This is a genomic window from Nitrospirota bacterium (assembly GCA_015233895.1).
In the GTDB taxonomy this organism is placed as follows: Bacteria; Nitrospirota; Thermodesulfovibrionia; order Thermodesulfovibrionales; family Magnetobacteriaceae; genus Magnetomonas.
Genome location: JADFXG010000023.1, coordinates 1 through 47057, shown reverse-complemented (window position 1 = coordinate 47057; position 47057 = coordinate 1). Strand labels below are relative to the sequence as shown.

The following is a 47057-nucleotide window of genomic DNA, read 5'->3' as shown; positions in this document are numbered from 1 at the left end:
CATCGTGTCATCCCTCCTTTCTTTTTTCATAACTGATATTATATTTCTGTTATGCAGTTTCTGAAAATACAATTTTCAAAATATGCTCTCTACTTAGAGTTCATGACACAGTTTTTTGAACACTCTCGAAGGAGTATTTTCCAATTAAGGGAATTTTTTGATTTACCAATCTTTAGTCTCTTTACCGTACTCTATTTTTTATTATTTCTTCATATTTAATTTTCATATCAGGCTTAAATCTGGTCTATATTGGGTATTTTTAGGTTTTGGGCGCATCTGTCTCATTTATACTTCTGCCATGGTGAGTTGATTCATCTTTTTTAGGTTAAAGGCAAGACATAATAAACTAAAATGTAAAGCATTTTTCAGTAATCCTATGTACCGTACTCTGGTATATCCATAGCTGCGTTTCAACGTCCCAAACACTCGCTCTACTGCCGACCTATACCTTGAAAGATGTTTATTCCTTGATTTCTCTCGCTCTGTTAATTTGCGCCTATAGCACCCTTTTGTCATTAAGCCGTCTTTTATCCCTTGCTCGCTCAAAAACTCCTTGTTGCTCTTACTACCATACGCCTTATCACCAAATACTCGTTTCTCATCACCCATCACCATATCCTTCAACATATGACCATCATCTACCTTAGCTTTTGTCAATATCCCTTTTCTTATCAGGCCGCTGTCTTGATCTACGCTTACATGTGCCTTATAGCCATAATAGTCTCGTCTTTTACCTTTACACGTCCATTGTGCATCAGGATCCACTGGTGACTCCGCCGCTGTTCCATCCACATTTTTTCTCGGTTTCGATACACTTGCCGATATTATACTGGCATCTATCAATGTCCCTTTTTTTAACAACAGACCTAAACTCTCCAACTGCCGCTCTAACTCCAAAAACATCGCTTCCTTTAAATTATCCTTTACCAGCTCGTCACGAAAACGACTTATTGTTGAGTGATCCGGAGCGTATTCATCCAGCTCTAAGCCCAGAAACCTCCTGAAACTCAGCCTGTCATACAACGACTCTTCCAAACCATAGTCCGATAGGTTATACCAATTCTGTAACAACATGCACTTCAACATCATTAGCGGTGGATAACTCGGGCGACCTCTATTACTGCTATGCAACTTCTTTAATATCTTCTCAAATCCCTTCCAATCTATTTTCTTATCTATTTCATCTAATGTCTGATTCAACCCCGCCTTTGTCTTTATTAACGCTCCTGCAAAACTCAGTTGATTCAATGCTTTATGTGACATCTATTTCAATACCTCCTTTATTTATTTCTCTATATTATAACTTATAGTATATATCTTTTTGTGTAACTCTCTCCTATTTTTGCAACGGTCTCGAATAGGTATAAATCAAAGAACCTAAAAATCCAATGCATTTATCAACAGTTTTTTCTAAAAAATGCAATTACACGATTTATGAATTACTTCCATCTGATACAAAAACATCCCAATTTTGGATTGTTTTATCAACGCCATGGATTTATCGTAATATTACGACATTAACTTGTGGTATAATAATCAAAATACAGTAAGGAGTTTTATTTGCAAAAACAACATAATTTAGCATTTCAGGACGCTTTAGAAATCGTTGAATCGTTACCTGAATCTCAACAAGAGGATCTTATTGGTATTGTTCGTAACAGGTTGTTAGAGCACAGGCGGGAATTATTAGCAGAGAGTATCACTGAAGCAAAAAGTGATTACTTAAATGGAAAAGTGAAAAAGGGTTCTGTTGATGATTTAATGAAAGATATTTATAAATGAGGCAGTTTATTTGGGGTAAAACATTTATAAAGGCACTTAGACGTCATATGAAGAGAAATCCTTATTCAATCAAAGATATCGAAATAATTTTAGGCTTATTAGCGGAAGATCCATTCAATACGAGGTTGTCAACTCATAAACTCAAAGTGAAGTTAACAGGTTCATGGGCATGTTGTGTCGGTTACGACTTACGTATAATATTCGATTTTGTATAAAGTGACAAGAATGAAAAAGATATCTTGTTAATAGAGATAGGTTCTCACGAGGAAGTATATTAGCCACTGCACGATTAATTGTAGTTCAGTAAGGAATTTTTAACATTGTATTATGATCAACCATAGAGTAAATCCATGAACCCGAAATCCAGTGCGGTTATCTACAAGTTTTTTAGAAAAAGCACTGCAATTACACGATTTGTTACGTATCCCAACCTGACATGAAAATACCTCATTATTGGCTGGAATTGGTTTGCGTTAGATAGAGTTTGATTGTGACATGCACAATTTTATGCACAATGTGTGTTTTTGGGGGTAATTTGGAGTGTTTTTGGGAGTAATAGAATGCCTGTAACCTATTGATTTTAAAGGAATGCGAAAGAGGGGAGTTGAACCCCTACGGTGTTACCCACTGGATCCTAAGTCCAGCGCGTCTGCCAGTTCCGCCACTTTCGCTTTTGGCGTTTGCCATTTGCTGAAGTTATGTCTGTGCCAGTTTATATTTTCTTTAAAATGACCTCCAGCTTCCCTCCGGCTTTAAGCTTATTTATCACTGCTGTTGCATCTTCTTTTTTCTTATATTTCCCAACATATACCTTATGCCAAAGAACATCTTTGCTCATACCGTCTTTTACAAATGCTGAATATCCTTCCTTTTTCAGGTTTTCAACAAACTTTTTAGCATTGTTTGGATCCTTAAAAGATCCTAATTGTATAGAATAAATACCCTCAGTATTTTCATGTTTAACTGGTTTTTCGGCCTTTGCCTGTTCTGTCGTGGCTTTTGCTTTTTTTATCTCCGGAGTAATGTTTTGGTGTTTTGCTCCAGATGTTGCCCCTGTTTTAGAAGCTGATGCTTCAGAAGATTTTTCTTTGCCTGTTGAGGGTTTATGGCGTACGGGTGCCGGAGTTGGTTTTACAACGGGTTTTATAGGTGGTTTTTCAGTGGCAGCATCCTCTATGACTGGTGCAGGTTCTGGCGTTGGTTTCTGCTCTACGGCAGGTGTTGGTTTGGATGTCTCAGGGCGAGTAACTGGTTCTTGCAAAGGAGTTTGCTGTGGCTCCTCCAGAGCTTTATCCAACGCCTTTGGTTCAACCACACTTACAGCCTCCTGTTTTTTCTGCGAAACCCTGCCCCCCCTGGAAAACAAATACACTGAAACCAAAATCAGTACAAATACTGCCGATACCCCAATGATTAGCAGCTTTTTTTTCTTTGCACGCTCCTCGTTTAGTTTTTGTAAATACTCCTCGGCATCATCAGCATCTATGGCTGTTATATCTGGCCCTTCATGGGTTTCATCTTTATCCACGGACTCATCATCCGGTTCCATATCGTGTATATACATGGTATCTTCATACTCCTTTGTCTTAACCTTTTCCTGGCGATTTTCTTCAAACTCTGCTTCATCTTTAATTTGTTTGCCCTGTATGAGATTCTTTTCAAAATCATCTTTCACTTTTAAAAAACTATCCTCTGGGAAAGTTTCCATGTTGGTTTTTAACTCATAGCCGTCTTTGGTATATTTAACGCTGTCAGCATCTTTAAAACCGACAGGTTCATTTAACTGTATTCCTTCATTTGTCTTATCCTCATACTGATAAGATCCAGGACCACGTCCTGTGTCCTCGCTGACTGAGTCAATATCCACATACTTTGAAGCCTTAGCAATCAACTCGTGCCTGTCCACAGGGAGTTTTACCGAATCCACTATTTTATAAATGGAGCGGTATCTGTCATCATATGTTTTATCAATTTCAGTCAGCACTATAAACCGAGTATCTTTAACCGGCTCCTCGCTTCTTATGTCCCTTATGATTTCATATCCGCTTGCGTCCATAAGCATAGACTTGACAAACACAAGTGCAGGTAACGTCTTAAGCGCTAACTCAACAGCCTCTGTCTTGCTCGATGCCGTATAAACTGTGAACCCCTCCATTCTGAGCATCTCGCTGATTTGCTGCACATTGGTTTTATCGTCATCAATTACAAGTATGTTTTTACTTTCCATGCTATCTCTCTCCCTGTTTATCTCTCATAATAATATGTATGAGAAGATATTATCAGTTTTTATGGCAATTTATGCAAGTATAAATTAAAAAGGTAATGTAAAACCTGTCTTTGATGTATCTTATTTTCCTGAATCAAGCGATTTTTCCGTTTTTGAACCCAGTGAGCTGCCGCAGATGTTACACTGATAATCATAGACTGTACACTCAGGCTGAGCTGAAATCATTTTTTCAGTAACGGCTACTGCCTTCTTACACAGGTTGCAGTAAAGCGCCCTTGCAGTGAATTTATCAAATTGCTTCATAACAGGCTTAATCTTAAGGTTGCATCCCAATTGACAATTTTTAATTTCCTTCCCAAACGGCAACTGTCATGAAAGAACCTTTGCTGCATCAATAGCGAAATAAGTAAGAATCAAATCGGCGCCTGCTCGTTTTATGGAAACAAGAATTTCCATCATTACTCCTTCATAATCAATCCAGCCCCGTTCGGCAGCGGCATGTACCATAGAATATTCACCTGAGACGTTATAGGCTGCAACCGGTACCAAGGTGTTTTTCTTAACGTCAGAGATAATATCCAAATACGAAAGGGCAGGTTTTACCATAATTATATCTGCTCCTTCCTCGATGTCAAGCATCACCTCTCTGAGGGCCTCCCGTCTGTTTGCCGGGTCCATCTGATGCGTCTTTCTGTCGCCAAAAGCGGGCGTTGACTCTGCTGCCTCTCTAAAAGGTCCGTAAAAAGCCGAACCATATTTTGCGGCATAACTCATTATCGGAATTTCTGAAAAACCGTTTTTATCCAGAGAGTTTCTGATTGCTGCCACCCGTCCGTCCATCATATCTGAGGGGGCTACCATATCTGCTCCGGCCTTAGCATGGGAAAGTGCCTCCAAAGCCAACAGCTCTAATGTTGCGTCATTAACAATCTCTCCGTTTTTTACCACTCCGCAGTGGCCATGGCTTGTGTACTCACAGAGGCAGACATCAGTTATTAAAACAAGCTCAGGGACTGCGTCCTTTACCGCCTTAACAGCCTCCTGTACAACTCCGTCATCTATATAGGCATGCGAGCCAAGTTCATCCTTATGCTCAGGTATTCCAAAAATGATTATAGCAGGTATTCCCAGAGAGTAAACCTCACGGGCAGTCTTTACCAGCTCATCCCGAGATTTCTGAAAACATCCGGGCATTGAGCCAATCGGCGTGTTTATGTCTTTGCCCTCAACAGCAAACACCGGATATATGAAATCACTGACAGAGACAGAGACCTCCCTGACCATATTCCTTATCCCTTTACTTTTCCTGACTCTGCGTGGTCTCGTTACCGGAAACATACCCATATGATAAAGAAAAAATTAAGAAAAATCAAGGGAAAATTTTAAATAAAATGCCTATCTTGTTAGCGCCTAAAACGACTTCAAAAACATCATTCCGAGATTGCCCTCCCCTCAAAGGGATTCCCCTGACCCCCTGCGGGGGTTCGCAATGACGGCGGGGGGCTGTGCGTAGGCGCCCTTATCCGTCATTACGTTCCTTTATCCGTCATTACGGGGAGCGTTAGCGACCAGTGAAATCCCCTTTTTAGGGGAGGGTAATCTCATCGTTATTATTATAACTTAGTGCACCGTGGTATTATAAATACATCAAGGCTAAACGTGGACTGAATTTCAAACCCACAGGTTTCTATTCAAATGCCCACACCTGCCTATAAAGCTGCCTACAGCGAAAAAGTGCTGCAGGCAGCATTGTCTGAACATCCACTTCTTAACAACCACCACTACCACATCTGGCAGTCGTGGTTGTTGACGGCATTTTAGTTGTAGTAGTAGCCGGTCTCATAACAGCTCTGGCTGTTGTAGTAGTACTCGGCATTTTAGTGGTGGTAGTTGTTGTTTCCGTCTCCGCTTCTCTGGCTGTTGTAGTAGTCGTCGGCATTGCAGTTGTAGTTGTTGCCGGTGGAATATCTTTGGTAGTAGTAGTCGTAGTCGGCATCACAGTGGTCGTTGTTACAGGAATATCTTTGGTTGTCGTCGTTGTTGTCGGCATCACAGTGGTTGTAGTAGTTGTAGCTGTGGTGGTGGTCGTTGTAGGAGCTGTGGTTGTAGTAGTAGCTGCCGTGGTAGTCGTTGTTGAAGCCGTTGTTGAGGTTGTTGTATCTTCTGTAGTAGTAGTTGAAGCTGTTGTCGTCGTTGTTGAAGCTGTGGTAGTTGTTGTTGAGGTTGTCGTTGAAGTGGTACTGGCAAATGTAGCCGTTAATGTACAGTCTGCTGTTAAAGTGCCAAGCGTGTAGGCTGCTGCTGTGTTAAGTGCTTTCTGCCCCACATTAGTACCGGCACAACCGGCAGTACCGGTTATTGAAACTATATAATAGCCACTGGTCGGCGTCGCCGTGTATTGTGTACCTGAAGATGTAGCAACAGCAACTGCTACAGCGCCGGCTGCAAAAGTTCCACTCCCCGCAGCTTTCACTCTGGTTACATTCCACGTATTAAGGAAAGTGGCAGTTTCAGTACAATCGGCAGTTATAGCTCCGGTAGTATAAGCAGCGCCGCCGGCATTGGTGCCCGTTGTTAACACTGTACCACCACATCCGCCATCGGACGAAACAATATGGTAGTTGGCGTTGGTTGTGAAATTCAGAGTTCCAGTGCTGTTATATTTGACAAACTTTGGACCATCATTACCACCACTAGCACCGGGACTTTCTGAACCAGTCGCCGAATAGTACTGATCTATGGTATGCACCGTTTTATTCTGATTATCAACAGCAACGATTACTCTGCCTGTTGAATTGGATGCCATAGCAGCGAAATTGTCATCTGAAGCACCTGTGCCCATGGATACAGTCACCCAATAATCACCATCAGTACTGTTATATATATTTCCCACTGAAGTACCGGCAAAAAACATGTTCACACCAGGAGCAAATATGATACTAACGAAATCATCTGTAATTTTTGTCCCGCCGCCGTTAGTGGCATCTGCCCAGTTAACACCATGATCAGTTGAGACATATATAGTGCTGGGGTTTCCAATATCAGTTGCAACAGCTACCATAATAGTGCCGGCAGGGTTTGTTGCTATACCTGTAATAACAGGAGGTGTTGACCAACTTGGTGAACTGCTCGTCCAGGTTTGACCATCTGTGCTTTTATACATTGTTGCACCATCAGACGTAAGCGCATAAAACGTGCCACCATTATAGCTGGAAGCATACATAACTCTCTGGATTGCACCTGTAATTGGCGATCCTGATGGATTTGCTGGATTCCAATAAACACCATCACCATCACCTTTAACTGAATAATAAATGGTGGTAGTGTTACTGCTCATATTAGAAACAGCTACCAGTGTAGGTGTAGTTTTTCCGTTAGACAATAAACCTGTAATCGCAGGAGTTTCTGTGCCGCCACTGAATGGACCAGAAGAACCAACCTGATTAAATGCGTTGCCATTACCATTGAAATCATTCCAATGTGTGCCATCAGTACTTGAATAAGTAATGCCGTCAGATGTTATCGCTAAGAATGTATCATAACCTGTATTGAGATTAGGATCCCATATTACAGCAACTAACGCAGCAGTAATTGTAGTACAACCACCGGGAGTACTTGCAGTACAGGTACCAGGAGCACCGCCACCAGCTGCTGCTGACCAATTCAACCCGCCATCAGTGGAGTAATGAACGGTGCTGCCAGAACCGCCGCCGTTGGCACTTGAAACAGCAACCAATACAGAGCCGTTGGTATTAGATGCAACACCAGTAAAAACCGGAGTTTCTGTTGTCGAACTCGTCGTGATGGTTCGCAGTGTTCTCCACCACCATGAACCATTAACGCCCGCATATGCCAGCACAGGCAGCAATAGAAGGGAAATGGTTAATACCAGACATAGATATTTAGTTAACAAAACTTTAGTTTTTTTCATCAAATCACTCCTTATATCAGCAACACAGTAAAATGCAGATAACAACCAACAGATTTAGCGCCCTTTAAATTAAAGAAACACCCGCCTAAAACCCATATACCGCAGTAGTGTTATCATCACATATAATTCCTACAAGGTTTCTTTTGGGATTTGTTGTACCCTGAAAACAAGACATCATCACATTTTTACAGTTAAGAGTGCCTGAGGTACCTGTTGAAGAGAACGATAAAACACCGCCGTAACTTGCTGAAGGGTCTGTATCAACGACTAAGTCCACTCTTTCGTCTGTCGGACCATTTTGGTATACGACCTGTCCTGAGAATGTAAACATTCTTGTGGTATGTCCGGATATCACATATCCATACGAGTTTGTAGCTCCATTAGTGCTCGCTCCATTAGCTGTTGCTGTTGCTGTAAAAGACACAGTCAAAGTGTTAGAAGATGAATTGTTAGCAACACAATAAGTCACAGCGCTTGTATTTGTGTGTAAGTAGGGTAAATGATAAGAGACAGTATCAGCACTTAACACAGAAACCATTGACATCAAAACCAAAATAACTATTCCGAGAATTTTCATAAAACCTCCCCACGCTATAATGTAGGCTATAAACCACCTCGAAGCAAGTATATAAAAAGGAAAGAAATAAGTCAAGTGTTTTTTTCAAGGAAAGAAAAATTAAATATATTATGGTATTGCCATTTTTGATGTAAATTTATAAACTACTGTATAGATACTCAGAAGCAGAACACCCGGGCTTGCTAAATAAAAGAGCACAGGAGAGGCTTAATGTTAGAAGTTTACTTTGGTAACATGCTGGAGGAGGTAATTGGGGAAAAGGGACTTTCTCTCAACCAAATTGAGGGGATAAGGGAGAAGGTACTAAGTGCACATAAACAAATAGAGGAAAGAAAGTGGAAGGAGCTTTCCTTTTTAGACCTTGGAGGTCAAACCACAACAGAAATAAAGAAAATTGCACGACATGTCAGGGAGACATCCGAGCACTTTGTGATACTTGGCATAGGGGGTTCAGCCATAGGCCCCAGAGCGATACTGGAGTCGCTCAGCCCCCTCCATAACTACCGGGGAAAACCAAAAATCCACATTTTTGACAACATTGACCCAAGAACCATAGCAACAATGCTTGAGATAATAGACCCAGCTAAGACTACCGTTAATGTTGTAACAAAGTCCGGCAACACAGCTGAAACTATTGCCACTTTTATGCTTCTATGGGATAAAATAGAAAAAGCGGTAGGCAGCGAAGTTGTCAACAGATTTATATTGACAACAAATCCTGAGAAAGGCATAATCCGCAGTCTGATTAATGAGTATAATATAAAAAGCCTTGAAATCCCTACAACAATAGTCGGCAGGTATTCGGTCTTAACCACGGGGCTGCTTCTTGCCGAGGTAGCAGGAATAAGCTCCGATGAGCTGCTAAGGGGGGCACATGAGATCACCGAAAAATGTAAGTCAGGTGAGCTGTGGGAAAACCCTGCCTATATATTTTCGTCGCTGTTGTACCTAATGAGCACTGAGGAGGGAAGGAACATTAATGTAATAATGCCTTATGCCGATGGTTTAAAGGCATTTTCAGACTGGTTTTGCCAGTTGTGGGCAGAAAGTCTTGGAAAGCTTGGCTTTGGCATCACTCCATACCCATCTGTAGGAACCACAGACCAACACTCACAGCTTCAACTATGGATGGAGGGGCCGGAGGATAAGGTCGTCATATTTATAAAGATAAAAGATTATGGCAAAGACATTATGATACCAATGGTTTTTAGCGACAAAGAAGGTTTTAACTGTCTGGCAGGACGCTCTCTAAATGAGCTAATCAGCACTGCACTGCAATCCACTGAGCATTCGTTGTCAGATGCTTCAAAACCTAACGTTTCAATAGCCATACCTATCCTGGATGCGTATCACGTTGGCCAGTTATTTCAGTTTTTTGAGATAGCAACCGCTTTTCTTGGTTTTTTATTTGGCGTTAATCCTTTCAATCAGCCGTGGGTGGAGACGGGCAAAAATAACTTATACGGTGCTCTGGGTAAGCCCGGGTTTCAAACTCGTAATGAGCAGATAGAAAAAATGCAGAAAGACTCTGTTTGCTGGAAAATATAAAATGTTATATACTTGATTTGGCAAGAACCGGATATTTTGCTTAATAATTAGAATCGGGGGAGCGTTGACAAAGCAGCAGAATTATATTTATCATAGATGGCAAATGAAGTGTAATAGTGCAACGTTTATGGATGTGTTACTACAGCTAAGTTGTTGCTTAGAATAGAAGAGCTTAAATATTTTTGTTAAGGAGGGTTTTATGAAGAATATCGTGTGTTTGGTATTAGTTTTAGTATCTTTGTTTTTTATTGGCAGTGTGTCTGAGGTTTGTGGTGGTACAAACGGAACCTATGTGACGTACTATTTGCCATATTTACACACAAATCCAGCTGGTGTTGTTTATTGTGTTGTCTCCAACTTTGGTATTGGAGCAGATAATATAACACATGTTAATTTTAACATCATGGGCAATGAAAGGGGCTCAGTTGACCGGAGTACTGCCCAGTTGACAGTATTGAACTATTTTACCTCCAAAAAAACGGTCATGTTGGCTTTTAGCGGTCAGGGTATTTACGTAGGTACAACCACCGACAACCAGTATGTTAATATGTCATCAATTCTCGGTACTTCTGAGATGTATGGAGCCAAGTTGTCTTTTGTATCAACCATTGTGGCAGGGACAAATGCGGTGCGTGACAGTCACCTTAATTGTAAAAACCTTGTAATGTCTTGTTTCCAGGGTACATCGAATCCTAAGCGAAACCTTGTTGGTTATTCCTGTGAGGCAGGCTATGCTAGTAATGCTGATGACGTAACAACCTTCAAACCCTATAATATAAGACAGAATAATTTCTCCGGTGAAACTACGGCTGACAATGCAACAGGGTATTCTTTTTAATTCTGTGAAGCCAGAGAGCTCAAATGCGTATAAGGGATGATGCAAGGTGAAATGTAAGGAGATGGTTTTATAGCCGTCATAGGGGGAAGCTTAAGAGCTTACCCTTTTATTTAGTGCCCAAAGGAGGTTTATTGTGAATAAATATACTGCAAATATTATGTTGTTTGTTGTTGGGCTGTTAATGGTGGCAGCCTTGTTTTTCTGGGGTGGAAATTTAGGTGTTAAGACTGCTTCGGGCGGTGCTACTGGTTGTTATAATACAGCCGGAGAAGATTATAGTTTTAGTGTCGAGGATAATCTCACATGTTTTGACAATGGGACATACGTGACATATAATCTGCCGTATTTGCATACAAACCCGGCTGGTACTGTAACTTGCATTGTTTCTAATTTTGGTACGTCCTCTGACAATGTAACAAAAGTGCTTTTTACTGTTATGTCTAACTTTCTCGGCAATACGGACAGGAATCCTATAAGTATTTCATCTGCTATTAATGCAGGCACCGCATCTCAAAAATCAGCACAGATAACTTTTAACGGTCAGGGTATATATATAGGTACAAGTACTGACAATTTGGCCTCATCCTTATCCAACTACGTAGGTACATCAGAAGGGTACGGGGCCAAACTGACATTCATCTCCTCCATAAAACAAAGTGATGGATCTTCTGTTTATACTGACCTTTACAGCAACCAAAGGCAAGCCTCTGTACGTAACAGCCACCTTAATTGTAAAAATATCGTCATGTCCTGTTTTCAGGGAACGTCAACTCCAACTCGTGTTCTCACAGGGTACTCTTGTGAGGCAGGGTACGTTATGGGCTACAATAATATAGCTGGTCTGAGACCCTATGACATAGATCCATGGGCATTTGGTTGGACTAATGAGGTCAAATATACTCTTGAAAACAACCCTATTTATACGGACAACGCAACAGGGTACACTTATTAAAATAATGAGGGCTGCTGAAAAGCTATTTATAGTTTTTAGCAGCGCTGACTTATAATTACTTATATAGAAAAGGATTTTTAACCACAGATGGACACAGATAGATGAAGTAATCTGAATCTGTGTTTATCTGTGGTTTGTTGTTATTTAGTTTTTTTTAGTTAACTGGCCTTAGACAATGCCTTTTCGTAAGATATCGTGCAGGTGTATTATGCCAATGGCACAACCTTCTGTGTCCGGCACAATCAGAGACGTGATGGCGTGTGTTTCCATAACCGACAGAGCCTTTGCGGCAAGTTCGTTTTCATCAATGTAGCGAGGGTTTTTAGTCATTACTTCAGAGGCCTCCATATCAAACACATTGCGTCCCCACTGAGCTATGCCGCGCCTTAAATCTCCATCTGTTATTATTCCAAGGATTTTTCTGCTGCTGTCGGCCACTATGGTTACTCCGAGACGTTTTGAGGATATTTCCATCACGGCCTCTGCCATCTTTGCCTGTGGTGTTACGTAGGGGAGAGAGTCTCCGGAGTGCATCAGATCAGATACTTTTATGAAGAGTTTTTTGCCTATTGCTCCGTTAGGATGGAAAAAAGCAAAATCCTCCTTTTTAAATCCACGTTTAAGTAGCAGCACCACTGCAAGGGCATCCCCCATGGCAAGAGTTGCCGTTGTTGATGAGGTAGGCACAACTCCCATAGGACACGCCTCCTCTTTGACAGTTATATCAATGCTTACCACGGATTCTCTGGATAGGGTTGAGTTCATATTGCCGGTCATACTGATAAGGTTAATATTAAAACGCTTAAAAAACGGTATTAGGCGAAGTATCTCTTCAGTCTCGCCGCTGTTAGAAATGGCTATAACCACATCATCGCTTGTCACCATGCCAAGGTCGCCGTGGCCTGCCTCTGCCGGGTGCATAAAAAAAGAGGGTGTGCCGGTTGAGGCCAGAGTTGCTGATATTTTCTTTGCTATCAGCCCGGATTTCCCCATTCCCGTAAGAACTGTCTTGCCGTGGCTGTCAAATATTAAATCCACTGCGTGAATAAAACGGCTGTCAAGCCTTTCAATTAGTTCCAGTATCGCTTGTGCCTCTTCTTGCAGCACATTGCGGGCTGTTTCTATTATTTTACTTTCAGAAATCATCTATCTCCTTTGTTCCATTGCAGTTATTCCGTGAGTTGGGAACAGGGAACGTTTTTCTCGTATTGCACTGGAAATGAATGCCTTAAAAAGAGGATGAGGCTCGGTCGGCCTTGATTTAAACTCAGGATGAAACTGACAGCCAAGAAACCACGGATGTCCGCTTAGTTCCACTATTTCAACCAGCTTGCCGTCAGGGCTAAGTCCGCTAAAGCGCATCCCTTTGGATTGTAAAATCTCCCTGTAGTCATTATTAAATTCATATCTGTGGCGATGCCGCTCTGTGATCTCGGTTTTTTCGTAGGCCTCTTGAGCATTACTGCCGTGCTCAAGCAGGCAAGGATAACCGCCAAGACGCATAGTGCCGCCCTTTTCGCTTTCCATACTTCGTTTTTGCACAGAGTTTGTTTTAAAATCAAACCACTGTTCCATCAGATAAATTATAGGCTCAGCACACTTCACGTCAAACTCGGCGCTGTTTGCCCCAGTTATTCCACACACATTTCTTGCAAACTCTATCACAGCACACTGCATACCAAGGCAGATGCCAAAGTACGGAATCTTCTTTTCCCGTGCATATTGGACAGCTCGTATTTTACCCTCTATCCCTCGAATTCCAAACCCGCCAGGCACCAGTATTCCATCCACATCAGACATATATTTATCTATTTCGTGCCTTTCTAACTCCTCAGAATCCAGCCATTTGAAATTAACACGGGCATCGTTTGCAATGCCGCCATGAATCAGTGACTCTATCAGACTTTTATAGGCATCCCTAAGGCCGATGTACTTTCCTACAAGCGCTATCGTTACCTCATTAGATGGGGTCTTTATGGTTTTTACCACATTGTGCCACACATCAAGTTTTGGAGGGTTAGTGTCAAATTTAAATTTCTTAGCTATCAAAGTATCAAGTCCCTCTCTGTGAAGCACTAAAGGAACCTCATAAATTGTCTCCACATCTATGGCACCAATCACGGAGTCCTCCTCGATGTTACAGTGAAGGGCGATTTTTCTTTTCATATCCTGCGGAATCTCCCTGTCTGAGCGGCAAAGTAGGGCATCCGGTTGAATTCCTATCTCGCGCAGCTCTTTTACACTGTGCTGAGTTGGTTTTGACTTTAGCTCTCCGGCGCTACCTATGTAGGGAACCAGTGTCAGATGAAAGTACATTGTGTTTTCTCTGCCTACATCATAAGGAATCTGTCTTATGGCCTCAAGAAAGGGCAGACTTTCTATGTCACCAATTGTGCCCCCAATCTCAACTATCACCACATCCACCCCATCACAGTCAAGAGAACGAATAGCCGATTTGATTTCATCCGTAATGTGGGGCACTACTTGAACGGTTTGACCGAGGTAGTGGCCGAGGCGTTCCTTTTTAATGACATTAAAATAGATTTTACCTGTGGTGTAGTTGTTTTTCTGAGAGCTCTGAACGTGCGTGAATCGTTCGTAATGGCCTAAGTCAAGGTCTGTTTCAGTCCCATCCTCAGTGACATAGACCTCGCCGTGTTGAAAAGGGCTTAGTGTGCCAGGGTCGAGGTTTATGTAAGGATCAAGTTTTTGAAGCGTTACCTTAAGCCCTCTGGCTTCAAGCAGTGCTCCGATTGCAGATGCTGCTATCCCCTTTCCGAGGGACGATACCACGCCGCCTGTCAGGAATATGTATTTAGCCATCTCTCCACCTTTCCTATATCCTCCGGGCGATCCACTGCTATGGTATCAAAGCTGGTTTCGCCAACCTTTATTCCGTACCCATTTGTCAGAGCCCGCAATTGTTCAAGTTTTTCGGCTTTTTCTAACTCACTCTCCGGCAGCTCCGAAAGCCTTAAAAGCACTTCTTTTTTGTAACCATAAATTCCAATGTGTTTATAATACTGTATCCCTGATGAGTCTATGGCATCCATACTGTCCAGCGTTGATTTCCCGTCAAAAACATCCCTTAAATATGGAATAGTTGATCTTGAAAAATAAAGAGCAAACCCTTCAGAGTCTGTCACGACTTTAACGATATTTGGATCAAAGATGTCACAGGGGGTTGTTATTTTCTTTTTAAGAGTTCCCATAGAAGCTCTGTCGTCTTGCATAAGTTCAATTACTGAGTCAATCATGTCTGGTTCAATGAGAGGCTCATCTCCCTGCACGTTGACAATTACGGTAAAAGGCAAATCCCTTGCCGCTTCGGCTATTCTGTCAGTGCCAGTTGCGTGGGTCTCTTTGGTCATAATGGCAGCACCTCCAAAACCAACCACAGTGTCGTAGATTTTGGCGTTGTCGGTTGCCACAAAAACTGCGCTTGCTGAGTGTGCTCTTTTAGCGCGTTCATAGACGTGCTCTATCATCGGCTTACCGCAAATCAGTGCCAGCGGTTTCCCTGGAAACCTGGATGCTCCGTACCGTGCCGGTATAATCACTGCTGCTTGTGTCATATTTTTAATATATCAATAATCCTGTTAAGGTCATCCATTGTATAATAGTCTATTTCGATGCGTCCGGTGTTTCCCTTGTGATGAATTCTGACCTTAGTGCCGAGATTTCGTGTTAGTTCATCCTCAACGCCAGCTATGTGCGGGTCTTTGGGGGGCTCAGGCTTTTTAACAGATGATGTGGAGTCCGTTGAGAGTTTTTTACAAAGGGCTTCTGTTTCACGGACACTGAGCGAATTTTTCACAACCATTTGTGCCGCCTCAAGCTGCTGAGACTGGTCTTTCAGAGAGAGGAGCACTTTAGCGTGTCCCATAGAAAGCGCTCCTGAAATTATAAAAGATTTTATTTCCTCAGGATGCGTCAGAAGCCTTACGTAGTTAGCTACAGTTGCTCTCTGCTTGCCGATTTTTTTAGACAGCTCCTCCTGCGTTATTCCCTGTTCCTCCATAATCCTTAAAAATGCAGTAGCTGTTTCAATCGGATTAAGCTCCTCACGCTGAATGTTTTCTATCAGCGAGATTTCAAAAGACTCCTCAGCACTCTCATCACGAATAATACAGGGGATTTTCTGAGAGCCGGAAATTGTGGCTGCTCTCCAGCGTCTTTCCCCGGCAACAATTGTAAAAGTACCGTCCCCTGTTCTGGCAACAATGATGGGTTGGATGATTCCTTGTTGGCTTATAGACTCTGCCAGTTGATTTAACGACTCCTCGGAGAAATGTTTACGCGGTTGAGACGGGTTAGGGAAGATTTTTTCAATCTCAATCTGATGGATTTCCTCGCCCTCGGTGGGAATCAGGGCATCGAGACCGCGTCCCAGCGCTTTTTTCATGATACTGCCTTATTCTGAAGCGCAATGTCTCCCAGAATCTCCCGTGCGAGGGTCAAATAGGTCTGAGCGCCTTTTGATCGGACATCATAATAGAGGGCAGGCTTGCCATGCCCGGGGGACTCGCCAAGAGTCACATTTCGAGGAATTATAGTTGTATAAACTTTCTGTCCAAAATGAGTTTTTACCTCTTTGGCTACTGCCGAAGACAGAGAGTTTCTGGCATCAAACATGGTTAACAAAATTCCTTCTATGGAAAGAGACGGATTAAATGAGCGTTTTACAAGATTAATGGTTCTCATAAGCATAGTAAGCCCCTCAAGCGCATAGTACTCACACTGAACCGGCACAATGACGGAATCAGCGGCAACGAGGGAGTTTAACGTTATAAGCCCAAGTGAGGGCGGACAGTCTATAAAAATGTACTGGTATTTGTCTCTGAGAGGCATCAGAGCATCAGAAAGCAGCCACTCACGGCGGTCCTTGTTCACCATTTCAAGCTCCACGGCAAGTAGATCAATTGAGGATGGGGCTAAAAACAGATGGTCATACGGGGTAGAGATTATTACATCCTCTATTTTATGTTTTGACGTATAGACATCATAAAGTGTTTTAACGAGATTTTTTCTATCCACACCGAGACCGCTTGTTGAATTACACTGAGGATCGGTATCGACAATTAAAATATCCTTACCGGCCAACCCCATAGAGGCGGCCAGATTAATAGCAGTCGTAGTTTTACCCACTCCGCCCTTCTGATTTGATATTGAAATTACTTTACCCACGATTTTTCCGATTCAGTGATTTTAGCAAAAAACAGGCTATTTGTCAAATAAAGAACTCTTGAAAAGATTAATCCGCAGATTACGCAGATGAACGCAGATAAAAATAAAATACAAATCTGCGGAAATCTGTGCAATCTGCGGAAAAAATCCTTATTCTGTAACTGTAGAGTGTTAAAGACAACCTGACTTTCAACACCTGCTTGATTTTTCGGGGATAGAAACGCTCAGGCTTATGATTTGTCTTATTATCGCATCTTTAAAGGCATCCAAAGGGGCATTTATAGAATAGTAGCTCCATTGGCCCTCACGGCGCACTTTTAAAAAACCTGCGTCTTTTAGTATTAATAAATGCCGTGAAAGACGCGATTGTATCATATTAAAAGAGGCCTGAAGCTCACAAACACACGTCTCCCCATACGTGTAGAGAAACCGCAGTATCATCACACGTGTTTCATCTTTTACGGCTGATACGATTTTTATAAAGTTTTCCATTATTCTGTAATTCTATTTTAACACAAATTTAATCATATCGTCACATCTATATATCTTGATATATTATATCTAATAATGTATAATATATTAAAGTAACTAAAATACAGGAGGAGTTTTAAAATGGAAAAAATAAAAGTTCTGTTTGTATGTGTTCATAACAGCGCCAGAAGCCAGATGGCGGAGGCATTTCTTAAGAAATACGGAGGGCAAAAATTTGATGTAAAGAGCGCTGGTCTTGAACCCGGTGTGCTAAACCCATTAGTTGTACGGGTTATGAAAGAAGATGGCTTTGACCTATCAGGCAACAGCACTAAAGGCGTATTTGATATGTTTAAAAACGGCGATCTGTTTAATTATGTCATAACGGTCTGTGACGCAACGAAAGCTGAAAAATGTCCAATATTTCCCGGAATCAACAAAAGGCTGCATTGGGGATTTGATGATCCATCCTCACTTGAGGGAACAGAGGAGGAAAAAATAGCTAAAACAAGGGTTATTAAAGAAGAAATTAAGGCAAAAATTCAGAGCTGGATTAAGGAGATAGAGGGAGAATAAAATGGCGACTAACTCCAAAAAATTATCCTTTATTGACAGATTTCTCACGTTGTGGATATTTAGTGCGATGTTTGTGGGGATTGGTATTGGATATTTTGTTCCGCAGACTAAGGATTTTTTAAATATGTTTCAGGTGGATACCACAAATGTGCCTATTGCTATAGGGCTGATTCTTATGATGTATCCGCCACTAGCGAAGGTTAAATATGAAAAACTCCACGAGGTTTTTAAAAACAAGAAGATTCTTGCGTTTTCTCTTTTACAGAACTGGCTTATAGGTCCTTTTCTGATGTTTTTTCTTGCCATAGTGTTTTTAAGAGACCATCCGCAGTACATGTATGGGTTGATTCTTACAGGGGTTGCACGGTGTATCGCGATGGTTGTGGTGTGGAACGATCTGGCAGAGGGTAACAGGGAATACGCTGCCGGATTGGTAGCGTTTAATTCTTTTTTCCAACTAATATTTTACTCAATGTATGGGTATTTTTTTATAACATTTTTGCTTCCATTATTTGGACTAAAGGGAACAGTGGTTTCTATCACAATTGTACAAATATCAAAAAGTGTGTTCATTTATTTGGGAATCCCTTTTATTGCGGGTATTTTAAGCAGGTTTATTATAATCAGAAAAAAAGGGGTGTACTGGTTTGAAAATGTATTTACCCCAACAATAAGCCCTATTACTTTAATAGCTCTTCTTTTTACTGTGGTTGTCATGTTTACGTTGAAAGGACGGTATATAGTGCAATTGCCTTTTGATGTTGTAAGAATATTTGTTCCTCTTGTGATTTATTTTGTTATCATGTTTTTAGTATCTTTTTACTTGGGCTGGCGGTTTAAGTTTGACTATGAAAAAACTACAACATTGTCCTTTACGGCAGCAAGCAACAACTTTGAACTGGCAATAGCGGTAACAATAGCGCTTTTTGGAATAGACTCAGGGGCGGCCTTTGCTGCAGTTATCGGGCCGCTTGCCGAGGTGCCTGTGTTAATTTCTCTTGTAAAGGTTGCACTGTATTTCAAAGGGAAGTATTTTGGTGTTGTTGAATTAAACCAGCGGTAAACGCAGACCCATTTATAATACATCATTGCTATGAGGTGGAAAGCTTTATTGCTAATCACAACAGCTATGCTTTTGATAGAAAATCCAGTAAGTCGTTGTATGACTTTTTATCTGAATAATCTGCAATTTGGATGTTAAGAAGTAAATGTGGAATTTCACTGTTTTCAATATTATCTATTTTAAATGGTATAACTTTTTTATTAGTTTTTTTAGCAAGCATCTTATTCAAAATTGAACCATATTCAGTTTGTACCCATTCAGATTTTCCAGTATTTTTACTTAGGCAGACAAGAATGTGTTTACTATTTTGTAATCCCTTCTTTATTTCTTCTATGACTGGAGAGGCAGAAGCTCCCAGCTCAATATCCATCCAATAGGTTATTCCTCTTCTTTTGAAATCAGGTAATATATTGTTGACAATGAAATCGTTGTCAGATGAAGCGTGGCTGATGAACACGTCAAATCTATGCCCCCAAAGACTTTTTATTGGTACACTATGAGCCGATTTATAACATTGAACTTCAGATTTTCCCTCCTTTTCCATTCTAAGAATAAAATCATAACTATACGTAGATGTACAACCCTCTTCACAGTTACATGCTATTGTTAAGTCAGATTTAATTCCTTTCATTTTATTATGGATACTATCAAAGTTGTTTCTTATAATAGCAAAAAATTCACGCCTGCTATCACCGCTAACTATTATTTCTATTTTTTTACCGTAAGTATCGGCTTTTACATATGTGTGTCTTCTGACACCGTCTGAAATTTTCTCTAATATTGCTCCATCTCTCCAGCACAAGTAATTGCCTTCTGTATCTCTCTTAATCAATTCATGTACTCTTACAATAAACCTTGGTATGATGCTTTTTGGCAGAAACTCATATTTGTAAAAAACTCTTGTGCTATCATCTGGGTCCCAGTCAAAATCAACACTTTCTCTTGTTAAAGAATTTGCTATAACATGGTGCGTTGTTCCTTCCATATGAAATGACAACTCAAAAGTTTTCATTAAGCTAAGAAGCATTGGATATTTTGACTGAGGATAACCATCGGTTTCTTTCCAAATATCCGGCAAATCGCTTTCATATAAAATTCCTTTCCTATTCAATACAGCCCTTGACGACATGAGTTTATATACTGCATTTGTAGCCCATGATGGTTTTATAATTATCGTATTGTGTAATATCAAATCGTCTTTAAAATGTGAAAAAACGCCTAAGTCATGAAGATATTCATCAAGCACCTTTTCCTCTTTTTCTCCAATCCCGTTTTCTTTGCAAACCTTCTGAAATTCTGAATAATCTATATAGTTTCTTGTGTCATTTTCTAAATGCTCTCTAATTTTTAACCATGCCTCCGGCCACTCAGCACCCATATGCGGTAGTTTGGCGGCTATTTCAGCTATATTGGCTTTTAGTTTATCAAAGCTATCGGGTCCGTTTTCAGGACTTTTAGCGCTTACTTTAAGAAAACTATCAATATTGGGAAATCTTGTTTTTAAATCTTTAAAATTAATTTCTTCTATATACTGATCGCACTTATTAAGAACCAAAATAACTGGACTGTCATCGCCAAAGACTTTAATCTCATTGAGCCAATCCTCAATTCTACCAAAAACTGCCTCCTGTCCGGCATCCCACACTAACATATACACTGAGCGTTTGGTTAAGAAAAACTGATGCGTTGAGTGATATATCGCCTGCCCGCCGAAATCCCATACATTTAGTTTTAATTCTAAATTGTCTTTACTTGTCAAATTTAATCGTCTTATGTCTATTCCTACAGTTGTTTCCTGATTATCTGAAAAAGTATCGTTAGTTAATCTTCTTAAAATACTTGTCTTTCCAACTCCACCTTGTCCCACAATCAAAAGTTTGGCCTCGTATAATTTTCTTGTATTATCTTTTGGGGTTTCTTCATAAATCAATTTAGAGATACGAGTTGCTAGTTCTGTATATTTACCACCTAGTCGCTTTAGAACACGTGTAGAAAATGCCACTTTATTATTTTTATCTATTGCAATTTTCTCAACTAATTCAGGGTTTGTTACTAAAGACTTTATGTCAAGAGATTTATTTGTATATTTATCAACAAAAATTTGGAGTTTTGACAACACTGTAACAGTGTCGCTTATATTAGTCCACGAAATCAGGCGGTCTCTGATATTTCCGGTAAAATCAAGTTGTATGTCGTTAGTATCAGTATAATCAGACATCTCGACTATACCGCTTATCAGAATCTCTGCTAAATATGCAGGGTTTGAATCGGTTAACATTTCTTGCTGTATAAATTTCATAGTAGAAGGATTTAGTGGTGTTGCAGCAAGATACCTTGCAAGCCGCTGTGCTTTTTCTGAAGCAGTAGCAACAAAGGCTTTGAGTTTTTTCTCCGGGTTATCAGGTAGAAATCGAAAAGCCGATAACTCTTTTTCATCCCTTACAGGTTTAAATTCTCTTTTGCTGTCTTTATGTAAGAAAACAACTCCTGGTGTCCACTCAGTAGTATTATTAGTAATTAATTGTGCCCATAATCTCAAAGAAACAGCATCGAAAGTGACAATAGGAATTTCAGAAACGCTTGCATCTTTGCCATTTATTTTAGATTTTGTTAATCCAGGTTTAATAGCCCGTAATTGTCTTGGTTTTCCCATATCAATTGCAGTGTGTCTCCAATACCAGTGAGGCAGTACCTGGAGCAATGTAACTATGCTTGTCTTTCCCCATTCAAACATCATATGAGAAACCTTACCATCATACCACGCCAGTGATACGCAGTCGCTTATCACGATTAGTAATGACCTGCCTGAAGGGTTAATCAGCTCCTTAGGGTTTAGTTTTTTCCGTGATGCCAAAATTCCTGTGCCTGCATAGAATCGAATACTTTTGTCTTTAGCTTTGTCATATGTAAAACCAAAAATTTTAACATTTCGAAATGCACCATGTCTTTGTAATAAAAGTTTAAAATCATTAATTGTATCCTGCCATACGGACATAGAGAAAGATTCGTCAACAACTATTGCAACATCGAACCATCGGATTTGCTCAGGTCTCAGAACTGGTACATATATACCGGATTCTGCAATGAAGTTAGCTGTTTCATTCTCATCTATTATAAATCTATGATTAGACGGAAATGTTTTCTTAAGAGGTCTTAATGCCCTGCTGATTTCAAGTTTATTATGAAGTGGTGCTGTGGCATGGTTTTTTACAGGTTCAGTGCTCACGTTAGTGTCAGGGGTTGTATCGGTTTTAATTGGCTTTAAATCAAGCGGTGTTTGTGGTTTTTTTAATTTTACACTGGCCTTTAGCATATTCTCAGTTCTCTCGTGTTTTTGTGCTATAGCAATGCCGTTATTTTCACTCTCCGGTTCTGCAACAGGTCTCTCAGGCTCTTGTTCTTGAGGCTTATCAATACAATCAGCAAACCACAAAATATCCGCTATCTCCGTAGATGTAAGGTTAAAGCCCACATTCCTAAGTGTTTCTATAAATTGTATAAGCATTAGGCTCTCATCTTATTATGGTAAATAGGCAACATTTTTTTATGTTGTGTTTAAATTTCTTAAGACGGCATTAATCAGGTCATCTTTGCCATCAAACAGATCAATTCCTTTAGTTGTGAGATAAAGGGCATTAAGGAGTTGATCTGTAGCCAGGTCACCGTCTTTACGCTTTGTTACAAAGGTTTCTATCAGTTTATTTTTTGCTTCTATATCTATATCAGAAAAATGGGAGGAGACGATTTTACTTAATTTATCACTTTCAGGCTCCTTTATATCGAGCCTCAGGCAACGCCTCAGAAATGGAGCAGGCAGTTCTCTTTCAGCATTACTGGTAAGCACTACAAATGGAAAAGCATTACAAATAACGTGACCTCCCTCAATAGGCACTCTTTTTTTACTATCATGAGGAAACACATACTTTATATTATCATCTGTGTCTTCGGTATTATCATCTGAGTCCTTAACTGCTAAACGTGATAATTCAGGTATTTCAAATCTACCCTCCTCAAATACACATAAGAGGTCGTTTGGCAGATCAATATCACATTTATCAATTTCATCTATGAGTAAAACTCTCGGACGCTCTGATGGAAGGAGAGCTGTTCCTAACGGCCCAAGCCGGATGTATTTTCCTATGTCAGGTATCTTACCTTCTGGTTTTGCCATTTGGAATTCCTGCAAACGGCCTATAGCATCATAATTATACAGACCATCTTTTAAAGTAGTACGAGTTGTTATCGGCCAGTACAAAACTTTTCCAAGTTTAAGTTCATGGGCAACGGAGAAGGCAATTGTAGATTTGCCAATACCTGGTGTTCCTTTAACTAATAAAGGTCTTCTTAGATAAAGCGCTGCATTTATAATTTCTATCTCATTTTCTTCGCTTACAAAGTTTTCGCCTCTTGTGTATTCATTAGAGCGTTTTTTTGTCTCGCTGTCATGCCCAGATTGATTACCTTTATTAAACTGCCGCCATTTAGGAGCTGATGGGAGCTTATCTAATTCGTCATGTGGCGGTGTGTTATCACCCTTATATATATGCCAGTTTGCCATATTTCCTCCTTCTTAAGTTTTGTTTATGTAATGCAATGATTCAGCATCATTAAATGTTACTGTTTTATATGGATCATCCCAGATAAGAGTTAAATGATTTCCTATATGTTGTTCACCCTTAGCTTTTCTCCGAATTTTGCGAACAGTATTGGGTAGATCAGAGATTGTTTCTTTGTTAATAATTTTAGTGTTTTCAGGTAACTCGAGGGTGCTATTTAGAGAGTTATACGATTTTCTATGCAAGACAGCAACTGGGATACCACTTTCCCAGATTAAATTAACTAAATCTTTTTCGTCCTCTTTTGTTTTAGGTCTAAATGCTATCTCAAGACATGTTATATAATCTCCAATGTCTTCATCATCTATTTCATCAAAAACATTTTCAGCACAATATCCGTTAATATCACATATATGTTTGATACATTTTTCATCGAATGTTCCCATACGATTTTGCAAAATATCCCATCTCTTTCTCCAATCTCGTGAAACTGATGATTTAGCAGGGTTTTTTAACGCATCATCAACAAATAAACGATTAATCCTGATAACAATTTCATAATTTTGTCCAAGTTTTTTTCTAAATGTGAGTTCTTTTAAATTATATTGATCAACATCCCAGAAAACTAAATTAGATGGTAAAAAAAACTCTAACCTTTCAAGGTTAATATTGCTTACAAAACTTGAACATAAAAGATCATCAATGATTTTAGGTATTTGGTCAAATGTAACGTCATGATATTTGGCGTTATTTTCATTAGGTATTACATTATTCTTTCCAGTATTAGTCCATTTATTTATCTGAATACTATACGTATTCTTTATATTATTAGGAAACTGTGGCCTTATTTGTATAAGAAGATGAACAACCCTGTTTCTACTTAAAGTCACCGAGTCAGCAGCACAGGTTTTTTCATCAAACTTCTTGCAAAAGGATTCAAACCATTCTTTTAATTTGTTGTATGAACCATTAGTTATATTTTCATTTTTCATAATGTAAATAACTTTTTCTATAAAGATAATAAAAGGGAGTTCATTCTCTATGTTAGGAGGTAATTTAAGGAGTCTAAATATAGCACATAGCAGGTTTGTAAAGTCTTTATGGGGATATTTGTCAGCAACTATGTTATAAGCGCGCGTACATATATCAATATCTATGTCATTCAAAATAAGCGTTACCTTTGCAAGTTGTTCGTACAGAGAGGTACCTTCAAGATTACCAATTTTTAGTAGCATATTTCTACAGTAGTAATCAAATGCTTTATTTAACGCTATTGATATATCTTTGGCACTGTCTATCTCTCTAAAAACATTGATGAATATCGTATCGTCCATCATCTTTGTCCCGCACGTTAATAACTGTTTTTTTAATTCATCTTTACCTGCAATATTTGTTACAGAACCATTAGGTTTTTCAGATGATGTACCAGAACATGAACACGATTCAATCAAACAACGAGCATATGCAGCGGCCACAATAGCTGCATATTGATGCCATATATCGTTTTTTCCCTCATCACAATAATCACATATACCACGGATTATAATATAGCTCTTAGCAAATTTCCATGTACCATCAGCTATACCAGAAGCCTCCATTTCTATAGCTTTAACATCATGTTGGTCTCCCAGTTCATCTCTCATAAACGGGTTTTTTAAAAGAGTATTAGCTGCCCCTATTTTCCCATAATGTATTTTAGGTTGTCCCATTCTTTTAGCCCGATTATTATCTATCGGATGTTCCACTTGCGAATCTATTACCAACTTATCACCTTGTTGCTGCCAAAGATATAGAATATCTTTATCATCATTTGGTCTTTCAGCATTTTCCAAATGTGCTGCACGTTCAATGTATTTTTCCCAAGGGTATTTTCCTGCAATCCTTTCTGATTCTAATTTATTTACTTTATTTATCATAGCTGCGGAGGGGCGTGAAGATTTATCACGAATAACTATTTTGCTAAATTCCTCCATGATATTATCATACTGAATTATTCCGTATTTATTTGACACAACTATATCACCGAGGCGTACATGCTTACTAATATTTTTTGGTTTAGGAACTCCCCCTGCAATCCCAACCATTAAAACCTCTTTTATATCAGGAAAACTTCTTAATAAATTAGTAACTGCTTCTGCCGATATATTATTCCCAGGATCTGGTAATAGTGTAACTATAACATTGTGCTTTCCTGATCCATCGAGAGCATTAACCGTACCTATAAAATAATCATTCGGGTCATTTTTTACGAATTCAGTGCGTTTAGAATAATCTTCTCCATTATCAAGCATACATTTGACTGCAGCAAATTCCTCAGTTATGGCTGTTATAATTCCAAAATCAATAACAGCATTATCGTTGCTCACTTCGCCTCCGTTAAAACTTGAATTTATACTGCCTATGCTTAGATTTCAGTCCTTTCAGGATGTTTCTGTTAAGTATTATTACATGATACTATGCTCATATACCACATGGAATATTTTATAGATATAAACAAAATAATGTCAACACTGGGTTACAAAACACTGAAACCACCCGCCCTCTTTCTTTTTTGAGTAAAAATATTTTTAAATACAATGTAATGGAATTTCAGGAACTCACTCCGGTGATGAAACAGTATTTTGACTTAAAGAAGGTCTATGAGGATGCAATACTGTTTTTTCGCTTTGGGGATTTCTACGAGATGTTTGGCGAGGATGCAATCGTAGCCTCTAAGGTTCTTCAGATTGCCCTGACTGCCAGAAACAAGGGAAAGAAGGACACACTGCCGATGTGCGGGATTCCTTATTTTGCAGCCGATGCGTATCTTAAAAAACTTATCGAGGCAGGGCATAAAGTAGCTGTTTGTGAGCAGGTTGAGGATACAGAGTCGCCAAAGGGAATCTTTAAGCGTGAAATTGTCCGCCTTGTTACTCCTGGCACATACGAGCCGGAAAATCCCGGGGAAAACACCTATATTTTCTCGTTTTATCCCCTTAATGACCTCCACGGCATAGCCGTGTCCGATATATCCACCGGCGAGTTTATGGTCTATGAGACAAAGGAAAATCTGGCTGACGAAATCCACAGATTTGCCGCAAGAGAAATCATCTGTCCGGAATCTCTCCGGGATGACATCCACTACAGCACAATTTTAAAAGATTTCTATGTCTCATACTACAGCGATTTACCTTTTGACTTTATGGAGGCTTACAAACTGCTCCTTGAACACTTTAAGGTATCAACCCTTGAGGGGTACGGCTGTGAGGGAATGAATGGGGCAATTTCTGCAGCCGGAGGCCTGATTTCATATCTAACCGATACTCAGAGGTCAAACGTACAATTCACTAAAATTAAAACTCTAAACATGTCCTCTTTTATGTTTATTGATGCTGTGACCATAAGGAACCTTGAGCTTGTCGGTAATCTTAAGGATTCAACTAAAAATGACACCCTGCTTGCCATACTTGAGAGCAATATGACTCCTATGGGAACGAGATTTCTAAGAGACGCACTACTGAGGCCGCTTATTGAAACTTCTGAAATAAACAAAAGACTCGATGCTGTCGGCACTCTGGTGTCTGACTTTACTCTTAGAGAAAACTTAAGAGCTAAACTTAAATCCATCCAGGATATAGAACGAATCACGATAAAGCTCATTAAAGGCAGTGCCAATGCCCGTGACTTAATTGCCATTAAAAGCTCTGTTGAGGCTATGCCTGATATAAAGGAATTGTTACAGAATCAGCCTGATGGCTATCTTAGAGAGCTTGCCAGCAATATTGCCGACTTTACGTCTTTAATTGAAGTAATTGAAAGCTCGATAACAGACTCACCGCCAGCCACTGTAAGAGACGGGTGGATAATTAAAGACGGATGTTCTAAAGACATAGACTATTTAAGGGAGATTGCAACAAAGGGAAAGACATTTCTCTCTGAACTTGAGATTAAAGAGCGCTCCTCATCAGGCATTAATAATCTTAAGGTTAGCTACAATAAAATATTTGGCTATTATATAGAGGTAACAAAGAGTTATCTTCATCTTGTGCCTCCGCATTTTATCAGAAAGCAGACCCTTGTAAATGCCGAGCGGTTTATAACCCCTGAGTTGAAAGAGTATGAAAATAAGATAGTCGGGGCCGAGGAGAAGTTAAAAGCGCTTGAATATGATTATTTCAGAGCAGTCGTTGAAAAGGTGGAACTCTATGCCGGAGGTCTGAAAGCTGCGGCTAACGCTATAGCAGTTATAGATTACCTGCAGTCACTTGCAGAGACTGCTAAGGTTAAAAAATATGTAAAACCTGAGGTTCATAACGGTGGAGATATATATATAAAAGGAGGACGGCATCCGGTAATAGAGAAGACCGCATCTGTTGATAAATTTATTCCCAACGACTGTGTGCTGGATACAGAAGACAACAGGATGTTAATCATCACAGGGCCCAATATGGCAGGTAAGTCAACCTACATGAGACAAAACGCTCTGATAATCCTTATGGCTCAGATGGGTTCCTTTGTGCCGGCAGATTCGGCAAAGATTGGGGTCTCAGACAGGATTTTTACAAGAATCGGAGCCTCGGATTTTCTTGCTAAAGGTCAGAGCACGTTTATGGTTGAGATGATAGAGACCTCAAACATTGTAAATAACGCAACTAAGAAGAGTTTAATTATACTTGATGAGGTTGGAAGAGGCACAAGCACATTTGACGGTATTAGCATAGCATGGGCTGTAGCCGAACACATAGTAACCACAATTGGGGCACGCACGCTCTTTGCCACGCACTATAACGAATTGACAGATTTGGTAGTCACAACACAAGGGGTGAAAAACTATAACGTGTCAGTAAAGGAGTGGGGAGATGAGATCATTTTTCTTCGGAAAATCATAAAAGGCGCCGCCGATAAAAGCTATGGGATACAAGTGGCCAGACTTGCCGGACTCCCTGACAGCATTGTAGCCCGCGCAAAGGATATTTTGTTGGAGCTTGAGAAAAAAGAGGTTCAAGAAGTTGAGGCCCAGGTCTATTTAATTAAAAGGAAGGGAAAAACAGCGGTTCAGCTTGATCTATTCTCATCACAAATCCACCCTGCCGTGCTTTCTCTAATTAACCTTGACATAAAGAAATTAACCCCCGATGAGGCACTAAACGCACTTTCCGAACTAAAAAAACTAGCCGCTAATTAGCGTATAGCGCAAGGCCTTCTTTATCAGTAATAACGTGAAGCCCTTTTTTGTCAGTAATAAGTCCTTCTTTTTTAAATTTACTTAAGGTTCTTATCGAGGTTTCTACAGTTGTCCCAACCATATCGGCAATATCCTGTTTGGTTAATTTAATATCAATTTGCCCGGGGGTTGAGGATTTATCTGAAAGCTTCAAAAGCAAAGAGGCGATGCGTGATTCCACTCGTTCAAGAGCTATGTTTTTTAGTGTATCGTGGGAGTTTTTCATACGATCTCCCATGATAGAAGTGATTTTAAACATAACGATTGGAAACCTGTCAAGAATTCTAAGCAGGTTCTTACGTAAAATCCTTACTACTTTGACGTTTTCCATGGCTATCGCATTAGCCGGATATGGAAAACCCCCGAAAACTGCCAGCGCTCCAAAAAGCTCCCCAGCTTGTACTAACTCAATAATCAACTCTTTGCCATCCTGAGACAATTTGGTAATTTTAACCTTACCTGCAGCCACAATGTAAAACCAGTCAGACCTGTCACCTTCATTAAAAACCGCTTCTTTCTTCTTAAAGGAGACAAATTGAATATATGGCTCTATTTCTTTTAATTCACTATTTGTTAAGCCTTCAAATATTGGTATTTCGTTTAATTCCATTTGCTATTATAGCATCTTTGGTGAAAAATTTTGTGGTTCGATATGAATTGCCATCTTCAAAAAATTTCCTTGACAAAATGAAACATATGTTATACAATTAACACATGTTACAAAACAAAAGAAGCTGGCTTTTATTTTTTTACACGGTGTCGGCATCTCCTGTTAATAACAGGGTTAAGATTTGGAGGCGGCTTGCTAAGGCTGGCGCTATTCAATTTAAGCATTCTGTCTATGTACTTCCCTACAGTGAAGAGCATTATGAATTTTTTCAGTGGTTGCTAAGCGAGGTGGACTCTATCGGCGGTGACAGCGGTTTCGTAGCGGTTGAAAAATTTGAAAATATCAAAGATGGCGAGGTTATTGCGTTGTTTAATACGGCAAGAGAGGGCGACTATGAGAAAATAGAAAAATATCTCGAAGAAACTGACAGAAACTTTGTTAATGCTAAGATGTCCTCAAACCCAGCTGGTATTAATAGTTTTCATAAAATATATGAGCGCTTAAACAAGTTAACAAACGAGTACGAGGAAGTAAAAAAGATAGATTTTTTCTCTCTCTGCGAAAAAAAGACTATAGAGGCAAGATTGAATGAACTCAAAGAGGCTGTTGTTTTTCATTTGAACCCCGCATCAGTAGAAAAAACGAAAAAAATAGTGTTGCGAAAAATCGGGGATTACTGTGGTAAGCGCTGGGTGACAAGAAAAAGACCCTATATTGACAGACTGTCTTCAATTTGGCTTATCAGGAGATTCATTGACAAGGATGCTGTTATTGCATTTGAGGAGGAAAGTGAGATGGACTTATCCTCCTCTTCTAATAATGTCTATTTTGATGTGGTTGGCGGGGAGTTTACTCATATCGGGGATGATTGCACGTTTGAGGTCTTAGTTAAATCGTTTGGTATAAAAGACGGTGTTGTAAAGCATATAGCCGAAATCATTCATGAAATTGATATGAAAGATGGTAAGTACCGGAGTGTTGAGACTGCCGGAGTCGAGAAAATACTAAACGGTATGAGAAGTCGCATTAAAAGCGATATGGATATTGTCAGTAAGGCCACAGAGATTTTTAATTTTCTGTATGAGTCAAAAAAATAATTGCATTAAGGAGAGTAACCATATGAAAGAAATGACAGATTTGGTAGCGGGATTAATGGCGGTATCGGCAAGGACGGCGCCTAAAGCCGGGGGCAAGGATTTTATGGAAATAGTGGTTATCACCGATGGCAGCGATTTGCTGCAAATCGCCGATGCTATGAAAGAGTATGCTCCTAAGAGCACAAATGAGGCGTATTGGCTAAGGGATGCTTCTAACATTGAAAACTCCGGAGCACTCGTACTTATCGGGTTAAAGTCGGCAGTCACTGCCGGTTATGATTGCGGCGGATGCGGTTACTCAACGTGTGCAGAATTTAGCAAGTACAAACAGCTGAAAGAAAAAGAGATGGGATACTCAGGCCCTCACTGCATAATGAGAATGATGGACATCGGTGTAGCACTGTCATCGGCGGCAAAGACGGCAAGCACGCTTAACGTGGATAACCGCGTGCAGCAGAGGGTGGGAGCTGCTGCCAAGGCGCTTGGGTTTATTAAGGCAGAGGTAGTCATGGGAGTTCCTATAAGTATATCCGGCAAAAGTATTTACTTTGACAGACAAACTCCGATAAAGCACTAAGGATACTTGAAAAATGACTGACTCTAAACCCAACTTTATGCCTATATATTTGGTCGGTTTTCTTGCCAGATTTTCCTATGCGCTGGCAAGGTCCCCTGTGTTGCCGCTTTTTGCCCTCTATCTTGGGGCAGGCCCTGAGGCAATTGGTTTTGTAGTAGGGATTTCAACCGTAACTGGTATATTTTTTAAAATGCCCTCAGGCGCTTTATCTGACGTAATAGGCCGACGGAAAACCCTCTTTGCCGGTCTCGTTGTCTTTGCAGTTATGCCATTTATGTACCTGTTTGTAAAGGACTACAACCTGCTTGTGATTATAAGGTTCATTCATGGCCTTGCAACGGCCATATACGGACCTGTGGCTATGGCGGTTGTGGCTGATGAGGCAGGCAGTAAAAAGGGCGAGGTGCTGTCATGGTTTTCATCGGTAACAATTATCGGTAATCTTCTTGGAGCTCCTGTAGGAGGATTTATTCTTCACACTCTGGCTCACGGCGATCCAACATTTGTTGATTTCCAAAGGGCATATCTTCTTAGCGGCATAACAGGAATAATGTCTCTGCTTTTTGGCATAAAAATGCTCAAAGATGACAAGCCGGTCGGACAGGAAAAAGCCGGACTGAAAGCTGCTTACAAAAAATTTGCCTCAGGCATTAAAGAGGTAATAAGCGACAAGAGGGTGGTCATAACCTCAGGCATGGAGGGCATTCAGAATATGTCTATGGGAGCGCTGGAGGCATTCCTGCCTATTTATGCCGTAAAAGTAGCGCTCCTTAATGAGCTTCAGGCAGGGCTTCTGTGGGGAGTGCAAGTGCTTGTCACAATACTGTCAAAACCGGTCATGGGTAAAACCTCAGATAAGTACGGCAGAACTCCCATAATTGCCGCTGGATTACTCCTCTGTGCCGTTTCCTTTGCAATGTTTCCGCTATTTAAGAGTTTCTACCTGCTGATATGCTGTGCTCTGGTGTTTGGCTTTGGGGAGGCCCTTGTAACGTCGTCCTCGGCTGCACTTGTTGCCGATATATGCAAAGAAAAACACTTTGGCGCCGCCATGGGAACATTTGGAACTATATTTGACATCGGTCATGCCTCAGGCCCAATACTGGCCGGTGTGCTGATTGCAAGATTAGGCTACCTGCACTCCTTCTGGATTATGGCGTCTCTTATAATTGTAGCAATCCCCGTGTTTTTACTTAATGTCAGAAATGATAAGGGATAAGGGAAGGTAGGTAAGGGAAAGGGCGCTGCCCTCTCCCTTAAACCCTCTTCTGCACGGGGAATGATTCCCCGTAACCTCCAGTTTTGGTATTAGCGATTGGGCGGCCAAGGGTTTCTTCCTGGGGACTACCTTGACTTTCCAGTAACTTCAATTGTTAAAATGATAATGTGATGGAAATAGAGGAGCTTATCAACAAACATGTTGATATTGTGCACTATAGAGAGAAAATGAACACTTTGCTGAAAGAAAGAATAGACAAAGATACAATTTATGTATGACAGACCCCTTGTTATTGCACACCAGTATTTTGACATCAGTGATGAGGCTGTTTTTGCTGCATGCCGTAACGATATCCCAGTTCTCATAAAAACTATCAAACAGATTATTGATGATTTACTGTAAAACTAAGACAACACCCGTTGGAGAAAATCGCATATGGATAAGAAATGAATAAAAAAACACGTTTCATAGTTGGTATAGATTTAGGGACAACTAATTCGGCAGTTTCTTACATTGATTCAGAAGAGTCGTCATCCAACAAAAACAAGAAGAAAGCTCATGACTTAAAAAACGCACCTGTGGTATTTGATATTCCACAGTTTGTTGATGAAGGTGTGGTGGGTAAGATTTCCACCTTGCCGTCTTTTTTGTATATCCCTGGAGCCTATGATGCTGAGATTGCTGCTGGCGGACTGCCGTGGCAAAGTGGCTCTGAAAAAGTTATAACTGGTGAATATGCCCGTATTATTGGCGGGAAAAAACCGTCTAATCTTGTGTACTCAGCCAAATCGTGGCTTTGCTATAGCCGTGTGGACAGAAACGCACCGATCTTGCCCTGGGGCCGTGAAGACACTGCAGGGAAACTCTCCCCGGTAAGCGCCTCAGCCGCATATCTTAAGCATATAATTAACGCATGGAACTCTGAGGGCGGCGGGATGCGCGGTAAATACCATCCCCTTGAGGATGAGCAGGTGGTTGTCACCATCCCGGCATCTTTTGATGAAACTGCACGGGAGCTTACCTTTAAAGCCGCTGAGCTTGCTGGATTTAAAAACCTGACTATGCTTGAAGAACCGCAGGCGGCTTTTTATAACTGGATTTCTCAAAATGAAGCTCACCTTGGCGACATTATAAAGGAAAACATGCTCGTCCTCGTTTTTGATATGGGAGGCGGCACTACGGATTTTAACCTTATTACGGTTGAAGAAAGAGGCGGCAGGCCGGAATTTAAACGTGTAGCGGTTGGAGATCACCTGATGCTTGGCGGCGATAACATGGATCTGGCGCTTGCCAGAGAGGTTGAGGAAAGTATCTTTGGCGCAGGCCAAAAGATGGGTATTGCAGGCTGGACATCGCTTACCCATCAGTGCCGTAAGGCTAAAGAGACTCTTCTTGCTGAGCAGAGCGTTAACGAGGTTGAGGTCACGTTCCTTGGCACAGGCAGAAGCGTAATAGGAGGCTCTGTTAAAGGCGTGATAACTGCCGCTGCAGCTAAAAACATAGTGCTTAACGGGTTTTTTAAACAAATTGGAATAGATGAGGATGTCACCGAACGCCGGTTGGGTTTTCAGGAATTGGGACTACCCTATGTGTCAGAGACAGCAGTATTTAAGCATCTGTCTGCTTTTTTGAGGCGACATGCTGCAAATCCGTTTTTAGCTCCGTGGGTGAAAACTGCTGACACTGGCGGCGTTAGAGCGGTGCGCCCTGATGCAGTACTTTTTAACGGCGGCGTGTTTAAATCGTCCTCATTACGCAAAGCATCACTGGATATGATTAACCACTGGTTTTCCGCACAACCGGACTTTAACGTAAAGGAACTGGAAAATGACAAACTTGATCACGCGGTAGCCCTTGGTGCGGCTTATTACGGACTTGTACTAAGAGGGGAGGGCGTGCGAATTACCGGAGGCACCGGGAAATCCTACTACATAGAGGTTGCACACCTAAGCACAGAGCCATCTGAGCTGAAATCACCACTTACCTCCGTCTGCATACTGCCGCGAGGGGCAGAGCCGGACTCTGAGATTACTCTATCGGAGCCGGAATTTCAGGTTATGGCAAACACTCCGGCCTCTTTTAACATGTATAGCTCAAGCTACCGGGTAGGGGATAAACCCGGCGATATAGTTACCGCTGAACAGGATTTCTTTTTTAAACTTCCTCCAGTTAGAACAATTCTGCAGTTTGGTAAAAAAACAGGCAGTGCGCACCTTCCTGTAACACTTAGCATAAAACTCAATGAGTACGGAACACTGGATATATGGTGCGAATCAAAAACAACGCCGCACCGCTGGAGACTTTCCTTTCAGTTAAGGGATGCTGCGGCAGATGACACATCAGAGGAATCCACCACCACCTCTGCACTGACAGACACCCGCACGCTTGATCAGCAAACCACAGAGCAGGCATGTGAGGCAATAAGAGCTGCACTGTGGGGCAATGAACAGGCACTTGGTGCTTTAACAAAGACTATAACGGAAATCCTCGGAGTGGAAAAAGATAATTGGCCGCTGCCGGTTATCCGTAAACTCTGGGATACTTTGATGGAACTTAAACAACGAAGACTGACAACGCCGGTACATGAGGCCAGATGGCTAAACATGGCTGGATTTCTACTAAGACCTGGATTTGGCTACTTTCTTGATACAGAGCGAATAAAAGAGCTATGGAAAATATTTTCGGAGGGAGTTAAGTTTTATCGCGACGGCGGGTGCTCTTTAGAGTGGTGGATTATGTGGAGGCGGGTTGCTGGCGGCTTAAGTGAACAACATCAGGATATAATTTTTAAAAAGGCAGCACAGCATCTCCTGCCAGGCAAAAAAAAGAAAGACACTTCACGGCTTCAAATCCCGGAGATTCTGGAGATCTGGATGCTTACTGCAAGTGTTGAGCGGTTGGGGAGCAGTGTAAAGGTAGAGCTTGGGGATGAGTTGCTGCGGCAGATTAAGAAGTTTGGTGATAAAAACACGGCTAAACTAATGTGGGCACTGTCTCGGCTTGGAGGCCGTGTGCCATTTTATGGCCCGGTGGAAAAGGTAATACCAAAAGCAGCGGCAGAAAAATGGATACGAGAGATAATGGCTTTAAAGTGGACACATCCAGCCGATGCCGCTTACGCAATATCTCAGTTGGCAAGAAAAACCGGCGACAGGGCAGGCGACACAGAGGATACGCTTAGAGAGGAGGCTGCAAGGTGGATACAAAAAGTCACTGCCGGAGCCGGAGAGCGTTACATTAAACGGCTGTCAGAGGCGCTGCCTGTTAGTTTTGAAGAGGAAAGGGAAGTCTTTGGCGATACTCTCCCTGTTGGTTTAATAATAGACAAGGGAAAAAAGATTAAATGATTTTATCGTTAAAAACAAAATTAAAAAAAGTAGTTGACTTATTTATTTTAAATATGGTACACTAGGCACGATTAAAGTGACAAACATTGAATAAAAAATAAAGGAGGTGAATCAATTGAAGAAAGTTATTACAATAGTTATGGTAGTTGCAATGCTCTTATCAACAGCAGCCCTGTTTGCTGGTGACAAAGTAGTTGGCACCGTAAAGGCAATAGACAAAAAGGGTGAGGGCGTCATGGATATTACCGTAACTGACGAAAAATCAAAAAAGGATGTCGTAATTAACTGCAATAAGGACTGTGATGTTAAAGCCGGTGCAGATGCAGTTGGTGCGAAAGTTACCGTCGAAACAAAGGCAAAGGGTAAAGTTGTAAGAAAAGCAGTAGCAGGTTGCTAATACGTTTTTATTTGATGGAAAGACGGGGGTAGTCCCGTCTTTCTTTCTTTACACCACCTGATATAAGAATTCATCACCGATAGATTTTACCGGCAGCTTCGGTGTCATGGCTATTTTCCAAGCGTGTCAACGGTGTGTTCAAGAATATCTTTTAATACTTTAGAGTCCGGATTCAATCTGTATGCGGACATAAATTCGGAAACGGCCTCAGTCCTCTTACCGCTGTCTCTGAGCAGCAATCCGATAAAAAAGCGTGATTCCCAATCAACCGGGTTAAGTTTTGCAGACCGTTTCAAGGCTGAGATGGCAGCATCATAGTTTTTCATTCCACCGTAAGCAACACCAAGGTTTTTATAGACCTCCCAGTCACCATTGTTTTGTTTTACGTACAAATTAAGGTATTTAACAGCCGACTCGTATTGCTTATATTTGACTAAAGCGCTGCCAAGCTCTTTGTATAGATTAAGAGCCGTGTTTTTCTCCGGTAATGATTTAAGTAATACAAAATACTTCTCATTTTCTTTAGTTTTTCCCTCCATTTCAAGAGCTAACAACATATTGAAATTTAACTCCCTGTTATATGGACGTATCTTTAAACCTTTGTCAAATTCCATTCGAGCCTCTGTAACTTTGCTGGCTTTCAGCAGCGCCTGCCCATAATTATTATAGGCTACGTAGTTTTCTGTGGTTACATCTATCGCGTGTTTAAACAGTGTCATGGAATCTTTCCAGTAAGCTGTCTGTCTGTGGGTTAGAAAAATCAGTGGAGGGAAAACAGTAAGACAAATAAAAACTGTTGCAATTGTCTGAAAACGGGTTTTTGCAAGCAGTTTTCCAAGCCCCCAGACGAAAACTATAAATATTCCTGTCTCAGGAAGGTAGGCATATCTGTCAGCCATCCGTGCAAGACCCACAGGTACAATCTGGATAACCGGCAGAAACGTTCCCATGTACCACAGCCATCCCATTGCTGCAAACTGCGCTTTACTTCTTACACTTATAACAAAAACGGTAATTCCAACAAGAAAAATAGTTGCCGCCACTGCCGGTATAAATGAGTTCATATCGTGATATGGATAAAATACTGCAAAATCATAAGGTATAATCAGGTTTTTTATGTACTCAAAGTAAGAAATCACAACGTTTGAGAGTCTGTTAGCAAGTGGGAGTTCATCAAGGGACAGTATCGTGTTGGCTTTTTCCTGAATCAGTGTAATAACAATGCTCCCTGCAACAGAAATCAGAAAAAGGGGAATTTTTTCAAACAGCAGCCACAGCACCATGTGTTTTTCCTCCTGGTACATGACTCCGTTATGAAGCACTCCTATCTCGTATCTTCTGAGGGGCCAGTAATCAAAAAGCAATAAAGTAAATGGAAGCACAACTGCTGATGATTTAGACATCACAGAACATGCTGAAAGTAAAAGCAAAAGGATATAAACCGGTATATTTTTGTTTCTTATATATGAAACATAAGCAAACCATGAAAGAATCATAAAAAACATAAATAAGATATTTTTTCTTTCCGCTGCCCACACCACTGATTCCACATTTATGGGGTGCACTGCAAACAGCGCTGCAACAAATGCACTTTGCCAAAGCCTTTCTTCTGTAACCTCAAACAAAAATAAAAACAACAGAATAGAGTTGGCAATGTGTAAAAACAAACTCGTAAGATGGTGTCCAACAGGGTTTAACCCAAAAATCTGTATATCCGCCATGTGGGAAATCCATGTTATAGGATGCCAGTGCGAGCCGTGAGTGGCTGTTAGGGACCACATCAGAGATTTTAAAGTTAAACCGTCCCTTATGTAGGGATTTTCAGTTAAATACTTAAAATCATCGTAACTTACAAATGAATTATTAACAATATTGAAGTAGGCAAGGACAATCATAATGACAAGCCCAAATATCACCAACATCTTTAAGTCAACTTTGGACCCTATACTCTGCTTCACAACATATTATACGTAAACACAGACGAGCTGGTCAATATACCCTGCCTGTGCAGCCCACGACTGCTCAGCTCCAGATAAGGCGTCCTCTTCTTAATGCCCAACAAGAAACTGAGACATCAACAAGATATGAAAAACTGTGAAGATTAACAGTGGCGGCCTTCACTCCTAAAATGGCGGTCTTACAGTTTAAAGATGGAAACTCTGTTATTAGTGTGTTTAACCCTTCGGTTAACTCCTGCTCAAGCTGCATAAGTTTCGGATGGGCGTTATTGTCAGACAGCTTGCGAAGCAACTGTTTTTTTGATAAGGCAGCAATCTGGGTTCTTTCTGACCCAATCCCTATCCCAAGCACACAAGGTGAGCATAGATTGTTGCTTCTTTTTGATACAGATTCCAGTAAAGCCTTTTTCACTTCTGTAAAATTACCGGTAAATGGCTGATTTATTGAAAAAAACATTCCTGCATTTTCACAATCAGCCCCGTTTATAAGCAAATCAACAACGAGGGATGTGCTGTCTGTCTCTTCAAAAAAAACTACAGGGACAGGGATAGAAGGTAATGCTTCACCCTCAGTCCTGTCCCCAAATGCTGGAATCTTTTTAAAGGCAGTCTCTGTGCCGTCTATAATTATATCTAAAATCTCTCTTCTGCTAAGTGAACGCGGCATACCGACCCAAAACACCGGCACTCCGGCATGTTGACAGAGTGGTTTGCCTTGAACTCTGGCTTCTTTTACCTGCTCAAGGATAGCTCTAAAAACCTCTTTTGTCTGGCTCCCCTCAGCCTCCCTGCCGTATGCCATTCTTATGGCATCTTCAACGTCAGGGGGAATCGAGGTTACCACCTTCTTAAAGAGTGATACTATGCCGTCCTTAAGTTTCAACACTGACTACTTTTTATCTGGTGCCGGTTGTGGCGGAGGTGCACCATGGTCAGGCGGAAGCGCTCCAGCACCAACCTCAGGTTTGACCCCCATGTGTTTATTTACAAAATCATCAAGCACTTTTTGGTCAACTGTTATTGTATAACCCTTTTCTACCTGTGACATATAGGCTTCAAACGCTTTTTTCTGCTTTTCCTGAGTTAAAAACTGCATTATCATGGCCTTGGAATTTTCAAATTCAAGTTTCTTTGTGGGTTGAATGTCTGTAAGCTTAATAATGTGATAACCAAACTGGCTTTTCACAGGGGCGCTAATCTCCCCCTTACTCATAGAAAATACAGCCTTATCAAACTCAGGCACCATTTGTCCCTTCCCAAAATACCCAACGTCTCCATTTTTCTCTGCAGACATTTTATCAATGGACGTTTCTTTTGCCAATTTTCCGAAGTCTTCACCTTTCTTTATCTTTGCTAAAACATCCTTAGCCTCGTCTTCTGTTTTAACCAGTATATGGCTTGCTTTCCTCTGTTCAGTTACTTCAAAGTCTTTAGGGTTTTTATCAAAATACTCTTTGGCCTCCTCAGGAGTTACCTTTATCCCCTCAGTTCCCACGTTTCTTGATATAAGAGAATTTATCAGATACCCCTTCTTGAAGTCATCTACCTTTTTTATATAGACAGGGTCTTTATCGAGCCCGGCCTTTTTGGCCTCAAGGTATAACGTCTCTCTTTTCTTTAGTTCATCTACCAATTTGGTTATGCCTTCTTTGCCGGCAAACATAGGTTTGACATTTGGCGGTAGGTTTGCTAATTCGTCCTGAATTTGGTCGTCTGTAATAGTTACGTCTCCAATTTTAACTACGGCTGTGCCGGTTTTCGCTTTTCCCTGTTCGCCTGAGTTCCCACATGCAAAAAGAAACACCAACGTAAGGGATAAGTAAAAGAGTCTTTTCATCATTACCTCTCCTTAATTTTAGTTAACTGTTCTGATAGGTTAACATTTTTTACTTTTTTTTGCAAACAGATATTGTTGTAGCACAACAAAAAATGTCCGGTTTTTGCAATTGGATTTGATGATACCGATAGTGCTTTAGCAGAGTATTCTAATTGTGGGTTATGTTGACAGGGGCTATCCTTACTGCCCTGATTGAAGGATAAACTCCGGATACAATTCCCGTCACTATAGAGCAGATTAGCGCAAGCGCAACTCCTGAGGCTGAAACACTAAGGGGCAGCTCTGAAAAATAACTTATGCCGATAGTAATCAACGTGCCCGTACAGACGCCAACAATTCCTCCGCTAACTGATACAAAAGATGATTCCCCTAAAAACTGAAGCACAATGTCTCTCTTTGCTGCCCCAACTGCCCGTCTTATTCCTATCTCAACCCGGCGCTCTGTCACCATGAGGGCCATTATTGAAAGAATCCCTATTGCACTTATCGAAAACGATGCCGTACTGGCACAAAGCCCCAGTATTCTAACTATCCTGATTGATTTGTCCTGCATTGTAGTCAAATCTTTCAGGGTAAAGACGGTAAAATCATTTTGTTCGCCCTCTTTTATTCCGTGGCGCTCTTTTAGTATCCTTTCGGTCTCTGCCTTAAGCGGCTCCATAACAGCGCCATCCACTGCTTGCACCTGAATAAAGTTAACCTTTGTAGTGTTTGTAAACCTTCTTAAATATGTCTGAAGCGGCATATATACGAGGTTATCCTGATTAATGTCCGAGAAATCCACTCCCATAGGCGTTGCTACCCCAATTATTTCACATGGCAGCTGATAGATATAAATGTATTTTCCGAGGGGGTTTTCATCAGGGGCGAAAAACCTCTCAGCTATATTTGAACCTATCACAACCACCCTCTGTAGCCCATTGTAATGCGTTTGTGTAAACAGTGTGCCGGAGCTTAGTTTAAGGTCTCTGATTTTAAAGTACCCTGCCGAAACTCCCATCACAATTGCTCCAGGAAGGGTCATGTCAGAGTAGCGCACTGGCAACGACCTGTGTGCAATAACGGAGGTCTCTTTCACATACGGCGTATGGTCTCTGATAGCAGCGGCATCAAGAGTGCTCAGTTTGGGAGAGTCTGTCATAACGTCAGGTCTGCCGTGGGTTTTCATTTGGCCGCTTCTGATTACAAGCAGATTTTTACCAAATGAGGCTAATTCCCTTTCTGTTTTTATTTTCATTGAGAGAGAGACACTTGAGACCACAGTAATTGAAAGCGCTCCAAACACGGCACCCATTACGGCAAGTGCGGTTCGCAGTTTAAAGTTACTAAGGGATTTTAGTGCGATTTTAAGATTAAGAATCAGGTTTTTGGCTGAATAGGTGTGTCTTACGGGAGGCATTTTCACCGTATTGCCTCGATAGGTTTTAATGATGAGGCGGAAACGGCAGGTTTTATACCAAACACAACTCCTGTGATAATGGAAAGAGATAAGGCTGCTGCAAAGGCTTTCCATGAAAAATGTATGGGAAAGTCCGCTGTGGCATTAAGAATTTCAGAAACTGCAATTCCTAACAAAAATCCCACAACGCCTCCCAGTGCTGTAATGAGTGCGGCTTCAAATAAAAACATGGTAAAAATATCCCTGGCGGTTGCCCCACACGCTCTCCTTATGCCTATCTCCCGTGTTCTTTCCTTAACCGAAAGAAGAAATAAGTTAGCCAGTACAAACCCTGACACAACCAGCGACACTAAACCGGTTATGCCCAAAAAAACCACTAATGAGCCGGTTAACGCAACGAGAAACGCTATAATTTCGTCGGAGGTGATAATCTTAAAATCATCCTCATCGTCCTCTTTGATATTATGGCGGTGTCTGAGAAATTCTTTGAGTTCAGCTATGTGGTATTTCAGATTTTCATGGTCTTCAAACCGTACCTTTATGACCGACACGTAGCGGGATTCGTTAAGCAGTTTTCGCATAACTGTCGAGATGGGCATAATTATCCGGTCATTAAGATCCTGTCCCATTTGGGATATGGTTCTGTCGGCAAGAACGCCGATGACTTTACAGGGAATTATGCCGACCATGATAGTCTCTCCTACAGGGGACTTATCATCAAACAGTTCCTGTACAACTTTCAGGCCGGTCAGGCAGACATTTGTGCCAGAGGCGATATCCTCAGCCGTTAAGTCAGTGCCTTCACTAACAGGCCAACTCCAGCTTCTGCTGTAGTCCTCTGATGAACCCAAAACCAGTGCCTGATGTTTTTTACTGCCGTAAGAGACAGTTGTCCCGGATTTTATGGCTACAGGCATGACCAGCCATGCCGACATAAAAGCATCCCGAATTGCCCGGGCATCGGTCAGTGTGAGGGTCTTCTCTCTGTAACCGGAAGCCTTTTGGACTTCACCTCCTCCAATTATGAGAGCGGTATCAGGGCCAAACTTATCAACCAGCTCATAGGCGCTATTGTAAGCGCCTTCTACTGCGGCAACAATGGCGGTTATTGCGGCTATTGCTATGCTTACACTCAGGATGCAGAAAAAACTCCTTAGGCGATATGCCATGACGGCTGAAAGAGCGGAGTGGGCATTTGAAAGCACTCTATAGCGGTTTATAAGAACGTTCCTCGTGTTTAGTGCAACAGCTTACACAAATATTTCGCTAATGTCAATCTTAAGTCCTTCTATGACTTTAGAATTAACCACGCCTTCAAGTTCTGCGAAAGAATATTGCTCGTACTTATCGTTTTCGATAGTTAATACCTCTACAGTCTTTAACTCTGGTATTACTATCCAATACTCAGGGACTTTGTACTTTTCATATATCTTTTTCTTAGTCGCGGTATCTTTTTTGTATGTACCTGGAGAGATTATCTCACACACCATATCAGGCACGCCTCTTACCCAGTCCTGCTCAATGTATGAATTCTCTTTTTTTATAAACAATAAATCAGGTTGAAGCCTGTTAATCCCTTCTTCAAAGATCACGTCAAGTGGTGAAAAAAACAATTTCCCTAAATTATGTTTTTTGATGTGCTGACGTATGATATCATACAAATTAGCTGATATGTTTTGATGATGTATAAATGGACTAGGGCCCATGATTTCCTCTCCATTAATGATTTCAGTTAAGTCCAGATCTCTTTCAATTGTTTCCATAATTTTAATTATATCACAAGATTTATGGTCTTGTCGTTAGCGGAAAGAACTGTTGCAGAACCATTGTTGTGAGTAAGTTGAATTATTGCCTGAATAATTGTTATTGTACAATAGCCTTGAAAAATGGCTGAACTCAGAAGAATTATAATCCAGTGCTGAAAAAAATCGAGATAACCTATCGTGTAAAATGTTACCACGGTGAGGACGTTCAACGTCTTGTAAGAAAGATTGCCCTTGAACAGACTGTTGAGGTGCCTGAGGAGCTTGCTGCCATACGAGGTATTGGAGATACAATTATAGGTAAAACCGAAAGTATCACACCATTAGATGAAAACCTATACCTCGCTACAATATCCTATAACCCCGAAATAACCGCATACCAGTTGCCACAGTTTTTAAATGTCCTCTATGGCAACATTTCACTGCTTAACGGGATTAAAATTGTGGATATTAAGCTACCGGAGTGTTTTATAGAAAAATTCCGCGGGCCAAACTTTGGGATTGAAGGTATTAGAAAACTCCTCGGTGTTTATGGCCGTCCGCTTCTTAGCACTGCTCTGAAACCGATGGGACTGTCTCCCGCCGAGTTGGCTGAAATCGCTTATAACTTTGCTCATGGCGGCGGTGACCTCATAAAGGATGACCACGGCCTCGTTGACCGCAGTTTTGATAAATTTAAACAAAGAATTTCCTTGTGTACAAGGGCCGTAACAAAAGCAAATTTTGAAACTGGTAAAAACACTATCTATTTTCCAAATATATGCGCACAGGCGGATATGCTTGAGCGCTGTGTCAGCTTTGCCGCAGATGAGGGTATCAGAGGGATTCTTATCTCTCCTTTTTTGGTTGGAATTGACTCGGTGCGGTATCTCAGCGAAAAATTTAATATGATAGTTATGTCTCATCCGGCACTTACCGGCACACATTTTCACGACTTAAATCATGGGATTTCTATTGACGTTTTGCTTGGCACAATTTTCAGGCTGGCAGGCGCCGATATCTCCATCTACCCCAATACGGGAGGAAGATTCGGGTTTACTCAATCTGACTGCAAAAAACTTCATGATGCGCTAAGACACCCACTTTACCATATAAAGCCGTCATTCCCGGCCCCTGCAGGCGGCATGAGCTTTGACAGTATCACTGATATGGCAGCACTTTACGGCTCTGACACGGTCTATCTGATTGGAGGTGCCCTTCATCTTTACAACAAGAGTTTAAGAAAAGGCACCGCAGATTTTTTAATTAAAATAAGGGAAATATTTGATGAAAAAACAACGCCTCCTGATTTGTCATCTAACTCTGCCCATTCATCTTGTGACATGACCGCTAACACACAGGGTGAGCTACTGTGCCACCTTCCATTTAATAGTTTCTTGTGGCACGGCAGAATCCCAACGGTTTATAAAGCATCGGAACATCAGGATTTTAAAGACATAATCCGCCATGAACTTACCGGACAATACGGCGAGCAGACGAATTTTGATCTCAGATATTTTGAAATTGCTGAAAAAGGTTATTCAAGCCTTGAAAAACACCAGCATGAACATGTAATAATATGTGTGCGTGGGGTTGGCCAACTGATAAGCGGTGAGGATAAAATTACGCTCAATCCGCTTGATGTGGCATATGTGCCCCCAATGCAGGTTCATCGTCTTATAAATGAAACAGCAGAGCCGTTTGGGTTTTTCTGCATAGTTGACCATATAAGGGATAAACCTCAAAAACCGTAATACACACTATTAATTATAAATAAGGAGACAACATGGCAGACCTTGACAACGTAAAAGAAGCTAAACTTTTCTACCCTGAGGTTGCTCAAAAGAGCGATGTATTTTTTCTGAAAGGATCAAACTCCCTTGATTGGGGGATGAAAAACCGTCTTTCTAAAATCTTTGACCCAAACTCCGGAAAAACCGTGATGCTTGCCATTGACCACGGTTATTTTCAGGGACCGACGACCGGCCTTGAAAGAGTGGATATTAATATTGTTCCGCTTATACCCTATACTGACACCCTGATGCTGACCCGAGGGATTTTAAGATCAGTAATTCCTCCCACATACCAAAGAGGAATAGTGATGAGGGCAAGCGGAGGCCCAAGCATTTTAAAGGAACTATCCAACGAGGAAATCGCAGTTGATATTGAAGACTCCATCCGTCTTAATGTATCAGCCATGGCAGTTCAGGTTTTTATCGGAGGCGAATATGAAACAAAATCAATTCACAATATGACCCGCCTTGTTGACATAGGTAACCGTTATGGGATTCCCACACTGGCTGTTACTGCCGTCGGTAAGGATATGGCAAGAGATGCGCGGTATTTCAGGCTTGCATGCAGGATTTGTGCTGAGCTTGGCGCCTCCTATGTTAAGACCTACTATGTGCCGGATGGGTTTGACACTGTTACCGCCTCGTGTCCTGTGCCGATAGTCATGGCAGGCGGCAAAAAGCTTCCCGAACTGGATGCTCTTACAATGTCCTACAATGCAATTCAACAAGGAGCTGCCGGGGTTGATATGGGCAGAAATATTTTTCAGGCCGATGACCCGATTGCTATGATTCAGGCCGTAAGAAAAGTCGTGCACGAAAGTATGGCGCCTAAACAGGCTCTTGAATTTTATCAGACATTGAAAAACGAAAAGAAACACTAAAAAGATTAGTTTTCATTTTGAGAGGGTAAGGATAAAGCAATAAGGAGTGCTTCTGACTGCAACTCGGTATAAGGCTGTACCGTTTGGCTGGGGTGCCTTACCCCTCGCGAAAATTATTAAGGAAAAGATAAAGACAACGGCAGCGGACTTCGTTACGGCTGCCTATAGTGGCCGATAGAAGTTTCTCAACCTCAAGGCCGGTTAGGTGTTTGTTTCTGTCATCGCCTTATCTTGTTGGCCTTGTTTCCCTTCAACAAACGCTTGATTTTATACCGTTGTGACAACATTAGACAAAATGGTACCTTTTTCCACGCTCAATAGGTAAGTCTTTATTGATTTTTCTGACCGTCCGGCTTTAAGCAAAGTTTAGGGAATTGGTTTTAATATGAGTGGGATGGATTAAGGAGTTATCGGCAATAAAAAGCAGCAAATTGTTTATCGCAGGGGCAAATAAAGTCTTGCAAAAAACAGTAAAAAAAGGGATAATAAATCGTATGTCAATTACAAGAGCAAAAACTGTGAAACGCGCGGTAAAGCACGCGCCAGCAAGTGAGGACTACTACATTTTTGATGATGTCGAAGCGTTAACCGCGCTTGTGCAAAAATCGTTTGATGAGGCGGCAAAAAAGGCGGTCGCCGAAAATGACGCTCTCGGCATCCCGACTCATGGTTCTGTCGATGGAAAGCTTGTAGTCCGCATACCTCAAGAAACCCACAAACTGCGATAAACCTGTACCATGTCAAAATGGATGTGGATTATCGCCGGGCCAAACGGGGCTGGAAAAACACGTTTAGCCGGACAATTCCTAATCAATCTTGCTCACAGAAAGCTTGTTAAACTCAATGCCGAAGAGCGTACTCTTGCACTGCGCGAAAAGTTCCCGACAGCGTTACAAAACGATCTGAATCTACAGGCTGCAAATAAAAATTGCAATAGTTACAAATTAATCGGACAACAGGTTAAAATAACTCCATTATAAAGAAGATGGTTATTCAGTTGTGGTGTAGACAGACTTACAACATTCTTGTCGGAAGCACAGCGGAAATAACCTTATGCAGCCGTCCCAATACTTCTCAGGATATTAAGGCATGAATTCGGGTTTAGCCAGTGTGATGTATCAAAAAGACTTGGAATTCCTTATCAGGTTTATCAGAAATTAGAAAAGGATAAATTCATTAAACTGTGTCAAGTCTGAAACTCCGTCACACAGTGATATCCAATATTAGCCTGCCCTCGAAAAATAAAGCAAGTTGAGAAATAGTTTGGCTCCAGTTTCTTAAAGGCTGGC

Annotated in this window: 38 protein-coding genes and 1 tRNA gene; 16 read left to right on the top strand and 23 right to left on the bottom strand. The window is 41.1% G+C overall.

Going from position 1 to position 47057, the window contains the following annotated elements; translation table 11 throughout:
• Positions 1 to 285: 285 nt before the first annotated feature.
• The gene (locus HQK88_13065; protein ID MBF0617732.1) at positions 286 to 1263 is read right to left on the bottom strand and encodes an IS5 family transposase; all 978 of its coding nucleotides are present in this window, start codon (positions 1261 to 1263) and stop codon (positions 286 to 288) included.
• A 297-nt stretch (positions 1264 to 1560) separates the two neighbouring features.
• Here HQK88_13065 and HQK88_13060 point away from each other — a divergent pair, with 297 nt between their 5' ends.
• Positions 1561 to 1782: a hypothetical protein gene (locus tag HQK88_13060; protein MBF0617731.1), complete on the top strand. Its 222-nt coding sequence runs from the start codon at positions 1561 to 1563 to the stop codon at positions 1780 to 1782.
• Between the two features lie 589 nt (positions 1783 to 2371).
• Here the strand turns inward: HQK88_13060 and HQK88_13055 are convergent.
• The 6 genes from HQK88_13055 to HQK88_13030 form a co-directional block, all read right to left on the bottom strand.
• Positions 2372 to 2453: transfer RNA gene (locus tag HQK88_13055), tRNA-Leu, on the bottom strand.
• Positions 2454 to 2494: 41 nt separating this feature from the next.
• On the bottom strand, positions 2495 to 4009 hold the full coding sequence (locus tag HQK88_13050) for an SPOR domain-containing protein (GenBank protein MBF0617730.1): 1515 nt from the start codon (positions 4007 to 4009) through the stop codon (positions 2495 to 2497).
• A 120-nt stretch (positions 4010 to 4129) separates the two neighbouring features.
• Positions 4130 to 4312, bottom strand: a complete 183-nt coding sequence (locus HQK88_13045) for a hypothetical protein (GenBank protein ID MBF0617729.1) — start codon at positions 4310 to 4312, stop codon at positions 4130 to 4132.
• 66 nt (positions 4313 to 4378) lie between these two features.
• Positions 4379 to 5353: a porphobilinogen synthase gene (gene hemB / locus HQK88_13040; GenBank protein ID MBF0617728.1), complete on the bottom strand. Its 975-nt coding sequence runs from the start codon at positions 5351 to 5353 to the stop codon at positions 4379 to 4381.
• Between the two features lie 424 nt (positions 5354 to 5777).
• Positions 5778 to 7940 carry a hypothetical protein gene (locus HQK88_13035; GenBank protein ID MBF0617727.1) on the bottom strand — a complete coding sequence of 721 codons (2163 nt, stop codon included), beginning with the start codon at positions 7938 to 7940 and terminating at the stop codon, positions 5778 to 5780.
• A gap of 85 nt (positions 7941 to 8025) precedes the next feature.
• Positions 8026 to 8517, bottom strand: coding sequence for a hypothetical protein (locus HQK88_13030; GenBank protein ID MBF0617726.1), 492 nt, complete (start codon positions 8515 to 8517; stop codon positions 8026 to 8028).
• 210 nt (positions 8518 to 8727) lie between these two features.
• On the opposite strand from HQK88_13030, the gene HQK88_13025 reads away from it, so the two are divergent.
• The 3 genes from HQK88_13025 (at position 8728) to HQK88_13015 (ending at position 11855) form a co-directional block, all read left to right on the top strand.
• Positions 8728 to 10065: a glucose-6-phosphate isomerase gene (locus HQK88_13025; GenBank protein ID MBF0617725.1), complete on the top strand. Its 1338-nt coding sequence runs from the start codon at positions 8728 to 8730 to the stop codon at positions 10063 to 10065.
• 199 nt (positions 10066 to 10264) lie between these two features.
• Positions 10265 to 10903, top strand: a complete 639-nt coding sequence (locus HQK88_13020) for a hypothetical protein (GenBank protein MBF0617724.1) — start codon at positions 10265 to 10267, stop codon at positions 10901 to 10903.
• Positions 10904 to 11036: 133 nt separating this feature from the next.
• Positions 11037 to 11855, top strand: a complete 819-nt coding sequence (locus tag HQK88_13015) for a hypothetical protein (protein MBF0617723.1) — start codon at positions 11037 to 11039, stop codon at positions 11853 to 11855.
• Positions 11856 to 12023: 168 nt separating this feature from the next.
• Here HQK88_13015 and HQK88_13010 read toward each other — a convergent pair whose 3' ends face one another.
• The 6 genes from HQK88_13010 to HQK88_12985 form a co-directional block, all read right to left on the bottom strand.
• On the bottom strand, positions 12024 to 13001 hold the full coding sequence (locus HQK88_13010; protein MBF0617722.1) for a KpsF/GutQ family sugar-phosphate isomerase: 978 nt from the start codon (positions 12999 to 13001) through the stop codon (positions 12024 to 12026).
• Positions 13002 to 14678 carry a CTP synthase gene (locus HQK88_13005; protein ID MBF0617721.1) on the bottom strand — a complete coding sequence of 559 codons (1677 nt, stop codon included), beginning with the start codon at positions 14676 to 14678 and terminating at the stop codon, positions 13002 to 13004.
• Positions 14657 to 15430, bottom strand: a complete 774-nt coding sequence (kdsB, locus tag HQK88_13000) for a 3-deoxy-manno-octulosonate cytidylyltransferase (protein MBF0617720.1) — start codon at positions 15428 to 15430, stop codon at positions 14657 to 14659. The genes HQK88_13005 and kdsB overlap by 22 nt, the downstream gene beginning before the upstream one ends.
• Complete coding sequence (locus HQK88_12995; protein MBF0617719.1) at positions 15427 to 16260, bottom strand: ParB/RepB/Spo0J family partition protein; 834 nt, start codon at positions 16258 to 16260, stop codon at positions 15427 to 15429. Before HQK88_12995 ends, kdsB begins: the two co-directional genes overlap by 4 nt.
• A complete protein-coding gene (locus HQK88_12990) occupies positions 16257 to 17042 on the bottom strand; it encodes a ParA family protein (GenBank protein ID MBF0617718.1) in 786 nt (261 codons plus the stop codon). The genes HQK88_12995 and HQK88_12990 overlap by 4 nt, the downstream gene beginning before the upstream one ends.
• Before the next feature lie 189 nt (positions 17043 to 17231).
• On the bottom strand, positions 17232 to 17534 hold the full coding sequence (locus tag HQK88_12985; protein MBF0617717.1) for a winged helix-turn-helix transcriptional regulator: 303 nt from the start codon (positions 17532 to 17534) through the stop codon (positions 17232 to 17234).
• Between the two features lie 120 nt (positions 17535 to 17654).
• On the opposite strand from HQK88_12985, the gene HQK88_12980 reads away from it, so the two are divergent.
• Together HQK88_12980 and arsB are read left to right on the top strand one after the other, a co-directional pair.
• Complete coding sequence (locus HQK88_12980; GenBank protein ID MBF0617716.1) at positions 17655 to 18089, top strand: arsenate reductase ArsC; 435 nt, start codon at positions 17655 to 17657, stop codon at positions 18087 to 18089.
• 1 nt (position 18090) lies between these two features.
• Complete coding sequence (gene arsB, locus HQK88_12975) at positions 18091 to 19152, top strand: ACR3 family arsenite efflux transporter (GenBank protein ID MBF0617715.1); 1062 nt, start codon at positions 18091 to 18093, stop codon at positions 19150 to 19152.
• Between the two features lie 64 nt (positions 19153 to 19216).
• Here the strand turns inward: arsB and HQK88_12970 are convergent, their stop codons facing one another.
• From HQK88_12970 to HQK88_12960, 3 genes are read right to left on the bottom strand one after another with little or no spacing between them, the layout of a single operon-like run.
• Positions 19217 to 22657, bottom strand: coding sequence for a TIR domain-containing protein (locus tag HQK88_12970; GenBank protein ID MBF0617714.1), 3441 nt, complete (start codon positions 22655 to 22657; stop codon positions 19217 to 19219).
• Positions 22658 to 22696: 39 nt separating this feature from the next.
• On the bottom strand, positions 22697 to 23710 hold the full coding sequence (locus HQK88_12965; protein ID MBF0617713.1) for a MoxR family ATPase: 1014 nt from the start codon (positions 23708 to 23710) through the stop codon (positions 22697 to 22699).
• A 12-nt stretch (positions 23711 to 23722) separates the two neighbouring features.
• Complete coding sequence (locus HQK88_12960; protein ID MBF0617712.1) at positions 23723 to 26074, bottom strand: hypothetical protein; 2352 nt, start codon at positions 26072 to 26074, stop codon at positions 23723 to 23725.
• A 215-nt stretch (positions 26075 to 26289) separates the two neighbouring features.
• Between HQK88_12960 and mutS the strand changes: the two genes are divergently transcribed.
• Positions 26290 to 28872, top strand: a complete 2583-nt coding sequence (gene mutS, locus HQK88_12955; protein MBF0617711.1) for a DNA mismatch repair protein MutS — start codon at positions 26290 to 26292, stop codon at positions 28870 to 28872.
• Here the strand turns inward: mutS and HQK88_12950 are convergent.
• Complete coding sequence (locus HQK88_12950) at positions 28865 to 29521, bottom strand: Crp/Fnr family transcriptional regulator (GenBank protein ID MBF0617710.1); 657 nt, start codon at positions 29519 to 29521, stop codon at positions 28865 to 28867. The genes mutS and HQK88_12950 overlap by 8 nt on opposite strands.
• A gap of 104 nt (positions 29522 to 29625) precedes the next feature.
• On the opposite strand from HQK88_12950, the gene HQK88_12945 reads away from it, so the two are divergent.
• The 6 genes from HQK88_12945 (at position 29626) to HQK88_12920 (ending at position 36158) form a co-directional block, all read left to right on the top strand.
• Complete coding sequence (locus tag HQK88_12945; GenBank protein ID MBF0617709.1) at positions 29626 to 30618, top strand: chromate resistance protein; 993 nt, start codon at positions 29626 to 29628, stop codon at positions 30616 to 30618.
• 22 nt (positions 30619 to 30640) lie between these two features.
• Complete coding sequence (locus HQK88_12940) at positions 30641 to 31195, top strand: hypothetical protein (GenBank protein MBF0617708.1); 555 nt, start codon at positions 30641 to 30643, stop codon at positions 31193 to 31195.
• Between the two features lie 37 nt (positions 31196 to 31232).
• A complete protein-coding gene (locus HQK88_12935) occupies positions 31233 to 32414 on the top strand; it encodes an MFS transporter (protein ID MBF0617707.1) in 1182 nt (393 codons plus the stop codon).
• Between the two features lie 270 nt (positions 32415 to 32684).
• Positions 32685 to 32816, top strand: coding sequence for a DUF86 domain-containing protein (locus HQK88_12930; protein ID MBF0617706.1), 132 nt, complete (start codon positions 32685 to 32687; stop codon positions 32814 to 32816).
• Between the two features lie 44 nt (positions 32817 to 32860).
• Entirely contained in the window at positions 32861 to 35761 is a 2901-nt protein-coding gene (locus tag HQK88_12925; GenBank protein ID MBF0617705.1) for a hsp70 family protein, read from the top strand.
• Positions 35762 to 35876: 115 nt separating this feature from the next.
• On the top strand, positions 35877 to 36158 hold the full coding sequence (locus tag HQK88_12920) for a hypothetical protein (GenBank protein ID MBF0617704.1): 282 nt from the start codon (positions 35877 to 35879) through the stop codon (positions 36156 to 36158).
• 110 nt (positions 36159 to 36268) lie between these two features.
• Here HQK88_12920 and HQK88_12915 read toward each other — a convergent pair whose 3' ends face one another.
• The 6 genes from HQK88_12915 to HQK88_12890 form a co-directional block, all read right to left on the bottom strand.
• Positions 36269 to 38080, bottom strand: a complete 1812-nt coding sequence (locus HQK88_12915; GenBank protein MBF0617703.1) for a tetratricopeptide repeat protein — start codon at positions 38078 to 38080, stop codon at positions 36269 to 36271.
• A 100-nt stretch (positions 38081 to 38180) separates the two neighbouring features.
• On the bottom strand, positions 38181 to 39002 hold the full coding sequence (locus HQK88_12910) for a fumarate hydratase (GenBank protein MBF0617702.1): 822 nt from the start codon (positions 39000 to 39002) through the stop codon (positions 38181 to 38183).
• A gap of 3 nt (positions 39003 to 39005) precedes the next feature.
• The gene (locus HQK88_12905) at positions 39006 to 39779 is read right to left on the bottom strand and encodes a peptidylprolyl isomerase (protein ID MBF0617701.1); all 774 of its coding nucleotides are present in this window, start codon (positions 39777 to 39779) and stop codon (positions 39006 to 39008) included.
• Between the two features lie 322 nt (positions 39780 to 40101).
• A complete protein-coding gene (locus HQK88_12900) occupies positions 40102 to 41352 on the bottom strand; it encodes an ABC transporter permease (protein MBF0617700.1) in 1251 nt (416 codons plus the stop codon).
• A gap of 2 nt (positions 41353 to 41354) precedes the next feature.
• A complete protein-coding gene (locus HQK88_12895; protein ID MBF0617699.1) occupies positions 41355 to 42557 on the bottom strand; it encodes an ABC transporter permease in 1203 nt (400 codons plus the stop codon).
• 45 nt (positions 42558 to 42602) lie between these two features.
• The gene (locus HQK88_12890; protein ID MBF0617698.1) at positions 42603 to 43115 is read right to left on the bottom strand and encodes a Uma2 family endonuclease; all 513 of its coding nucleotides are present in this window, start codon (positions 43113 to 43115) and stop codon (positions 42603 to 42605) included.
• A gap of 152 nt (positions 43116 to 43267) precedes the next feature.
• Between HQK88_12890 and HQK88_12885 the strand changes: the two genes are divergently transcribed.
• From HQK88_12885 to HQK88_12875, 3 genes are all read left to right on the top strand, one after another.
• Positions 43268 to 44848, top strand: coding sequence for a cupin domain-containing protein (locus HQK88_12885; protein ID MBF0617697.1), 1581 nt, complete (start codon positions 43268 to 43270; stop codon positions 44846 to 44848).
• Between the two features lie 32 nt (positions 44849 to 44880).
• The gene (gene lsrF, locus HQK88_12880) at positions 44881 to 45768 is read left to right on the top strand and encodes a 3-hydroxy-5-phosphonooxypentane-2,4-dione thiolase (protein ID MBF0617696.1); all 888 of its coding nucleotides are present in this window, start codon (positions 44881 to 44883) and stop codon (positions 45766 to 45768) included.
• Between the two features lie 389 nt (positions 45769 to 46157).
• Complete coding sequence (locus HQK88_12875) at positions 46158 to 46496, top strand: hypothetical protein (protein ID MBF0617695.1); 339 nt, start codon at positions 46158 to 46160, stop codon at positions 46494 to 46496.
• Positions 46497 to 47057: the final 561 nt, after the last annotated feature.

Bases quoted from the DNA above. Each gene is read 5' to 3' on its own strand.
- hemB (MBF0617728.1), bottom strand. From the start codon at position 5,353: ATGGGTATGTTTCCGGTAACGAGACCACGCAGAGTCAGGAAAAGTAAA.
- arsB (MBF0617715.1), top strand. From the start codon at position 18,091: ATGGCGACTAACTCCAAAAAATTATCCTTTATTGACAGATTTCTCACG.
- HQK88_12950 (MBF0617710.1), bottom strand. From the start codon at position 29,521: ATGGAATTAAACGAAATACCAATATTTGAAGGCTTAACAAATAGTGAA.
- HQK88_13025 (MBF0617725.1), top strand. From the start codon at position 8,728: ATGTTAGAAGTTTACTTTGGTAACATGCTGGAGGAGGTAATTGGGGAA.
- HQK88_13030 (MBF0617726.1), bottom strand. From the start codon at position 8,517: ATGAAAATTCTCGGAATAGTTATTTTGGTTTTGATGTCAATGGTTTCT.
- HQK88_13005 (MBF0617721.1), bottom strand. From the start codon at position 14,678: ATGGCTAAATACATATTCCTGACAGGCGGCGTGGTATCGTCCCTCGGA.
- HQK88_12995 (MBF0617719.1), bottom strand. From the start codon at position 16,260: ATGAAAAAAGCGCTGGGACGCGGTCTCGATGCCCTGATTCCCACCGAG.
- HQK88_12945 (MBF0617709.1), top strand. From the start codon at position 29,626: ATGTTACAAAACAAAAGAAGCTGGCTTTTATTTTTTTACACGGTGTCG.
- HQK88_12905 (MBF0617701.1), bottom strand. From the start codon at position 39,779: ATGTTTGCCGGCAAAGAAGGCATAACCAAATTGGTAGATGAACTAAAG.
- HQK88_12925 (MBF0617705.1), top strand. From the start codon at position 32,861: ATGAATAAAAAAACACGTTTCATAGTTGGTATAGATTTAGGGACAACT.
- HQK88_12940 (MBF0617708.1), top strand. From the start codon at position 30,641: ATGAAAGAAATGACAGATTTGGTAGCGGGATTAATGGCGGTATCGGCA.
- HQK88_12930 (MBF0617706.1), top strand. From the start codon at position 32,685: ATGTATGACAGACCCCTTGTTATTGCACACCAGTATTTTGACATCAGT.
- HQK88_12900 (MBF0617700.1), bottom strand. From the start codon at position 41,352: ATGCCTCCCGTAAGACACACCTATTCAGCCAAAAACCTGATTCTTAAT.
- mutS (MBF0617711.1), top strand. From the start codon at position 26,290: ATGGAATTTCAGGAACTCACTCCGGTGATGAAACAGTATTTTGACTTA.
- HQK88_12985 (MBF0617717.1), bottom strand. From the start codon at position 17,534: ATGGAAAACTTTATAAAAATCGTATCAGCCGTAAAAGATGAAACACGT.
- HQK88_13010 (MBF0617722.1), bottom strand. From the start codon at position 13,001: ATGATTTCTGAAAGTAAAATAATAGAAACAGCCCGCAATGTGCTGCAA.
- HQK88_13035 (MBF0617727.1), bottom strand. From the start codon at position 7,940: ATGAAAAAAACTAAAGTTTTGTTAACTAAATATCTATGTCTGGTATTA.
- HQK88_13065 (MBF0617732.1), bottom strand. From the start codon at position 1,263: ATGTCACATAAAGCATTGAATCAACTGAGTTTTGCAGGAGCGTTAATA.
- kdsB (MBF0617720.1), bottom strand. From the start codon at position 15,430: ATGACACAAGCAGCAGTGATTATACCGGCACGGTACGGAGCATCCAGG.
- HQK88_12970 (MBF0617714.1), bottom strand. From the start codon at position 22,657: ATGCTTATACAATTTATAGAAACACTTAGGAATGTGGGCTTTAACCTT.
- HQK88_12980 (MBF0617716.1), top strand. From the start codon at position 17,655: ATGGAAAAAATAAAAGTTCTGTTTGTATGTGTTCATAACAGCGCCAGA.
- HQK88_12935 (MBF0617707.1), top strand. From the start codon at position 31,233: ATGCCTATATATTTGGTCGGTTTTCTTGCCAGATTTTCCTATGCGCTG.
- HQK88_12890 (MBF0617698.1), bottom strand. From the start codon at position 43,115: ATGGAAACAATTGAAAGAGATCTGGACTTAACTGAAATCATTAATGGA.
- HQK88_13045 (MBF0617729.1), bottom strand. From the start codon at position 4,312: ATGAAGCAATTTGATAAATTCACTGCAAGGGCGCTTTACTGCAACCTG.
- lsrF (MBF0617696.1), top strand. From the start codon at position 44,881: ATGGCAGACCTTGACAACGTAAAAGAAGCTAAACTTTTCTACCCTGAG.
- HQK88_12915 (MBF0617703.1), bottom strand. From the start codon at position 38,080: ATGTTGGTGATATTTGGGCTTGTCATTATGATTGTCCTTGCCTACTTC.
- HQK88_13020 (MBF0617724.1), top strand. From the start codon at position 10,265: ATGAAGAATATCGTGTGTTTGGTATTAGTTTTAGTATCTTTGTTTTTT.
- HQK88_12965 (MBF0617713.1), bottom strand. From the start codon at position 23,710: ATGGCAAACTGGCATATATATAAGGGTGATAACACACCGCCACATGAC.
- HQK88_13050 (MBF0617730.1), bottom strand. From the start codon at position 4,009: ATGGAAAGTAAAAACATACTTGTAATTGATGACGATAAAACCAATGTG.